This window comes from Cupriavidus sp. GW822-FHT02D05, assembly GCF_058802485.1.
This window is the reverse complement of sequence record NZ_JBXAOE010000002.1, coordinates 57,672-113,214: the sequence shown is the minus strand read 5'-3', so window position 1 is coordinate 113,214 and position 55,543 is coordinate 57,672. Positions and strand designations below refer to the sequence as shown.

At 64.8% G+C, this 55,543-nt stretch carries 51 protein-coding genes and 1 tRNA gene (2 of these 52 only partly in view); 21 read left to right on the top strand and 31 right to left on the bottom strand.

The genetic code is table 11. The annotated features are described in order from the left end of the window. The 3 genes from AC1RQK_RS02930 to ompR all read right to left on the bottom strand — a co-directional run. Nucleotides 1-434: the start of an MFS transporter gene (locus tag AC1RQK_RS02930; protein ID WP_174424477.1), read on the bottom strand. The gene continues 868 nt to the left of window position 1, outside the view; the window shows 434 of its 1,302 coding nt (coding positions 1-434); its start codon is at nt 432-434; the stop codon falls past the left edge of the window. 424 nt (nt 435-858) lie between these two features. Further along, nucleotides 859-2,208: a sensor histidine kinase gene (locus AC1RQK_RS02925; RefSeq protein WP_150990620.1), complete on the bottom strand. Its 1,350-nt coding sequence runs from the start codon at nt 2,206-2,208 to the stop codon at nt 859-861. A gap of 13 nt (nt 2,209-2,221) precedes the next feature. Continuing rightward, a complete protein-coding gene (gene ompR, locus AC1RQK_RS02920) occupies nt 2,222-2,944 on the bottom strand; it encodes an osmolarity response regulator transcription factor OmpR (protein WP_006576352.1) in 723 nt (240 codons plus the stop codon). Between the two features lie 255 nt (nt 2,945-3,199). On the opposite strand from ompR, the gene AC1RQK_RS02915 reads away from it, so the two are divergent. Then, nucleotides 3,200-3,541 (top strand): KH domain-containing protein, encoded by a 342-nt coding sequence (locus AC1RQK_RS02915; protein ID WP_492807594.1) that lies wholly within the window; start codon nt 3,200-3,202, stop codon nt 3,539-3,541. Between the two features lie 101 nt (nt 3,542-3,642). Here AC1RQK_RS02915 and AC1RQK_RS02910 read toward each other — a convergent pair whose 3' ends face one another. The 3 genes from AC1RQK_RS02910 to hpnD form a co-directional block, all read right to left on the bottom strand. Next, nucleotides 3,643-4,539, bottom strand: coding sequence for an SMP-30/gluconolactonase/LRE family protein (locus tag AC1RQK_RS02910; RefSeq protein ID WP_492807593.1), 897 nt, complete (start codon nt 4,537-4,539; stop codon nt 3,643-3,645). A gap of 93 nt (nt 4,540-4,632) precedes the next feature. Continuing rightward, on the bottom strand, nt 4,633-5,907 hold the full coding sequence (locus tag AC1RQK_RS02905; protein WP_492370798.1) for a Zn-dependent hydrolase: 1,275 nt from the start codon (nt 5,905-5,907) through the stop codon (nt 4,633-4,635). Between the two features lie 70 nt (nt 5,908-5,977). Beyond that, nucleotides 5,978-6,814 (bottom strand): presqualene diphosphate synthase HpnD, encoded by an 837-nt coding sequence (hpnD, locus tag AC1RQK_RS02900; RefSeq protein WP_492370797.1) that lies wholly within the window; start codon nt 6,812-6,814, stop codon nt 5,978-5,980. A gap of 505 nt (nt 6,815-7,319) precedes the next feature. Here hpnD and AC1RQK_RS02895 point away from each other — a divergent pair. Both AC1RQK_RS02895 and AC1RQK_RS02890 read left to right on the top strand, forming a co-directional pair. Further along, nucleotides 7,320-8,516: an efflux RND transporter periplasmic adaptor subunit gene (locus AC1RQK_RS02895; RefSeq protein WP_492370796.1), complete on the top strand. Its 1,197-nt coding sequence runs from the start codon at nt 7,320-7,322 to the stop codon at nt 8,514-8,516. Nucleotides 8,517-8,525: 9 nt separating this feature from the next. Next, the gene (locus AC1RQK_RS02890; protein WP_492807591.1) at nt 8,526-11,639 is read left to right on the top strand and encodes an efflux RND transporter permease subunit; all 3,114 of its coding nucleotides are present in this window, start codon (nt 8,526-8,528) and stop codon (nt 11,637-11,639) included. A gap of 52 nt (nt 11,640-11,691) precedes the next feature. Here AC1RQK_RS02890 and AC1RQK_RS02885 read toward each other — a convergent pair whose 3' ends face one another. The 7 genes from AC1RQK_RS02885 to AC1RQK_RS02855 form a co-directional block, all read right to left on the bottom strand. After that, entirely contained in the window at nt 11,692-12,102 is a 411-nt protein-coding gene (locus AC1RQK_RS02885; protein WP_416048258.1) for a DUF3830 family protein, read from the bottom strand. Nucleotides 12,103-12,134: 32 nt separating this feature from the next. Next, nucleotides 12,135-13,325, bottom strand: a complete 1,191-nt coding sequence (locus tag AC1RQK_RS02880) for an amidase (RefSeq protein ID WP_492807589.1) — start codon at nt 13,323-13,325, stop codon at nt 12,135-12,137. Nucleotides 13,326-13,451: 126 nt separating this feature from the next. Continuing rightward, a complete protein-coding gene (locus AC1RQK_RS02875; RefSeq protein ID WP_492807587.1) occupies nt 13,452-14,480 on the bottom strand; it encodes an ABC transporter ATP-binding protein in 1,029 nt (342 codons plus the stop codon). A gap of 70 nt (nt 14,481-14,550) precedes the next feature. After that, nucleotides 14,551-15,633 (bottom strand): ABC transporter ATP-binding protein, encoded by a 1,083-nt coding sequence (locus AC1RQK_RS02870; protein WP_492807859.1) that lies wholly within the window; start codon nt 15,631-15,633, stop codon nt 14,551-14,553. Between the two features lie 7 nt (nt 15,634-15,640). Continuing rightward, the gene (locus AC1RQK_RS02865; RefSeq protein WP_492807586.1) at nt 15,641-16,528 is read right to left on the bottom strand and encodes an ABC transporter permease; all 888 of its coding nucleotides are present in this window, start codon (nt 16,526-16,528) and stop codon (nt 15,641-15,643) included. A 27-nt stretch (nt 16,529-16,555) separates the two neighbouring features. Then, on the bottom strand, nt 16,556-17,506 hold the full coding sequence (locus AC1RQK_RS02860; RefSeq protein WP_492370791.1) for an ABC transporter permease: 951 nt from the start codon (nt 17,504-17,506) through the stop codon (nt 16,556-16,558). A gap of 171 nt (nt 17,507-17,677) precedes the next feature. Then, complete coding sequence (locus AC1RQK_RS02855) at nt 17,678-19,312, bottom strand: ABC transporter substrate-binding protein (protein ID WP_492807857.1); 1,635 nt, start codon at nt 19,310-19,312, stop codon at nt 17,678-17,680. A gap of 232 nt (nt 19,313-19,544) precedes the next feature. On the opposite strand from AC1RQK_RS02855, the gene AC1RQK_RS02850 reads away from it, so the two are divergent. Beyond that, the gene (locus tag AC1RQK_RS02850) at nt 19,545-20,792 is read left to right on the top strand and encodes a Zn-dependent hydrolase (protein ID WP_492807584.1); all 1,248 of its coding nucleotides are present in this window, start codon (nt 19,545-19,547) and stop codon (nt 20,790-20,792) included. 22 nt (nt 20,793-20,814) lie between these two features. Here AC1RQK_RS02850 and AC1RQK_RS02845 read toward each other — a convergent pair whose 3' ends face one another. Continuing rightward, complete coding sequence (locus AC1RQK_RS02845; protein WP_492807583.1) at nt 20,815-21,654, bottom strand: IclR family transcriptional regulator; 840 nt, start codon at nt 21,652-21,654, stop codon at nt 20,815-20,817. 398 nt (nt 21,655-22,052) lie between these two features. Here AC1RQK_RS02845 and AC1RQK_RS02840 point away from each other — a divergent pair, with 398 nt between their 5' ends. From AC1RQK_RS02840 to AC1RQK_RS02820, 5 genes are all read left to right on the top strand, one after another. After that, on the top strand, nt 22,053-22,751 hold the full coding sequence (locus AC1RQK_RS02840; protein ID WP_150990592.1) for a GntR family transcriptional regulator: 699 nt from the start codon (nt 22,053-22,055) through the stop codon (nt 22,749-22,751). 38 nt (nt 22,752-22,789) lie between these two features. Further along, a complete protein-coding gene (locus AC1RQK_RS02835; protein ID WP_492807581.1) occupies nt 22,790-23,467 on the top strand; it encodes a DUF2848 domain-containing protein in 678 nt (225 codons plus the stop codon). Next, nucleotides 23,464-24,798 carry an amidase gene (locus AC1RQK_RS02830; RefSeq protein WP_492807579.1) on the top strand — a complete coding sequence of 445 codons (1,335 nt, stop codon included), beginning with the start codon at nt 23,464-23,466 and terminating at the stop codon, nt 24,796-24,798. The genes AC1RQK_RS02835 and AC1RQK_RS02830 overlap by 4 nt, the downstream gene beginning before the upstream one ends. An 81-nt stretch (nt 24,799-24,879) precedes the next feature. Continuing rightward, nucleotides 24,880-26,211, top strand: coding sequence for an MFS transporter (locus tag AC1RQK_RS02825; RefSeq protein ID WP_492370786.1), 1,332 nt, complete (start codon nt 24,880-24,882; stop codon nt 26,209-26,211). A gap of 240 nt (nt 26,212-26,451) precedes the next feature. Further along, a tRNA-Leu gene (locus AC1RQK_RS02820) sits at nt 26,452-26,538 on the top strand. A 914-nt stretch (nt 26,539-27,452) separates the two neighbouring features. On the opposite strand, the gene AC1RQK_RS02815 is transcribed toward AC1RQK_RS02820, so the two are convergent. Beyond that, the gene (locus AC1RQK_RS02815; RefSeq protein WP_492807577.1) at nt 27,453-27,863 is read right to left on the bottom strand and encodes a hypothetical protein; all 411 of its coding nucleotides are present in this window, start codon (nt 27,861-27,863) and stop codon (nt 27,453-27,455) included. A gap of 477 nt (nt 27,864-28,340) precedes the next feature. On the opposite strand from AC1RQK_RS02815, the gene AC1RQK_RS02810 reads away from it, so the two are divergent. After that, nucleotides 28,341-28,817 (top strand): hypothetical protein, encoded by a 477-nt coding sequence (locus AC1RQK_RS02810; RefSeq protein WP_492370677.1) that lies wholly within the window; start codon nt 28,341-28,343, stop codon nt 28,815-28,817. 104 nt (nt 28,818-28,921) lie between these two features. On the opposite strand, the gene AC1RQK_RS02805 is transcribed toward AC1RQK_RS02810, so the two are convergent. Beyond that, a complete protein-coding gene (locus tag AC1RQK_RS02805) occupies nt 28,922-29,125 on the bottom strand; it encodes a hypothetical protein (RefSeq protein WP_416048276.1) in 204 nt (67 codons plus the stop codon). A 218-nt stretch (nt 29,126-29,343) separates the two neighbouring features. Here AC1RQK_RS02805 and AC1RQK_RS02800 point away from each other — a divergent pair, with 218 nt between their 5' ends. Then, nucleotides 29,344-29,601 carry a hypothetical protein gene (locus tag AC1RQK_RS02800; RefSeq protein WP_492807575.1) on the top strand — a complete coding sequence of 86 codons (258 nt, stop codon included), beginning with the start codon at nt 29,344-29,346 and terminating at the stop codon, nt 29,599-29,601. Nucleotides 29,602-29,649: 48 nt separating this feature from the next. On the opposite strand, the gene AC1RQK_RS02795 is transcribed toward AC1RQK_RS02800, so the two are convergent. Next, nucleotides 29,650-30,006, bottom strand: a complete 357-nt coding sequence (locus AC1RQK_RS02795; protein ID WP_492807573.1) for a hypothetical protein — start codon at nt 30,004-30,006, stop codon at nt 29,650-29,652. Nucleotides 30,007-31,366: 1,360 nt separating this feature from the next. Between AC1RQK_RS02795 and AC1RQK_RS02790 the strand changes: the two genes are divergently transcribed. The 5 genes from AC1RQK_RS02790 to AC1RQK_RS02770 all read left to right on the top strand — a co-directional run bounded on the left by AC1RQK_RS02790 (nt 31,367) and on the right by AC1RQK_RS02770 (nt 36,066). After that, on the top strand, nt 31,367-31,834 hold the full coding sequence (locus AC1RQK_RS02790) for an RcnB family protein (RefSeq protein WP_492370674.1): 468 nt from the start codon (nt 31,367-31,369) through the stop codon (nt 31,832-31,834). A 1,100-nt stretch (nt 31,835-32,934) separates the two neighbouring features. After that, entirely contained in the window at nt 32,935-33,174 is a 240-nt protein-coding gene (locus AC1RQK_RS02785) for a hypothetical protein (protein ID WP_416048280.1), read from the top strand. 445 nt (nt 33,175-33,619) lie between these two features. Then, entirely contained in the window at nt 33,620-34,039 is a 420-nt protein-coding gene (locus AC1RQK_RS02780) for a hypothetical protein (RefSeq protein ID WP_492370673.1), read from the top strand. Between the two features lie 771 nt (nt 34,040-34,810). Next, nucleotides 34,811-35,584: an alpha/beta fold hydrolase gene (locus tag AC1RQK_RS02775; RefSeq protein WP_492370672.1), complete on the top strand. Its 774-nt coding sequence runs from the start codon at nt 34,811-34,813 to the stop codon at nt 35,582-35,584. A gap of 14 nt (nt 35,585-35,598) precedes the next feature. Further along, nucleotides 35,599-36,066, top strand: a complete 468-nt coding sequence (locus tag AC1RQK_RS02770) for a MarR family winged helix-turn-helix transcriptional regulator (RefSeq protein WP_492370671.1) — start codon at nt 35,599-35,601, stop codon at nt 36,064-36,066. Nucleotides 36,067-36,216: 150 nt separating this feature from the next. Here the strand turns inward: AC1RQK_RS02770 and AC1RQK_RS02765 are convergent, their stop codons facing one another. Both AC1RQK_RS02765 and AC1RQK_RS02760 read right to left on the bottom strand, forming a co-directional pair. Then, nucleotides 36,217-36,969: a carbonic anhydrase family protein gene (locus AC1RQK_RS02765; protein ID WP_492807855.1), complete on the bottom strand. Its 753-nt coding sequence runs from the start codon at nt 36,967-36,969 to the stop codon at nt 36,217-36,219. 404 nt (nt 36,970-37,373) lie between these two features. After that, nucleotides 37,374-37,709 carry a hypothetical protein gene (locus AC1RQK_RS02760; RefSeq protein ID WP_492370670.1) on the bottom strand — a complete coding sequence of 112 codons (336 nt, stop codon included), beginning with the start codon at nt 37,707-37,709 and terminating at the stop codon, nt 37,374-37,376. Between the two features lie 331 nt (nt 37,710-38,040). On the opposite strand from AC1RQK_RS02760, the gene AC1RQK_RS02755 reads away from it, so the two are divergent. Then, nucleotides 38,041-38,472: a GNAT family N-acetyltransferase gene (locus AC1RQK_RS02755; protein ID WP_492807569.1), complete on the top strand. Its 432-nt coding sequence runs from the start codon at nt 38,041-38,043 to the stop codon at nt 38,470-38,472. A 70-nt stretch (nt 38,473-38,542) separates the two neighbouring features. On the opposite strand, the gene AC1RQK_RS02750 is transcribed toward AC1RQK_RS02755, so the two are convergent. The 10 genes from AC1RQK_RS02750 to AC1RQK_RS02705 all read right to left on the bottom strand — a co-directional run bounded on the left by AC1RQK_RS02750 (nt 38,543) and on the right by AC1RQK_RS02705 (nt 48,898). Continuing rightward, nucleotides 38,543-38,776 carry a DUF2188 domain-containing protein gene (locus AC1RQK_RS02750; protein ID WP_174424498.1) on the bottom strand — a complete coding sequence of 78 codons (234 nt, stop codon included), beginning with the start codon at nt 38,774-38,776 and terminating at the stop codon, nt 38,543-38,545. A 101-nt stretch (nt 38,777-38,877) separates the two neighbouring features. After that, nucleotides 38,878-39,258: a helix-turn-helix domain-containing protein gene (locus tag AC1RQK_RS02745; protein ID WP_492807567.1), complete on the bottom strand. Its 381-nt coding sequence runs from the start codon at nt 39,256-39,258 to the stop codon at nt 38,878-38,880. Nucleotides 39,259-39,469: 211 nt separating this feature from the next. Continuing rightward, nucleotides 39,470-40,033 carry a hypothetical protein gene (locus tag AC1RQK_RS02740; protein ID WP_492370666.1) on the bottom strand — a complete coding sequence of 188 codons (564 nt, stop codon included), beginning with the start codon at nt 40,031-40,033 and terminating at the stop codon, nt 39,470-39,472. A 112-nt stretch (nt 40,034-40,145) separates the two neighbouring features. Continuing rightward, nucleotides 40,146-40,667: a hypothetical protein gene (locus AC1RQK_RS02735; RefSeq protein ID WP_492807564.1), complete on the bottom strand. Its 522-nt coding sequence runs from the start codon at nt 40,665-40,667 to the stop codon at nt 40,146-40,148. A 212-nt stretch (nt 40,668-40,879) separates the two neighbouring features. Next, nucleotides 40,880-42,571, bottom strand: a complete 1,692-nt coding sequence (locus AC1RQK_RS02730; protein ID WP_492807562.1) for a sensor domain-containing diguanylate cyclase — start codon at nt 42,569-42,571, stop codon at nt 40,880-40,882. Nucleotides 42,572-42,686: 115 nt separating this feature from the next. Next, nucleotides 42,687-43,850, bottom strand: a complete 1,164-nt coding sequence (gene dinB, locus AC1RQK_RS02725) for a DNA polymerase IV (protein ID WP_492807560.1) — start codon at nt 43,848-43,850, stop codon at nt 42,687-42,689. A gap of 73 nt (nt 43,851-43,923) precedes the next feature. After that, nucleotides 43,924-46,389: a TonB-dependent receptor gene (locus AC1RQK_RS02720; RefSeq protein WP_492807853.1), complete on the bottom strand. Its 2,466-nt coding sequence runs from the start codon at nt 46,387-46,389 to the stop codon at nt 43,924-43,926. A gap of 171 nt (nt 46,390-46,560) precedes the next feature. Next, the gene (locus AC1RQK_RS02715) at nt 46,561-47,571 is read right to left on the bottom strand and encodes a FecR family protein (protein WP_492807558.1); all 1,011 of its coding nucleotides are present in this window, start codon (nt 47,569-47,571) and stop codon (nt 46,561-46,563) included. A gap of 78 nt (nt 47,572-47,649) precedes the next feature. Then, a complete protein-coding gene (locus AC1RQK_RS02710) occupies nt 47,650-48,153 on the bottom strand; it encodes a sigma-70 family RNA polymerase sigma factor (RefSeq protein ID WP_492807556.1) in 504 nt (167 codons plus the stop codon). Between the two features lie 253 nt (nt 48,154-48,406). Then, nucleotides 48,407-48,898, bottom strand: a complete 492-nt coding sequence (locus AC1RQK_RS02705; protein WP_492807554.1) for a hypothetical protein — start codon at nt 48,896-48,898, stop codon at nt 48,407-48,409. A 333-nt stretch (nt 48,899-49,231) separates the two neighbouring features. Here AC1RQK_RS02705 and AC1RQK_RS02700 point away from each other — a divergent pair, with 333 nt between their 5' ends. After that, complete coding sequence (locus AC1RQK_RS02700) at nt 49,232-49,483, top strand: DUF1488 family protein (RefSeq protein ID WP_043345911.1); 252 nt, start codon at nt 49,232-49,234, stop codon at nt 49,481-49,483. Between the two features lie 47 nt (nt 49,484-49,530). On the opposite strand, the gene AC1RQK_RS02695 is transcribed toward AC1RQK_RS02700, so the two are convergent. Beyond that, complete coding sequence (locus AC1RQK_RS02695) at nt 49,531-50,187, bottom strand: SOS response-associated peptidase (RefSeq protein ID WP_492370659.1); 657 nt, start codon at nt 50,185-50,187, stop codon at nt 49,531-49,533. A gap of 157 nt (nt 50,188-50,344) precedes the next feature. Next, nucleotides 50,345-51,202 carry a 23S rRNA (adenine(2030)-N(6))-methyltransferase RlmJ gene (locus AC1RQK_RS02690; RefSeq protein ID WP_043345913.1) on the bottom strand — a complete coding sequence of 286 codons (858 nt, stop codon included), beginning with the start codon at nt 51,200-51,202 and terminating at the stop codon, nt 50,345-50,347. 266 nt (nt 51,203-51,468) lie between these two features. Between AC1RQK_RS02690 and mnmC the strand changes: the two genes are divergently transcribed. From mnmC to clpP, 3 genes are all read left to right on the top strand, one after another. After that, the gene (gene mnmC / locus AC1RQK_RS02685; RefSeq protein WP_492807551.1) at nt 51,469-53,493 is read left to right on the top strand and encodes a bifunctional tRNA (5-methylaminomethyl-2-thiouridine)(34)-methyltransferase MnmC2/FAD-dependent 5-carboxymethylaminomethyl-2-thiouridine(34) oxidoreductase MnmC1; all 2,025 of its coding nucleotides are present in this window, start codon (nt 51,469-51,471) and stop codon (nt 53,491-53,493) included. Nucleotides 53,494-53,716: 223 nt separating this feature from the next. After that, nucleotides 53,717-55,078, top strand: a complete 1,362-nt coding sequence (gene tig / locus AC1RQK_RS02680; protein WP_441630808.1) for a trigger factor — start codon at nt 53,717-53,719, stop codon at nt 55,076-55,078. 73 nt (nt 55,079-55,151) lie between these two features. Continuing rightward, a protein-coding gene (gene clpP / locus AC1RQK_RS02675) for an ATP-dependent Clp endopeptidase proteolytic subunit ClpP (RefSeq protein ID WP_043345919.1) crosses the window boundary here: on the top strand, nt 55,152-55,543 show its 5' portion. It continues 259 nt past the right edge of the window; the window shows 392 of its 651 coding nt (coding positions 1-392); it begins with the start codon at nt 55,152-55,154; the stop codon falls past the right edge of the window.

Below are 55,543 nucleotides of genomic sequence, written 5' to 3'. Positions count from 1 at the left end.
GGCTTGGCGATTTCCGCCAGGTACACCGACACGCCGCCCAGCTCAACGCCGGCGGAGAAGCCCTGCAGCAGCCGGCCCGCCAGCACCAGCAACGGTGCGGCCACGCCGATCGACGCATAGCCCGGCACGCAGGCGATCAGAAGGGTGCCGAGCGCCATCAGGACCAGCGTCATGATCAGGCCCTTGCGGCGGCCGTGGTGATCGATGTACGCGCCCAGGATGATGGCGCCAAGCGGACGCATCAGGAAGCCCGCGCCGAAGGTCGCGAGCGAGAGCATCAGCGAGGCGAACTCGTTGCCGCTGGGGAAGAACGTCTTGGCGATGGCGGCGGCGTAGAAGCCGTACACCATGAAGTCGTACATTTCCAGGAAGTTGCCGCTGACAACGCGGAACACGGTGCGGAACCCGTGTTGCTGGGAGGGGGAGCTTGACATGTTGCTGGTGTCTCTCGCAGTTGCCGCCGGTTGGTTCCGGTGGCTTGATTTTGATCGGGCGCCAGATGGGGGCGGCTTCCCCTTTTTCTGGGAAATAGCCTTGGCTGGGCTTGGTCTTTGGGGGTGCTGCTAACGGCGGCAAGTTTGCGCCGGGGGGGCTGTCATTACGCTGTCAAATGGCTTTCAGTTTGATATCAAACGCTGTCGAAAGCCTGTCAGTGGGATGAAGGGGGATGGGGGGATTAGGGTTAGTACGGAGGGGTGTGATTTTGCGGTAACTTGGGGGTGCTGTGAGTGCAACTGTATGTGCAACTGCTTAACGTCAACTTCAACTGCAGTTTCACCTCCCCGCAGGGGAGGTGAAACTGCCTTTGACTTTCAGCTTCTGATTTTGAAGTTAAGCCGTTGCAGCCAGCATCTCAACCTACGCCCGCCTGAAAAACGCACTAACCACCAACCCCGTCGCCGGCGGCGGCCGATTCGCCAACATCAACCTACCGCCATTTCGCTGCAAGATCCGATTAACGATCGACATCCCCAGCCCGGCGCCCTTGGCTTCGCTGCGTGCGCCATCGAGCCGGTAGAAGGGCCGGGTCAGCAAGGGCAATTGCGCTTCCGGCACGCCGCTGCCATGGTCGGCCACGGTCAGCACGGCTTCCTTGTCTTCGATGCGGGTGCTGATCTCGACCACGGCTACGCCGTTGTCTTCGTCCTTGGCGTAGCGGCGGGCGTTTTCGACCAGGTTGTCCAGGATCCGCTGGACTTCCATGCGGTTGGCGACGGCCATTACGGGGTCGCCGGCGCGTACATGGACGCGTACGTCGTCGTGCGCGCCATAGACGCCGACGGCGTCTTGCACAAGTGCGGACAGGTCGACGGGTTCGACCGTTTCCAGCGCGGGGCGGGCGTAGTTGAGGAACTGGCCGATGATGGCGTCCATCTGTTCGATATCGGCGATCATGGCTTCGCGCGTGGTGTTATCCACGGGGGACATCTCGGTTTCCAGCCGCAGGCGCGTCAGCGGCGTGCGCAGGTCGTGCGAGATGCCGGCCAGCATGACGACGCGGTCGTCGTCGAGCTGGCGCAGGTCGCGCACCATCTGGTTGAAGCTGTGGTTGGCCTGCGCCACTTCGCTGGCGCCGTGCTCAGGCAGGGTGGGCGGGTCGCCGCCGCCGCCGATGGCGCGTGCCGCGTTGGCCAGCCGCTTGAGCGGGTGGTTGACCAGCGACGTGATAAAGGCTGCGCCGATGATCGACAGCAATAGCGCGGCGATGCTCCACCAGAGCCACTGGATGCCGGGCACGCGCTCGAACCGTTCGGGGCTGATCGCTACCCAGTAATCGTCGCCCTCGATCTCGAAACTCACCCATACGCCGGGAATGTCGTTCACGGTGGTGGCGATCACGGTCCCTTCGCCGAGCCGGCTGCGAATCTCCTGCTGCACCAGCTGGGTCAGGAAGGGGTTCGTGGTGGGCACGGAGAAATCGTCGTCTTTCTCGCGCGGGTAGACCTTGATGCCCTCGTTTTGCACCAGGTCGAGCAGCAGGAAACGCCGCCGCGCGGGATCGGAATAGAGCAGGGCGGCGCGCGTGAGCTTGACCACGCTGACCACTTGCATGGCGATCTGCTGGGCGCGCGGTGCGCGTTCGAAGAGCCGATAGCTCTGGAACCAGATACCCAGCGAGATCGCCAGCAATAGGGCGATCAGCATGAAGGTTCGCCAGAACAGCGAACCGAACAGGCGCGTAGCCGTGCGGCTGATGACAGTCGCCACGATGCGCGGCGCCTTACTTCACGCCATCGGGGATGAAGACGTAGCCTAGACCCCAGACCGTCTGGATGAAACGTGGGTTGCCCGGATCAGGCTCGATCAGCTTGCGCAGGCGTGAGATCTGCACGTCCAGGCTGCGGTCGAATACCTCGTACTCGCGGCCGCGCGCCATTTCCATGAGCTTCTCGCGCGACAGCGGCTGGCGCGGATGCCGGGCGAAGACCTTGAGCACCGAGAATTCGCCGGTGGTCAGGGTGATCTCCTCATCATTTTTGGTCAGCGTGCGGGTAGCGAGATTCAGCACGAAATCGCCGAAGGCGAAGGTTTCCGGGGTTTCGGAGGGCGCGCCGGGGACTTCGGCGGGGCCCTTGCGGCGCAGCACGGCGTGGATCCGCGCGATCAGTTCGCGCGGGTTGAAGGGCTTCGGCAGGTAGTCGTCGGCGCCCATTTCGAGGCCGACGATGCGGTCGACGTCCTCGCCCTTGGCGGTGAGCATGATGATGGGCGTCTGGTCGTTGGCGCCGCGCAGGCGCCGGCAGATCGACAGGCCGTCTTCACCGGGCATCATCAGGTCGAGCACTAGCAGGTCGAAACGCTCGCGCAACCAGAGCTTGTTCATCGCGGTGGCGTTCTCAGCTACCAGTACGGTGAAGCCCTGTTCGCCAAGGTAGCGGCGCAGCAGGTCGCGCAGACGGGGGTCGTCGTCTACGACGAGAATCTTGTGACTGGTATTTTCCATGGCGGTATCTTAGCGACAAACGCTTTCGGTCAAAATGGCTTAACAAAAGGTTACATACTTTACCCCGAGGTATGAAGGCGCGCATCCACCCTGCGTTTAAACTGCCGCATACCGTTTCCGTAGCCAGTCCCGCGGGGATTTCGTGGGCGTCCGCCGTGTAGTTCACTGCCATGACGTGGCGAGGCGGGGCTACTGGATGTCCGGCTTCCGGCGGTCCTGTAACCACCGTTTCCGAAGCCCAAACCGCCATTATCAATGAAAGTCACCTGCAAGCGCGCCGGGCATACCCTTTCCCGCGCCGGCGCGACTGTTGCGCTGTTGCTTGCCGCTAGTGCGGGATACCCGCAATCGCCCGGCATGGCGCATTTGTTTCCGGGCGCTGGCAAGCCAGCAGCTCGCGAGGCCGCCCCGCGCAACGAGCGCGAGCACTACAGCAAGGACGAGGCGCGAGCGCGCGCCGGAAAGTACCGCGCCGAGCGCGACATGAACGAGCGCCTGCCCCACGCATTCCCGAACGACAAGCTCTCGCCAGACGAGCGGCGCAAGCTGCGCCAGAACCTGTACGAACTCGGGCGGGAGATGTACCAGGGCGGCTAGGGGCCAGGCACGCACACATGCGTGCAGCTTGACACGATGCGCGGCAAGCGCGTATCGGCGTCCGTCCTACTTCAGCCCCATAGCCTCACAGCCGCATAGCCTCATGGCAGGCCGGCGTGCGGCACTTCGACTTCCGTCATCAGGATATGGCCCAGGCGCGAAGCGCGCCGCTGCGCCTCGTCGAAGTTCGGCGCGGCGGCCAGGAACAACGTGGTGCCGCGCGGGCCACCCAGCGCGGCGGCGAAGATGCCCGTCCCGCAGGCAATCTCCTCATCGATGCGCCCGCCCGGCATTACCCGCAATACGCGATTGCCGATGGCGTCAGCCACCCAGAGCGCACCTTGCGCATCTTGGGCGCACCCGTCCGGCGCCACCTTCGCGCCGCCCAGCACCTGGCCGAGATCCGATCCAGTGGGCTGGCTGCCGAAGAGGGCCCAGTCACGGCGCGGGCCCAGCGAGCCATCCACGTGCAGATCGAAGGCCGAGATGCGATTGCCCAGGGTCTCGCCCACCACCAGGGACTTGCCGTCCGGCGTGATGACCGAGCCGTTGGGGAAGAACAGGCCATCGGCCACCACGGTCACCGAGCCATCCGGGTCGACCCGCGCCAGGTTCGCGGTGCGCAGCGGGGCGCCAGCCATCAGGTCGAAACCGAAATTGCCCACATAGGCGCGGCCGTGCTGGTCCACCACCATGTCGTTGACGTGCCCGCTAGCCACGCCGGACAGGTCGGCATGTACCACGAGGCTGCCGTCCGGCTCGCGGCGCAGCAGCTTGCGGTCGCGCATGGAGACGATCAGCAGGCGCCCGTCCGGCAGCCATCCCATGCCGGATGGCTGCTGCGGCACTTCGGCGATCTGTTCGACGGCGCCATCCAGGCTCACCGCCATCACGCGATGGGTATAGAAATCCGACAGCCAGAGCCGGCCGTCGTGCCAGCGCAGTCCTTCCAGAAAGGTGTGCCCCTCGGTCAGGACCGATAGTTCGCGGTGCGCCATGCAGTGTCTCCGTTGTGATCTTTCGATCTTGTGATTGGTGTGCCTACATCCAATACGATTTGTGCCGGGACCGCAAGCGCGCCGCGGTGGGGGTCAGGCGCGGGGCTGGAAATGCCGCAGGAAGTCGACGAAGACCTCGGCCGCGAGCTGGGCGTCGTCGGCCGTGATGGTTTCCAGCGGGTTGTGGCTGATGCCGCCGTTGCCGCAGCGCACGAACAGCATCGCCACGTCGGTCATGCGCTGCATCATCATGGCGTCGTGGCCGGCGCCCGAGGGCAGCTCGAACGCGTCCAGCCCGCGCTTCTTGAGCACCGCGCCGAACTGGTCCATCAGCCAGCGCGCGCAGGGCGCGTTGTTGACCGGCGTCACCCGTTCCACGCCGGCGCTGAGGCCGCGACGCTCGGCGATGGCCTGGATGCCGGTCACGATGTCGGCAATGGCGGCTTCGCGGATGCTGTCTTCGCCGGCACGGATGTCCATCGAGAACACGCATTCGGCGGGGATGACGTTGCTCGACCCGTTGGGTACCTGCAACTGGCCCACCGTGCCAACCAGCGTAGGCACCTGCCCGCAGCGCCGCTCCACCAGCAACACCATCTCGGCCGCCGCCGCGGCGGCGTCCTTGCGCAGGGTCATGGGCGTGGTGCCAGCGTGGCTGGCCAGGCCCTCGACGCGCACCTGGAAGCGGCTGCTGCCGGCAATCTGCGTGACCACGCCGAGCGGCAGGCCGTGGTGCAGCAGGACCGGGCCTTGCTCGATATGGACTTCGACAAAGCCATGCAGGGTGGCGGGGTCCACCGCAGCGGCGCGCAGTGCATCGACGCCGCCCGCGCCCGGCAGGCCAGAGGCGGCCAGGGCTTCGCGCAGCGTCACGCCGTCGGTGTCCGCACGATCCAGCAGGGCCGGGTCGAAGCGGCCGGCCAGCACGCTGCTGGCCAGGAAGCTGGTCTTGAAGCGCAGGCCTTCTTCCTCGGCAAAGCCCACGACCTCGAAGTGATAGGGCAGGCGGATGCCGGCCGCGTTGAGCGCCCCAACCACCGCCACGGGCAGCAGGATGCCAAGCCGGCCGTCATAGCGCCCGCCGTTGCGCACGGTGTCGAAGTGCGAGCCGGTCATCAGCACGCGCGCGCCGTCGCCCGCGGCAGGATCGGCGGCGTAGCGGCCGATCACGTTGCCGATGGCGTCGATGCGGACCTGCATGCCCGCCGCCTCCATCCACGCCGCCAACTGGGCTTGCGCGGCGCGGTGGGCCGGGGTCAGGTAGGCGCAGGTCAGGCCGCCTTCCATATCCGAAAAGCGGGCCAGCGCCGCGGCCTGGTCGAGAATGGTCTGGCCTAACGGGAGGAGGGGGGAGGCGATTTGGGTCATGGCAGCTCGGGTGGCTCAGGCAGTGAAGGCCGTGAAGGCAGGTAGCGGTGCAAAAGGCAGGACGTGGCGTTCAGCGGTTGCGCATCCACGTTTTCCACGCGATCCACAGCTTGCGCATGGGCGTGAGCGAGATGCGCTGGTTCAGTACCTGGAACTCACTCGCCTCCAGCTCGTCTAGCAGCGTCTGGTAGATCGCGCCCATGACCAGTCCGGCGCGCTGGGCGCGCCGATCGGCAGCGGGCAGCAGCGCCAGCGCCTCGCGGTACAGCGTGCGGGCCTGCTCGGCCTGGTAGCGCATCAGCGTGACGAAGCGATCGGAGTGCGTGGCCTGATTGATCTCGGAGACCGGCACCTGGAAGCGCTGCAGCGTGTTGACCGGCAGGTAGATCCTGCCGCGCCGGGCATCCTCGCCCACATCGCGCAGGATATTGACCATTTGCAGCGACAAGCCCATCTTTTCGGCGTACTCGAGCGTGCGCGGATCCGTGTGGCCGAGGATGCGGGCGCTCATGGTGCCGACCACGCCGGCCACGCAATGGCAATAGCGCGTGAGCGCGATGTCATCCAGGTAGCGCGACTGGTTGAGGTCCATTTCCATGCCTTCGAGCACTTCGTTGAACATCGGCTGGGTCAGCCCATAGGCTTGCATGTGCGGCTGCAGCGCCTTGGTCACGGGATGGGTCGGCGCGCCGTTGAACATCTGGGCGAGCTCGTTGCGCCACCAGGCCAGCTTTTGATAGGCCACGCTGGCGTCTTGCGTGTCGTCCACGACATCGTCGACCTCCCGGCACCAGGCATAGAGGGCGGTAATGGCCTGCCGCCGCTCGGGCGCCAGGAACAGGAAGCTGTAATAGAAGCTGGAGCCGCTCTGCGCGGCTTTCTCTTGGCAATACTGATCGGGCGTCACGCCAGGCTCGGGTCGGTGAAATGGGGGGGGGGCTATGGGGGGCTTTATGCCTGCGCTGTCGCCGCGGCAACCTGGCCGGCGCGCGGTGGCCGGTGTGGCGAGATGGCGCGATGCGCTGGCCAGGGGGGCCTGCGCCAAGAGCCGCGATTTCCAGTCGTCAAGCCATTCCACGGCGGGTGGCAAGGCAGCGCGGGCGACGCGCGGGATTGTAACATCGCGCTCCCGGCCGCAACGGCCGCGGGCGAGAGCGCCGCCGTGCACTTCGGCCTGCGCGGATATCCAGCGCTGCGGCATTTGGCCGCGCCCGGCGCGATTCCTGCGTCCGACTTGGGACCCAGGGTGGGCGGCTTGTTTGAAAAGTGCGTTTCCGGTATCCCCCTCCGCGCGCCATTTGACGCTTTCGGCTTCACGCCGTTACATTACTGACCGGCGAGTTATTAATCGCCGCCACGCCGCGCCGTGCCTGCCGCAGTGCAAACCGTGCCACCGATCTAACGCTTAACTCATGCCAGTGCCTCATCCCGGGCCGGAAGTTGTGGCCATCGAAGTGCCTTTTTCAACGCTTTTCAGCGCGAACGCGTTCGCGGCCGGCTTGCGCATGCGCGGTCGCGGCGCGTTGGTGACCCTGCTGCTGCTCGCCGGGGTGGCGCTGGCGGGTTGCAGCCGTCAGGCAGAAAAGGCGCCAGAGATCCGCCCGGTGCGCCTGATGCAGTTACAACCGGGCGCAGGCAAGACGGAGTTCGAGTTCTCGGGCGATGTGCGGCCCCGGATCGAGTCGCGGCTAGGCTTTCGCGTGGGCGGCAAGATCGCCGCGCGCCTGGTCGACGTGGGCGCCACCGTGCGCAAGGGCCAGCCGCTTGCCCGCCTCGACCCCACCGACCTCGGCCTGGCGGAAGCCGGTTCGCGGGCCCAGTACGACGCGGCCAAGACCGACCGAGACCTCGCCGAGGCCGATCTGAAGCGCTACAACGAGCTGTTCGCCAAGAAGTTCATCAGCGCGGCCGAGCAGCAACGCCGCCAGGCCACCTTTGACTCCGCCGCCTCCCGCCTGCGCCAGGCCGAGGCGGGGCTGCGCAACCAATCCAACCAGACCGGCTACGGCGTGCTGACCGCCGACGCCGATGGCGTGGTGACCCTGATCGAAGCCGAAGTCGGCCAGGTCGTGGCGGCCGGCCAGTCGGTCGTGCGGGTGGCGCAAACCGCGGAGAAGGAGGTCGCGGTTGGCCTGCCGGAGGATCAGGTCGAGCGCCTGCGCGGCATCTCCGACGTCACCGTGCGCACCTGGGCCGAGCCCGGCCGGCCGCTGCCGGGCCGCGTGCGCGAGATTTCGCCAATGGCCGACCCGGTAACGCGCACTTACGCGGCGCGCATCAGCGTGCCCAATCCACCGGCCGACTTCAAGTTTGGCATGACCGCCGTGGTCACCTTCACCCGTACCGGCGACGATGCCACGCTGCGTGTGCCGCTCTCCGCGCTGCTGCAAAAGCAGGGCAGCAACCAGGTCTGGGTGTATGACGCGGCAGCCGGCACCGTGCAGCCGGTCAACGTCACGCTGGGCGAGCTCCAGGGTAACGAGATCCAGGTCAGGCAAGGGTTGTCGCCCGGCCAGACCATCGTCACCGCGGGCGTGCACCTGCTCAAGCCCGGCCAGAAGGTCAAGCCGCTGCAGGCGGTGGCGCCCACGCCGGCCGTGCGCAACTAAGGCGCCGGCATGGATCATTCCCGTTTCAACCTGTCCCGCTGGGCCCTGGAGCACCAGCCGCTGACCCGTTACCTGCTGGTGGTGCTGTTGCTGGGCGGGCTTTTTGCCTTCTTCCAGCTCGGTCAGGACGAAGACCCGCCCTTTACCTTCCGTGTGATGGTGGTGCAGGCATTCTGGCCCGGCGCCACCGCCGAGCAGATCGCGGTGCAGGTCACCGACAAGATCGAGCGCCAGCTGCAGGAAGTGCCCTACGCCGACAAGATCCGCAGCTTCTCCAAGCCCGGCGAGACCACGGTGATCTTCCAGCTCAAGGACACCGCGCCGGCCAAGGACACCGCGCAGATCTGGTACACCGTGCGCAAGAAGGTCGGCGACATCGCGCAGACGCTGCCGCCGGGCGTGCGCGGGCCGTTCTTCAATGACGAATTCGGCGACGTGTATGGCTCCATCTACGCGCTCTCGGCCGACGGCTTCAACTACAAAGAGTTGCGCGAGTACGCCGACCTGGTGCGCCAGCAGCTGCTGCGCGTGCCGTCCGTCGCCAAGGTGGCGCTGATCGGGTTGCAGGACGAGAAGGTCTACATCGAATTCAACCAGGCGCGCTTTGCCCAGCTCGGGCTGGACATCAACGCGATCGCCGACCAGATATCGCAGCAAAACAGCATGACCGCCAGCGGCGTGCTGGTGACGCCGGGCGACAACCTGCAGGTGCGCTTGTCGGGCCAGTTCGCCAACGTGGCCGACCTGGAGAACCTGGTGCTGCGCGGCCCGAACGGCATCGCCAATATCCGCCTGGGCGATATCGCCCATGTGTACCGCGGCTATGTCGATCCGCCGGCCAGCAAGATGCGTTTCCAGGGCAAGGAGGTGATCGGGCTGGGCATCTCGATGGAGCGCGGCGGCGACATCATCGCCATGGGCAAGAACCTGCGTGCTGCGATGGACGGCTTGCGCGGGCAACTGCCCGTCGGCATCGAGCTGGATCAGGTGCAAAACCAGCCGGAGGCCGTGGAGCGGTCGGTGGGCGAGTTCGTGCACGTGCTGATCGAGGCCGTGGTGATCGTGCTAGGCGTGAGCTTTGTCTCGCTCGGGCTGCATACCAAGCCGCTGCGCATCGACGTGCGCCCGGGCCTGGTGGTGGCGCTGACCATTCCGCTGGTGCTCGCCGTCACGTTCCTGTTCATGAATATCTTCGGCATCGGCCTGCACAAGATATCGCTCGGGGCGCTGATCGTGGCGCTGGGGCTGCTGGTCGACGACGCCATCATCGCCGTGGAGATGATGGTGCGCAAGCTGGAGGAGGGCTTCTCCAAGATGGAAGCCGCCACCTTCGCCTACACCTCCACCGCCATGCCGATGCTGACCGGCACGCTGATCACCGCCGCCGGCTTCCTGCCGGTGGGGCTGGCGCGCTCCACCGTGGGCGAGTACACCTTCGCCATTTTCGCCGTGACCGCGATGGCGCTGGTGCTGTCGTGGCTGGCCGCGGTCTACTTCACGCCCTACCTGGGCTACCTGCTGCTCAAGGCACGGCCCGCCGGCGAGGGCGAGCAGCACGAGGTGTTCGACACGCCGTTCTACAACCGCTTCCGCCGCCTGGTGCACTGGTGCGTGACGTGGCGCAAGACGGTGATCGTCATCACGCTGGTGGCCTTTGGCCTCGGCCTCTACGCCTTCAAGTTTGTGGAGAAGCAGTTCTTCCCGGACTCGAGCCGGCCGGAGCTGATGGTGGAGCTGTGGCTGCCGGAGGGCACCAGCTTTGCGCAGACCGAGGCCGAGGCCAGGCGCTTTGAGGCCGCGCTGCGCGGGGACCGCGAGATTGCCAGCCTGACCACCTTCGTCGGCAGCGGCGCGCCGCGCTTCTACCTGCCGCTGGACCAGATCTTCCCGCAGACCAATGTGGCGCAGGTGATCGTGATGCCGGCCGAAGTCGCGCTGCGCGACCGGGTGCGCCAACGCGTGGTGGACCTGCTGGCGCGCGATTTCCCGCAATTGCGCGGCCGCGTCAAGCTGCTGCCGAATGGGCCGCCCGTGCCCTATCCGGTGCAGTTCCGCGTGATCGGGCCGCAGGCCGCCGGCGTGCGCAAGCTGGCTGATGAGGTCCGGGCGGTGATGAGCGCCAACCCCAACACCGTGGGGGTCAACGACAACTGGAACGAGAGCGTCAAGGTGCTGCGCCTGGACATCGACCAGGACCGCGCGCGCGCGCTCGGCGTCAGCACTACCGCCATCGCGCGGGTGACTCAGACGGTGCTGACCGGCGTGGCGGTGGGGCAATACCGCGACGGCGACAAGCTGATCGATATCCTGATGCGCGCGCCGCGCAACGAGCGCGACGCCATGTCCGACCTGCAGAACGTGCAAGTGCCCACCGTCAGCGGCCGCGTGGTGCCGCTGACGCAGGTCGCGCGCATCGCTTTTCGCTCCGAGCCGGGCGTGATCTGGCGCGAGAACCGCGACTTTGGCGTGACCGTGCAGGCCGACGTGGTCGAAGGCATCCAGGGCCCCACCGTGACGGCGCAGATCAATCCCAAGCTGGACAAGCTGCGCGCGCAGCTGCCGGCGGGCTACCGCATTACGGTGGCCGGGGCGGAAGAAGAAAGCGGCAAGGCCGGCGCGTCGATCGCCGCGCAGCTGCCGCTGTGCATCTTCCTGATCTTCACGCTGCTGATGCTGCAGCTGCACAGCTTCTCGCGCTCGCTGATGGTGTTCCTGACCGGGCCGCTTGGCCTGATCGGCGCCGCCGCCACGCTGCTGCTGCTCAACGCACCGATGGGCTTTGTCGCGCAGCTTGGCATCACCGCGCTGCTCGGCATGATCATCCGCAACTCGGTGATCCTGGTCGACCAGATCGAGCAGGACATCCGTGCCGGCGAGCCGGTGTGGGATGCCATCGTCGAATCCGCCGTGCGGCGCTGCCGCCCTATCATCCTGACCGCGGCAGCGGCCGTGCTGGCCATGATCCCGCTGTCGCGCTCCGTGTTCTGGGGGCCGATGGCGGTCGCCATCATGGGCGGGCTGGTGATTGCGACGGCGTTGACGCTGCTGTTCCTGCCGGCGCTGTATGCGGCCTGGTTCCGGGTCAAGGCGCCGGAGCCGGGCGGGGCGGTGCTGGCACGCTGAGCGCGCGCCCGGGCGTGCTCTGGCGGCAGAACTGCCAAGCGCGCTCCCTATCTCACATCAACTCGAAGCTGACGTCCTGGGCGCCTTCCCACAGCACCTTGGTGCCCAGCGCGCGCAGGTTCTCCTTGCCTTGCACGATCGTCAGGAAATGGTTGCCCGCCAGCTGGCCCATCTTGCTGGCAAAGCAGCAGCTGCCATACGCCAGGATGATCTCGGTCTCGCTGTAGCCGCCGGGGTAGAACAGGATGTCGCCGACCGAGGGGTGGCTGGTGTGGTTCTCGAAATCCACGCCCAGCTTGAACTCGCCCAGCGGGATCCAGCAGCCTTCGCCGCTCCAGCGCACATGGATCAGCTTTTGGCGGTAGGGCAGCAGCTTGGTGAAGGCCGCCACGGTCAGGGGGGCGTCGGGATGGGTTTCGGCGACGAACTGGTAGCCGCCGGCGGTAATGCGGATCTGGGCCATTCAGGCTCTCCTGGGGAAATCGGGGTGATCGTTCAGCTTAGCGCGGCGACCAGCTTTTCGGCAAATGCAATCAGGCTGCGGTCGCTGCCGGCCGGGCCCATCAGCGAGATGCCTAGCGGTGCGCCAGCGCGGCCGGCCAGTGGCAGGCTCAACTGCGGGAAGCCGGACAGCGGCGCCAGGCACAGCGTTTGCGCCGACAGGTTGCGGTAGGTCTCAAGTTCCTCGCCGGCGGCGTCGGACAGCGGGGCGATGTCGGGCATGGTCGGCAGGATCAGGACGGCGTCGTTGCCAAGCAGCGCCGCCAGATGCGCGGTAAAGGCGCGGCGAATCGCGCTGGAGGCTTCGAGGCGGGCTTCGGTGACGCCCTTGGAGAATGCAAAGCGCGCGGCCACGTCGGGGCCGAGTTGCAGGCCGTATTGCTCGATCATGGCGCCGTCGGTCTGCCAGGCTTCCCAGCCCTGCACATAGCGGAAGGCCCACCAGATGTCTTCCAGCGGGCGGTCCGCCACCGTGACGGGCGAGGCCTTGCCGAAGGCGGCCTCGATGCCGCCGACCACCGGCAGCAGCGCGTCCAGCGCGGGGGCGGTGGGCATGCGGAACAGGTCTTCGGCCAGCAGCAGGCGCGCTCTGGCGGGCAGGGGCCGGGGGTCGCTGCCGAGCAGCACGTCGGCCACGCGGGCGAAGGTGCCGATGTCGCGCGCGAAGAAGCCGCAGGTATCAAAGCTGTCGCACAGCGCCAGGGTTTGCGCCAGCGAGATCCGGCCAAAGGTGGGGCGGATGCCGAACAGCCCGCAGTGGCTGGCCGGCGCGCGCACCGAGCCGCCGGTGTCGGTGCCGAGCGCAAAGTCGCAGAGCTTGTTGGACACCGCCGAGGCCGAGCCGGAGGACGAGCCGCCCGTGATGCGCCCCGGCGCCGCGCCGTTCACCGGCGCGCCATAGTGGGCATTCTTGCCGTTCATCGAGAACGCCAGCTCATCCGTATGGGTCTTGCCGACGAAGGCCGCGCCGGCATCCAGCAGCCGCTGCACGGTGGGCGCGGTGGTGGACTTGATGCCCGACATGGCCAGCACATGGGGATTGCCGCCGCCAGTTGGGTAGCCGGCTACGTCGAACAGGTCCTTGGCGGCGAAGGTCAGGCCGGCGAGGGGGCCGCTGGCCGCATTGGCGACGGGTGCGTCAGGGTAGGGGAGGAAGGCGTGGGAGGGATGGCTGGCCAGGGTCATGGATGCGGTTAGCGGTTAGCGATGAAAGTGAGGGCTAGGGTAGCGATCAGTAAAGGCGATATTGGCATGGATTGCACGGCATGTGCCGCCATGCCATGCCGTGCCGTCACGGCGGGTTGACAGCGCTTACGCCAGGGCCTCGGCACGGGCGACAGGCTCACTGGCCAGCACGCAGCTCACGCTATGCCCGCCACCCAGCGCGGTCGCCCGCGGCACCGCCTCCAGGCATTGCGCGCGCGCGTGCGGGCAGCGTGGGGCAAAGCTGCAGCCCGGCGGCAGGGCCGACAGATCGGGCGGCGAGCCGGCGATGGTCTGCAGCCGCTGGCCGCGGTCCATGCCGTGCTGGCGGCTTTGCAGCAGCGCCTGCGTATAAGGATGGCGCGCGGCGCGCAGGATGGTGCGGATCGGGCCTTCCTCGACGATGCGCCCGCCGTACATCACGGCGACGCGGTCGGCGATTTCCACGGCCGCGCCGATGTCATGGGTGACGAACACGATCGACAGGCCAAGCTCGCGTTGCAGCTCGCGCAGCAGGATCAGCACCTGGATCTGCACGGTGGCGTCCAGCGCGGTGGTTGGCTCGTCGGCCAGCAGGACCTTGGGGTTGGCCGACAGCGCCAGCGCGATCATGGCGCGCTGGCGCATGCCGCCGGACATCTCGTGCGGATAAGCCGCCAGGCGCCGCTCCGGGCTGGGAATGCGCACGGACTCCAGCGCGCGCAGCGCACGCTGGCGCGCCTCGGCCGCGGACACGCGGGCGTGGGTGCGGATGCATTCGATGATCTGCTGGCCGATCGTGTAGACCGGGTCCAGCGCCAGCAATGGTTCCTGGAACACCATCGCTACCTTGCCGCCGCGCAGCCGGGCGAGGCCACGGCCATCGAGGGCGGTGACGTCGGTGCCGTCGATGCGGATCTCGCCTTCCATGCGGGTGCGGCGCGGCGGGTGCAGGCGCATCAGCGCGCGCAGCGTCACGCTTTTGCCGGAGCCGGATTCGCCGATCAGGGCGAGCGTCTCGCCAGGCGCCACCGCAAGCGACACGCCGCTGACGGCGCGAATGGTCTTGCCGCCGCCGGAGAAGGTCACGCGCAGGTCGCGCACCGACACCATGGGGGCGGCTGCATGGGGTTCGGGGCTGTGGTTGGGTGCGGTCATGGGTACGTTCGAGGGTACGGTCACGGGTGCATTCACGGGTGCAATCACGGGTGCATTCACGATTTGGCCCTCAGGGTGCTGCAACGAGCGGGCTGGCGGCCGCGGGCATCTGCCGGCTGTGGCCGCCGTCCGCGTTCGCCATCAGGCAGGCCACCGGATGTCCCGCGAGCGCGTCGGACAACTGCGGCGCGCGGCGCGAGCAAACGTCCTGTGCCATGGCGCAGCGCGGATGGAAGCTGCAGCCGGATGGCGGGTTGATCGGGTTGGGCGGGTCTCCCGCCAGCGGCGCAACCTGGGTGCGGTGATCCGGGTCCATCGCCGGCATCGAGGCCAGCAGCGCACGCGTGTAGGGGTGCGCGGGGTTGGCGTAGAGCGTTTCGGTGTCGCCCACCTCCACGACCTTGCCCAGGTACATCACCATCACGCGGTCGCATAGGTAGCGGATCACGTTCAGGTCGTGGCTGATGAAGACGTAGGTAAGGTCGAACTCGGCCTTGAGGTCGAGCAGCAGGTTCAGCACCTGCGCCTCCACCGATTTGTCCAGCGCCGACACGGCTTCATCGAGGATCACCAGGCGCGGGCGCAGCACCAGCGCCCGCGCGATATTCACCCGCTGGCGCTGTCCGCCGGAGAGCTCGTGTGGATAGCGCCCGGCAAAGCGCGCCGGCTCCAGGCCCACGCGATCCAGCAGGGCGCGCGCGCGCGCGCTGGCTTCGGCCGCGTCGATGCCGTGCACGCGCGCCGTAAAGGCGATGGATTCCTCAATGGTCAGGCGCGGATTGAGCGAGGAGTAGCTGTCCTGGAACACCATCTGCACCTGGCTGCGGTAGCGCTTCATCGGCAACTGCGCCGATCCCACGCCCAGCGCATCGAAAATGAGCTCGCCGCTGTTTTGCTCGATCAGCTGCATCAGCAGCCGCGCGGTGGTGGACTTGCCGCAGCCGGATTCGCCGACCACGCCCAGCGTTTCGCCCTTTCTCACTTCGAAGCTGACGCCGTCGACGGCGCGGACTTCGCCACCGCTGCGCCAGGGTAGTTTCGACTTGAGCGGGAAGTGCTTGATCAGGTCGCGCGCGATCACCAGCGGTTGCGCGGGGCCGCCGACGTCGGTGTTGGCCAATGCATCGGGTACCGTGTCTTGCAAGGTTTCCATCATGGCATCAGTCCTTGATTTCCATCGCCGAGCGAATGCCATCGGCGAGCAGGTTGAAGGAGATCGAGGTCAGGAAGATCATGGCGCCGGGCAGGGCGGCAACCAGCGGCTGCGTATAAATCGCTGTGCGCAGCGTGTTGAGCATCAGGCCCCATTCCGGCTCGGGCGGCTTGACGCCGAGGCCGAGGAAAGACAGGCCCGAGGCCAGGATCATCGACACCGAGATCAGGCTGGTGGCGTAGACAAAGATTGGCCCCAGCACATTGTTGAGCACGTGGGCACGCACGATGGTCAGCGACGACGCGCCCGAGGCGCGCGCCGCATCGACGAACTCGCGATTGCGCACTTGCGTGGTCACGCTCTCCGCCACGCGCACGATCTGCGGCACGAACACGATGGTGAGCGACAACAGCGCATTGCCCACGCCCGCGCCCAGCGTGCCCGACAGCGCGATGGCCAGCAGCACCGAGGGGAAGGCGTACAGGATGTCGACCAGCCGCATGATCACGGTATTGGTCCAGCCGCCGGCGTAGCCCGCGACGATGCCCAGCGCGCTGCCGATCACAAAGGCGATCAGCACCGGCGTGATGCCCATGAACAGCGACAGCCGCGCGCCCAGCATCAGGCGGGACAGCAAGTCGCGCCCCAGCTCGTCGGTGCCAAGCAGGTAGTGCTCGGTGCCGATCGGCTTGAGGCGCTTCATGATCGAGGCGGTGTACGGATCGGCCGGCATCAGCACGGGCGCGAAGATCGCCATCAGCACCAGCGCCAGCAGGATCAGCGCGGCCAGCATGGCCAGCTTGTTGCGCAGCAGGCGTTTGCCCACCGTGGCCCAGTAGCCGGGCGAGCGCTGCACGACGGGCACAAGGGCGGGCTTTTTCAGAGTCATTTCCATGGGGGCTCCCGGGTTTCCTTGATGGCGTCAGTTGCGCTGGATGCGCGGGTCGAACAAGGTCTGCAGCGCATCGACCAGCAGGTTCAGCAACACGAAGAACACGGCGAGCACAAGGATGGTCCCTTGCAGCAGTGGAAAATCGCGCTGGAAGATCGCCGAGTTGAGCAAGAAGCCCGTGCCAGGCCAGGAGAACACCGTCTCGATCAGGATCGAGCCGCCCAGCAGGTAGCCGAGCTGCAGGCCCATCACCGACAGCGCGGTGGGCGCCACGTTCTTCAGCACATGGCGGAACACCGCCACCTCCGACAAGCCGCGTGCCTTGAGGCCGACGATGAATTCGTTCGAGAGGATTTCAGCCACGAGCGCGCGGATGGTGCGCGCCACGATGCCCATCGGGATCACCGACATCGTCACCGCCGGCAGCACCATGTACTGGATATGCTCCCAGTTCCATGCCCAGTCGCTGGAGCCACCAGGGCCGGCGCCGGTGGCGGGCAGCCAGCCGAGGAACACGGAGAACACGATCACCAGCACCATGCCCAGCCAGTAGTGCGGCATGCTCACGCCGAAGACCGACAGGAAGGAGGCCGTGCGGTCCGCCGCGGAATCGCGGAAGTAGCCCGCCACGAAGCCGAACAGGCAGCCGAAGGTAAAGCCGATCAGCGTGGCCACCGCGGCCAGCCGGACCGAGTTGATCACCGCCGTCAGCACCTCGCTCATCACCGGGCGGTTGGTGGCGATGGAGGTGCCCAGGTCGCCGTGCAGCGCGCGGGTGAGCCAGTGCAGGAATTGCTCGAGGAAGGGCTTATCGAAGCCGTAGAGCGCGGTAAGCTGGCGGCGCAGGTCCTCGGAGGCGTCGGGCGGCAGCACCGACACCAGCGGGTCGCCTGGCGCGATATGGACCAGCGAGAAGCAGAGCAGGGCGACCCCGAGCAGGATGGGGATCGCGTAGACGATGCGGCGGAGCAGGTAGAGCATGTTCGTGGCCGGGAAGGAAGGCGAGCGTTGCCTGCCGTGGTTTCTCGGGGGAGCCCGGCCGATGCATGCCGGCCGGGCATCTTCTGGATTGCGCTGCGCGTGGCCGGCCCGGGACCGGCCACGCGCGCAGTTCGCTTAGTGCACGGCTTGGTGCTCGGCGTGCAGCACGGCTCAGTCCATCGACATGGTGGCGATGTCGATAAACCAGCTCTGCGGCTGCACCACGCCCTTGACCTTCCTGGAGATCGCGCGCGGGCCTACGTCATGGGCGATCAGCACGAAAGGCGCTTCTTCCACGATGCGGGCATGCAGCTTGGCCAGCGCCGTGTCGCGCGCCTTCTCGTCGAACGACGTGCGCGCCGTCTCGATCAGCTTGTCGAACTCCGCGTTGCCGAAGTAGCCCCAGTTGTTCGAGACCGGCGGCTGCGTCTTGGTGCTGACAAAACGGACCATGGCGAAGAACGGGTCCATCGCCGCGAAGCTCACGTTGATGGCGTTGGCGCCATGCGCGCTCGGGTCCTTGGCGCCGATGCGCCAGTTGGTAAACAGCGTGTTCCACTCGACCACGTCAAAGTCGACGTCGATGAAGCACGCCTTCAGGTTCTGCTGCACGTACTCGTTCATCGGCAGCGGCTGCATCTGGCCGGAGCCCGAGGCCGACACCTGCACCTTTACCTTCATCGGCTTGGCGGCCGAGTAGCCGGCCTCCTGCATCAGCTTGCGCGCGGCGTTGGCGTCGTACTTGATATCGAACGTGGGGTTGCCCCACCACGGGTTGCCCTTTTCGACGATGCCCTTGGATTCGGCCATGTAGCCGCCCAGCAAGGTCTTCAGGCCCTCGCGGTTCACGCACAGGTTGGCCGCCTGGCGCACGCGCTTGTCGAGCCAGGGAGATCCGGGCGCGAACGACAGCTGCCACGGCCACATATGCGGCTGGGCATTGGCGTAGACCTCAAAGCCACGGCTCTTGATCTGCGCCACGGCATCCGGTGCCGGCGCCTCGATCCAGTCGACCTGGCCCGACAGCAGCGCGGCGGTGCGGGCGTTGGCCTCGGGCATCGGCTGCATCACCACCTTGTCGATCTTGGGCAGGCGCTTCGCGTCCCAGTACTGCGCGTTCTTCACCATCTCCAGGCGCTCGCGCGGCACGAAGCGGCTCATCTTGAAGGGGCCGGTGCCGGAAGCATCGGCGGCAAAGGCCACCCAGGCTTGCTTGGAGCGCTCGGCCGGATCGGTCACCAAGGCCGGCACGGCAGCCAGCTTCTTGTCCCACTGCGTGGGCGAGGCCATGAACAGGTTGCTCAGGTTATAGGGCAGGAAGGAGTCTGGCTCCGACGTAGCCAGCTCCACCGTGAGGTCGTCGATCTTCCTGGCCGAGCGCAGCGTCGGCATGCGCGAGGCGGTCACGCCAACCTGGCTGGGATCGAACTGCTTGGCGGTCTTGTCGAGCACCTTGCCCACGTTCCACACCACGGCGTCGGCGTTGAACGGCGAGCCGTCGTGGAATTTCACGCCGGGGCGCAGCTTGAAAATCCACTTGGTCTTGTCCTTGGCATCGACCTTCCATTCCGTGGCCAGGTCGGCAATCAGCAGGCTGGGGCCGTTGGCCTTGGACAGGTCCCACTGGGTCAGCCCGTCGTACATCGGGATGCCGGTGAAGCGGTTGCCTTCGAAACCCTGGTCGGGCTGGCCCAGCGTGCGCGGGATGTCGGCGGCGGTCATGCCGATGCGCAGTACCTTCTCGGCTATCGCGGTGCCCGGCAAGGCGAGGATCGAGACGGCGGTGATCGCGGCAGCGGCGGCGATGGACTTCAGGCCGGGTTTTACGCTTCTTGCGGAGTCGGAAGAGAAAACGGTCACGGGCAAAGCTCCTGGGTGGGGGAAGGGGAGACGGAACCAGTTAAGCAAGTCATATGCCAGTGCCTATGCCTATGCCTATGCCACTGCCTGTGCCCGAGCCTTATTCCGCTGGCGTTCATGCCATGGCCTGTTTATTGCTGACTTCTCCGTCTGACTCCCAACCAACCGGCTTTCCGACATGGATCAGCAACACCTTCCCCGCATCAACGCAGCACGCCTGTGGCAATCGCTGATGGACCTCGCGCAGATCGGCGCCACGCCCAAGGGCGGCGTGTGCCGCATCGCGCTGACCGAGCTGGACCGCCAGGGCCGCGACCTGGTGGTCGGCTGGTGCCGCGCGGCCGGGCTCGATGTGCGCACCGACGAGGTAGGCAACGTGTTCGCGCGCCGTGCCGGGAGCGATCCTCATGCGGCCGCGGTGGCCACCGGCAGCCACATCGACACCCAGCCCTCGGGCGGCAAGTTCGACGGCAATTTCGGCGTGCTGGCTGGCCTGGAGGTGATGCGCACGCTCAACGACCTGGGCATCGTCACCCGCGCGCCGCTGGAGCTAGCGTTCTGGACCAACGAGGAGGGCACCCGCTTTACGCCCGTGATGATGGGCTCGGGTGCCTTCGCCGGCGTGTTCGAGGCGGCGTTCATCCGCGCCCAGCGCGACCTTGACGGCATTAGCGTGGGCGAGGCGCTGGAGCAGATCGGCTACCGCGGCGAGCAGCCCGTGGGCGAAGTGCCGGGCGGCATGTTCGCGGCCTATTTCGAGGCGCATATCGAGCAGGGGCCGGTGCTGGAAGCCACCGGGCTGCCGATCGGCGTGGTTTCCGGCGCGCTCGGCCAGCAATGGTACGACGTGACCGTGACCGGCATGGACGCCCACGCCGGCCCCACGCCGCTGGCGCTGCGCCACGACGCCATGCTGGCGGCCGCCCGCATGATCGATGAAGTCAATCGCATCGCCGTGGATGAGGCCCCGCACGGGCGCGGCACGGTAGGCTACGTGCAGGTCACGCCCAACTCACGCAACGTGATTCCGGGCCGCGTGGACTTTTCCGTGGACCTGCGCAATCTCTCGCAGGCCGGGCTGGACCGCATGGACGCCGCCATGCGCGCGTCGTTCGCGCAGATTGCGCAGCGTGGCGCGGTGGAAGTGTCGATCAGCCAGGTGGTGAAGTTCGAGCCCTGCGTGTTCGCGCCGGCATGCGTGGACAGCGTGCGCCGCGCCGCGGCCGCGCTGGGGCTGCCGCACATGGACGTGGTCAGCGGCGCCGGGCACGACGCCGTGTACGTGGCGCAGCGCGCGCCCACTGGCATGATCTTCGTGCCGTGCAAGGACGGCATCAGCCACAACGAGCTGGAAGACGCGCTGCCCGAGCATATCGAGGCCGGCGCCAATGTGCTGCTGCAAGCGATGCTGGAGCACGCGCGCTAAGTCGTTCTGGCGCCGTGGTGACTCAGTGAGCGATCGAACGCGAGATCGCCCAGGCGCATTCGATCACCATCGGCGCCAGCTTTTTCTGCGCCTCGGCCATGCTCCAGCGGCTGGCCGGTGGCGACACATGCACCGCGCCCACCGCCTGCCCCTGGCTGTTGACGATGGCCGCGCCCACGCCCATATCGCCCAGGAACAACTCCTCGTTGTTGCAGGCGTAGCCCACCTTCCGGCAAGCCACCACCGTCTCGAAGATCGCCGCCACATCGGTCAGCGTGGCCGGCGTGCGCGCCACCCGGGCCGAGTCCTCGAGCATGGCCATCACCTGATCGTCGGGCAATGTGCTCAGGTACGCGCGGCCGCTGCTGGTGCAGTACATCGGGATGCGCATGCCAACGGGCGTCAGCACCGGGATGTACTTCGACGTCATCAACTGCGCCACGTAGACCATTTCCAGCCCCACCGGCTCGGTCAGGTTGGCGGTCTCGCCGCTGGCATTGGCGAGCTGCGACAGGTAAGGGCTGGCGGCCTGGATCAGCGCGTCGGCGGACAGGTAGTTGTAGCCGATCTCCATCACCTTGGGCGTCAGCCGGAAGCGCCGCGTCTGCGGGTGCTTGGCCACATAGCCCAGCGTTTCCAGCGTATGCACGGTGCGTTGCGCGGAGCTTTTGGTCATGCTGGTCAGGCTGGCCAGTTCGGCCAGCGTGAGGGTGCGATGGACTGCGCTGAAAGCCCGCAGCACTTCCAGCCCCTTCTCCAACGATTGATTGAAAAGCGGGTCTGGACGAGCCTTTTTTTCGCCGCTTTCCGTGCCGCTGGCCGGCGCTTCGCCGCCGTTTTCCTGATGGTCTTGCCGGTTCATGTTCGCGTTCCGCCGAGTCCTCGTATCGGTGACGGGCACCATCGCTGGGAAGACCTGCACCACGATGAATGCATATTGCACCAATATACGACCGAATCGATTATCGATTTATATGGTTTCCGTCCATGATATTCGGGTCGTCTTTCTTTGGGAATAGCGGCGATGCGCCGGCCCTCCGATTTGGGAGCGCGAGTTTTCTCACTTCGGTCGAGTGCCTTGTTTTATAAGGCTTCCAGGGAGCTTGCCTGTTTGTGGGTGGGTGAGACATGCGGCGCATGCGCGACAGTGAAATGCAGCCGAGTCGTTCTCTTTCAGTGTTTACCCGCATTCCTGATTTGTTGACGATCAGTGAAATATCAGACTAGTATCACAACAACTTCAACATTGCGGGAATCACCATGTCGAACCCGATCCGGCTGGTCGGCGGCGCCGATCACACCCCTGAGCCAGCCTCGCGCGCCGCCACCGGCGCCGCGCTGCGCGAGCAGGCCTATGCCGAGATCAAGCGGCGCATCATTTCCTGCGAATTCCGTCCTGGCGAGCCGCTCAACGAAGCCCAGGTCGCGGCCTTGCTCGGCATTGGCCGCACCCCCGTGCACCAGGCGCTGCACCGGCTGGAAGTGGAAGGGCTGGTGTCGATCCTGCCGCGCAAGGGCGTGCTGGTCTCGCCGCTGTCGCTCAACGAAGTGCTCGACATGATCGAAGTGCGCGCCACCAACGAAGTGCTGTGCGCCACGCTGGCCTGCGAGCGCGCCCACGAGAGCGATCTCAAGGCCATGCGCGAGATCGTCGACCGCTCGCCCGACCTGATCGCGCGGCGCGACATCACCGGCCTGGCCGCGCTCGACCTCAAATTCCATACCGCCATGTCGGCCGCCTCGCGCAATCGCGTGCTGGCCGACCTGCTGCGCGGCCTGCACGAGAAGCAGGCGCGCTTCTGGTTCCTCTCGCTGTCCGACCCGCAGCACCTGGAGAACGTCTACCAGGAGCACAGGGTGATCATCGATGCCCTGGAGCGGCGCGACGTGCCGGCGGTGCGCGAGGCCATCCGTGAACACATTGACGAATTCCGGAAGAACATCATCCGGACCATCTGACCGTTTTTCTCCGCAACATCCGCAACAGGTAGTGAGCAATGCCGACACTTCAATTCCACGTAGCCGGCGAGGGTGAACTCGTCCTCGATATCCAGCGCCTCATCATCGCCGGCTGGACCGGCCGCGACGCCGACGCCGTCAACCACCACATCCGCGAGCTCGAAGAGATCGGCGTCAAGCCGCCGACCACCGTGCCGTGCTTCTACCCGCTGGCCGCTTCGCTGCTGACCACCGACGCGCTGCTCGAGGTGCCGCGCGAAGACTCCTCCGGCGAAATCGAGTTCGTGCTGCTGGCGGCCAAGGACGCGATGTACATCGGCGTGGGCTCCGACCACACCGACCGCAAGGTCGAAGCCTATGACGTCACCGTCTCCAAGCAGATGTGCGCCAAGCCCCTGGGCAGCGAAGTCTGGCGCTTTGACGACGTGGCCGCGCACTGGGACCAGTTGCAGATGCGCTGCTGGCGCACCCGCAACGGCCTGCGCGAGCTCTATCAGGAAGGGCTGGTCACGCGCCTGCTGGACCCGCGCGACCTGATCCAGCGCCTCACCGGCGAAGACAAGCTGCCGGTGGGCACCGCCATGTTCTGCGGCACGCAAGCCGTGATTGGCGAACTGGGCAGCGGCGAAGCCTTTGAAGTCGAGCTCCACGATCCGGTGCGCAAGCGCACGCTGCGCCATGCTTATCGCGTGGCATGCCTGGCGGTCGCACCATGAGCACCGCGCTGCCAACCATCGCCGCGCTCGCCGCCGACCTGGCCGCCGGGCGCACCACCAGCGTTGCGCTGACCGAGCAGGCACTGGCTCGCATCGACGGCCACCGTAACGCTGGCGGCACCGCCTTCCTGGAGGTCGACGGCGCCGGCGCGCTGGCCGCAGCCCGCGCCGCCGACCAGGCACGGGCCGCAGGGCTGGTGGCATCGCCGCTGGCCGGGCTGCCGGTCTCCATCAAGGACCTGTTCGACGTAAAAGGGCAGGTGACCCGGGCCGGGTCGAAGGCGCTCACAGGCGAGCCCGCCAGCGCCGACGCGCCCGTGGTGGCGCGCCTGCGCGCCGCCGGCGCCGTGCTGATCGGGCGCACCAACATGAGCGAGTTCGCGTTCTCCGGCCTCGGCCTGAACCCGCACTATGGCACGCCCCGCACGCCCTTCGACGAAGCACGCATCGCGGGTGGCTCCACGTCCGGTGGCGCGCTCAGCGTGGCGCTCGATATGGCCGTTGCGGCGCTCGGCACCGACACCGGCGGCTCCATCCGCATCCCCAGCGCGTTCTGCGGCCTGACCGGCTTCAAGCCCACCGCAAGCCGCGTGCCGCTGGCCGGCGCCGTGCCACTGTCGACCTCGCTCGACTCCGCCGGCCCGCTGGCGCGCTCGGTTGCCTGCTGCGCCGCGTTCGACGCCATCGTCAGCGGCGAAACGCTGGACAGCCGCCCCGCGCCGCTGGCCGGGCTGCGTCTGCTGGTGACCCGCGATTTCGTGTGCGACGGCCTCGACGCCGAAGTCGCCCAGGCCTTCGACGCCACGCTCGCCACGCTCTCCCGGCTCGGTGCGCAGATCATCCCGTTCGAATTCCCCGAGCTCAAGCGGCTGCCGCAGATCAACGCCGCCGGCGGCCTCACGGCAGCCGAAGCCTGGCACTGGCACAAGCAGTTGCTGGCCGAACGCGGCGATGCCTACGACCAGCGCGTTGCCATGCGCATCCGCCGCGGCGAGCAACTCGGCGCCGCCGACTACATCGAACTGCTGGCCGAGCGCCGCGCCATGCAGGCTCGCGCCGCCGACCTGCTGCGCGAAGCCGACGCCTGGCTGATGCCCACGGTTGCCGTGCGCCCGCCACGGCTCGATGCCCTGCAAAGCGACGAAGCCTTCTTCGCCACCAACGGCCTCGTGCTGCGCAACCCCAGCGTGCTCAACTTCCTCGACGGCTGCGCCGTATCGCTGCCGATGCCGGCGGCGGAGCAGGGCATGGGGCTGAGCGTCGGCGGCCTGAACGGGCGCGACGCGCGCGTGCTGCAGGTGGCCGGCGCCATCGAAGCCGCGCTGCAGTAACACGTAGTAGCCAGCAGAAAAGACCGAGGGCCGCGACCAGGCAGCGCGGCCCCGTCAATCAACACCCAAGGAGTACCACCGATGTCTTCCGTGATGACCGGCGCCCCTGGCGCCCTGGAAAGCCCGGCCCACACCCCGGCAGAGCGCAACGAGGCCTACCGCAAGATCGCGGTGCGGCTGATTCCCTTCCTGGTGTTCCTGTTCGTGCTCGCCTGGATCGACCGCGTCAATGTCGGCTTTGCCAAGCTGCAGATGCTGCAAGACCTGCAATTCAGCGAAGCCGTGTACGGTTTCGGCGCCGGCATCTTCTTCATCGGCTACTTCCTGTTCGAAGTGCCCAGCAATCTCTTGCTGGAAAAAATCGGCGCGCGCCGCACGCTCGCCCGCATCACCATCCTGTGGGGCTTTGCCTCCATGGCGATGATCTTCGTCAAGACCCCCATGCAGTTCTACGCCCTGCGATTCCTGCTCGGCGTGTTCGAAGCCGGCTTCTTTCCCGGCGTCGTGCTCTACCTCACCTACTGGTTCCCCGCTCAGCGCCGCGCCCGCATCAACGGCCTGTTCATGACCTCGTTCGCCATCGCCGGCGTCATCGGCGGCCCGCTCGCCGGCTTCATCATGAGCAGCATGGAAGGCGTCGACGGCCTCGCCAACTGGCAATGGCTGTTCGTCATCGAAGGCATCCCCTCCGTGCTTGCCGGCATCGCGGTGCTGATGTTCCTGCCTGAAAAGCCCATCAGCGCCAAATGGCTCTCCCCCAGCGAGCGCGACCTCGTCACCCGCGAGATCGAAGCCGAAAACCGCGACCCCGCCAAGCACTCCTCGCTGCGCGCCGCCTTCACCAACTCGCGCGTCTGGATCTGCGCCGCCATCTACTTCTGCGTGGTCAGCGGCAACGCCACCATCGCCTTCTGGTCGCCATCCATCATCAAAGAGCTCGGCGTCAAGGGCAACCTGCAGATCGGCCTCGTCTCCGCCATCCCCTTCATCGCAGGCACCCTCGCCATGGTCTGGAACGGCATCCACTCCGACCGCACCGGCGAACGCCGCCTGCACTGCGCGCTAGCCACCCTGATGGCCGCCGCCGGCCTTGTGCTCACCGGCATGTGGCTGCACAGCGCTGTGCTCGCCATGGTGGCGCTCACCATCGCCTCCGTCGGCATCCTCGCCGCCTTCCCGGTCTTCTGGTCGCTGCCCTCCGCCTTCCTCGCCGGCACCGCTGCCGCCGGCGGCATCGCCCTCATCAACTCCATCGGCAACCTTGCCGGCTTCGTCGCGCCCTACATGATCGGTTGGTTCAAAACCAGCACCGGCCAGCTCTCGTCCGGCCTGTACTTCGTCGCCGCGCTGGAAGCCTGCGCCACCGTCCTGGTGCTGGCATTCATCAAAACCAAGGTCGCCGCCAAGGCCTAACCGGCGAGATGCCCCGGGCAGTACGAGGGACTGGATTCCAGCGGCGCTTTGCGCTAGAATCCGCTGCCTCGTTGCGCTGCATGCGCAAAGTGCGCCGGCAGCACAGGTAACACCAGCCAGGCGGGCAGTTTCAGCCGCCTGTTTGCTTTTGTGCTCTTGTGATATTTCTCACGCTGCCCGGCACGCCTGTAAGACAACGAGCACAGCGGCCTCCCGTCAGGGATGCACGCCGCAGGGACTGCGAGGGTGGCGAAATTGGTAGACGCACCAGGTTTAGGTCCTGACGCCAGCAATGGTGTAGGGGTTCGAGTCCCCTCCCTCGCACCAAAGTCTTTTTTACGTCACTTATTCGCCTCAACTCCCGCATTTCCGCATCACTTCAGCCTGCAAAGCTAGGCCCCACAAGGCTTAGCAGGTGATTTGTGGCAATCGCCTCGTTGCACTCTGCTACTCCCATTTCACTTATCATCGGCGCTCCGGCCCCATAGCAGCCCCACGTTCTGCCCCCACGAAATGGCGCACTTTGCGGAGTCCGCAACAGGCTGGCGCGCGCAGGGAAAGGTGGCCACCATGTTGCCCACCTGGGAAGCAGCCTTCTGAAGCCCATGGCGCCGCAGCAGAAGCCGAGCGTCTTGTATTTGCGGCGGATCTTGCGAACACCTCGGCTTTTGTTGACTATTCTTTGCAATCGAAATTGGTTGATGCTGGTAGCCTGTTTGCCCCCGACGCCCAAATTCGATTGCCGACCAATGATCACCGTTCTCGCCATCGCCGTTGCCTGCGGCGCATTTCTCAGGCTTTGCGTCGCGTCCCCGTATGAAGATGCATTCGGGCTGGGGAAGTGCGATGTGGGCGGCCTCAGTGAGGGTGTGGCGCAGAGTCACGATAGTGACGGTAACGGTCAGTGGCCGAGCACTCGAGGCATGGCGGCGGATCATTGAATTGCTTCGCATCCCGTGTTCGCGATGAGGTGGATTGCGACTGGTATGCTGTCTCGAAATCAATAGTTCCCCTGCGAAACGAGCCATGAAACCCATTCTTTTGCTGCTGATCACCTGTGGCGCACTGCTCAGCGGCTGTGCAGTGCTTCCTTATGACGATGGCTACGGCAGTGGCCAAGGCAACGGCTGCCCTCCCGGGCAAGCCAAGAAGGGGAATTGTCGAGTTGACCAAGGCGGGAATGAGTCCTTTTGCCCGCCTGGGCAAGCGAAGAAGGGCCGCTGCTGAATTGCGCGCGGCGATCACTTCGTCTCTCCCTTGGCGATTGCGGCGCGCATGGCGGCGTCCATCTCCACAGGGCAAGCCGCGTCAACTATCGCTATAGCCTTGGTGTTTCCGGCCCGACGCAACCACCGATACCGCTCGGCATCGCGCTTGTCCTCGCTGGGCTGCTCTGCGGCCTTTTCGGTGGCATCACCGATATGGTCGGCGGCCATTTTCGTCACGTCACGAGAATGGCCGGCCAAGAGGGGCCGCAAGGCATTGGGGCCGCCAGTTAGTCCGCGGTGCTCATATTGACCGCAGACAAACTCGATAACGCGGGTCTGTTCATCCGTCAGCACATGGCCGCATGTCTCGCAGGAGATATCGTCGTAGTTGGCTATCCTATTGGGGTGTTCGCACGGCGCCGGCGAGCGGCGCAGTCCGGGCACGGATCAGTCTGGTAGCCCGCAATCGGCGCCGACGAAGCCGCTGATCTCGCCTCGGCCATTGCACATGCTGCATACCGGCGGCGCGGGCCTCTGCGGCGACGCGAACGCGCTTGGCGTCGGCAACCATCTCGCGGCCTCACGCTCAATTGGTATGGCAGTCATTTGCATTCCAATATGCTCGCGGCACTGCATTTGGGAGGTTTACGTATCAGGATGCCGGCGAGACGCGCACCATCAAAGGGGCGTGGGTAGCAGCAACGATTGGATCGGTGCTTTCGGAGTCTCCCCGGGCCCGTGTGCCTGCTGCTGGAAACCATTGTCGCCAGTCCTATGGCGCATTTCCTCTTGTGGGATTTCCGTATTTGTCGTTTCGCCACACCACCCCGATCCAGCGATCTACATTCCCCCATAAAGGGCTATTGCAGACACCGCCAGCGCGTCGGAGACTGAGCATCACTTCACTCTCATGAAGCTGACATGGAAGCCACAAAAGTGCAGGGCGACGCCGCCAAGAAAAACGCCATGCGCGCCGAGATGCTTCGCGCGCAGGCGAGGCGGTTCATGAAGTTCGTGGGCGAATGTCTTGCTCAGGAGGGATTCATGGCCCGCGCCGCGGTGGAAGGCCCAGCTTTGCCGGGTGACGAGAGAGAGAGTTTCGAGCTCAATACTAGCTTCGGCCGCGTTTATGCCCAGTTCGGCTTTGCGAAGTGGGATGGACGCCTCGTGGGGCGGTACCAATTCTCGCGCTTCATTCTAGGCGCGGATGAGATGATCCGGCTGGTCCCATTCCACGTGATTCTGATCGAGGATCAGGGGAACGCAACCTTTGCCGAGGATGGCTTCTTCGAATGGAAGATCCCAGATAGTCCGGATAGCAACTACGGTCCGGCGCTCGTCGGCTGTTTGCTCCACGGATTCCAGGAGTCGCTTCCACAGATAAAGCGACCACAGTAGAACCAGAACCGATTTGCCGGAATGCAGCCACCTTCGGGTGGCTTTCTCTTTTCCGCAGCCCTGACCGGCTGCTGCTCTTGGCCACCTCCGGGTGGCTTTTTCGTCTAGGGCGCCAGCGTGCGCACCAGTCTCGACTTCAGCGGCCAAGGCCTAAATGCGAGAATCCAGACGCAGGCCAGAGGCCCAAATACAGGTATCAGGGCTAGATACTCGTAGCCCGACTCGAAGCGAGCCGTCCGGAAAACCTTCCGGAATGGGAAGAACCAGAGCGCCTCGAAGACGAGGAAGCCCAGCAGGAAGATGCTCATAGCGGCCTCATGGTGCGGTGCACACGTTGGAAGCAGTGTACGGCCGGTCTGCGTTCTTTGATTCCCCAATATTGGGGGATCGTTTGGGTTCCTCGAATGACTCCCCACCCCTCAGCATTTTCTCCACACAAAGCCAGTTTCCGCGCTGCCCGGATAGGCAGCAATGACGCAAAGCCATGGCTCGCCCCGAGCTGGCTTCTTCTTTGCCGGGGTCACAAATGCCCGAACCAATTGGCGGCGCTGCCGTAGCCGGCGCGGCGGTCGTGCAGAAGTTCGGGCTGCAGGCCCGGATGCACGACTACATCGGCCTGGTGGCGCTGTTCGGCGTTGTGTTCGCCTGCGGCCTGCCCGACTGGGCCATCGTGCGCTGGCTGTTCAACTTCATCGAGCGCTGGCGCGACAAGGACCTGGCCGAGCTGGCGCTGCGTGCCGGCTACGAGGTCAGGCTGAAGGCGGCGGCAGGGGTGTGCAGATAGGCTGTGTAGGGTGACGCATGACGGCGCGCCCTGTCCCGCATACTTGCCTCACTTGGTGCGAGGCGTTACGTAGGGCGTAACGAGTTCAAAGCAATCAAAAAGCACTGCAGATTTTTTCGCCTTGGAATCATAGGCATGAACCTCGATGCATTTGTACGCGCTTTCGCCCCTTTGGAGGAAGAACGTTTCGGTTGCTACCCCGATTGGAGTCGAGTCGTTCGTAACCGCGGCAATGCCGTAACCACGTGCAACAAGCTCGGATAGCGACAACCCAACGCGCTGCCATTGGCTGTCAGGCGCTTCAACTGCTTGAGCGGATAGCGCGGCTGTAGCGAGGAAAAAGGAAGCGATATGGAGGGCTTTCATTGTGAAGTCGCAGTTGATTCCACCGGGGGATGCGGTCATGGCGCCTTCCTTCGTGGCGCGAGTGGCGCCGCCTCAGTTTCCATCATATGCGCAGGAAACGGCAGCCTCAAATCTGAGGGGCCCCTGGCGTGACGAGCGCGCGGCGGCATACTGAGCTCCGGTGGGGTTTCTGCATCCGTTGTAGGCGCGGCCGCCGCCGGCCGCCAGAGGGCGGGGTCCCACAGGCCTTCCAGGACAGGTTGTACCGCACAAAAATTGCCGCGACCTGGGAGGCGAGTCGCGGCACTGCGGCTGATCGGGGAAGGGGGGCGCCGAGTTGCCGGTGGGCGTGCCTGTCGTCTCGGTTTAGGATCGTTCCTGATGACTTCTTCGTGGCGTCCCATTGGCAAGCGCCAGCGGCCGCTGTTTGCGTATAGGTGCCGGACATCCTGGTTGGGCTATGAATGCGACCCTCCATACGCACCTGATTTCCGAGCCAGTGGCTCGCTTCGATGGAGATGCGCTCACCGCTTACGCTTCCGGATTCGATTGGGTAGTTGCCCGGTTTTCCACCGATGCTCGGCTGGACGGCCGGCGCAGATAACGAGACCATGGCGCCTGCGCATCCGTCCGTAGCAAGCCCTGGCGGACGCCGCTTCAGAGGCGACACCGCCGGGCCATCGGAAGCCTTATTTGACCTGCGGAGAGCTTGCCCGATTCGATCCTGTAAGACTGCATGCCTGCTCGACTGCGCGGCTCACCCGTGCCGGTATCAGTCCACTTAAACGCGAAGCGAAACCAGGCTCGATTATCTTCGAATGAGTGGTCATGGACGACGACATATATGCCGGGGCGTTCTTGTTGGACCTTAGCAATCTCTGCGTAGTCCTCCCGCGTTACCGTCCGATTGCCTTGATTGCCTTGTTCATCGTGTCGAATGTAGTGCGTTCCTACGCAGTCGGGGACGAGATCAAACCGGCCCTCATGCCAAACGCTCTCCCAGCGGTCGAACAGATCGGCCGGGTACCTTCGGCAGCACTTCTCTGGCACGCGCGGCTGTGAGGCGATGCTTCTCTTGGGTCCGCTCCCACGTTGGTGAGCGCAGGATCACTTCTCGCCTTGCGCTCTTGAGGTGGGTAAGGGAGGCTGGTTGCTCATGGCATTGCTAATCTATTTAAAATCAATGACTTGCCGGATTCTCTGGCCGCGCAAGCACCCGCAGGGGGGTGATTCTCTACCTTGTCAGGTGAGAGCTCAGTTCGCCGGCGTTCTTGCTGTCCGTGCGTTGCGCCTAAGATGCGCGGGTGAGGGCGCCAATGGTCTTGTGATGCACACGTTACGATTTCGTAACGTGTCGGCGCGGGGGGGCGGGATAGACTGAATCGCATAGGTCCTCACACGTGGGCTATAGGAGATCGAGATGCGGAAGATCAAGGTGTTCGCCAGCTTGGCGCTGGCGGCGTGTACTCTCACTTCGATTGCGGGCTATGCCCAAGATAGGGGGCCTGGCGGCGATGATCGCGGAAGGCCACCCATGGGTCATGATCAGGGACAAGATCACGATAGCCAGCACGGCTACAGCGACCGCGGCCGGCATGGTGACCACCATCAGCAAGGTGACAGAGGCTGGGAAGGTGACAGGGGCAGGGAACAGATGGACGAAAGGTATGGCCCTGATCGTCGCGCCGATCGTCCGGGCCCTGGCAGCTGGCACAAGGGTGAAAGGGTCCCCCCGGAATACCGTCAGCGTCAGTACGTGATCGATGACTGGCGCGCCTATCGGCTGTCGCCTCCGCCGCGCGGATACCAGTGGGTGGGCGTTGGCGGGGATTACTTTCTCGTCGCCGTTCCGACCGGCGTGGTCTTCCAGGTGGTCATCGGGCGCTAGGTTGCGCACAGCAAAAAGCCCGCCGGGTGGCGGGCTGCGATGATTTGACGATAAGCCCTTAGTGTCGATGGATCAGGTGGTCAAACCATGTCTGGACGGCACGCTGTTGTGCCGATAGCAGGGTCGGATCATGTTCGCGGAGCACCCAGACAACGATCGCGCATAGCGCTAATCCGACGAGCAGGACGACTAGCGAGGCAACCATGGCGCCTCCTATTGGGTGACTATACAACCAGTGTAGGCCATTCCCGCCGTGCCCGAGCGTGTCAAGTCCTGACATAGGTTGACACGGACAAGAGCCTGCGCCTTAGGCGGGGCGACGCATTAGAACGTCAGTTCTGACTCAAGTGGGGTCCACCCGCGAGCGCCGTGGGTCTTCATGTCAACCGCCTCCATTTCCTTGCCTTGCCCCTGGCAGTACTCGTTGGCACGACGCAGGCTGCTGGCCTTGATTAGATTGGCTCAAACCGGCCCGGTGGAATGCCCGCTCCTCCGTTTTGTGGAGAGTCAAGCAAGGGAACGCGCCACGCGCAGCTGCGATGTAGGCGGCCGCGTTGCGGGTGCCTTCTGCTCAATAAAAGGTCTCAGGCTGGCCGCATGCGGCCTACGCGCAAATCCCGAGGCGGCAGGCGCATCCCCGACTTGCTGTCATGGTATCTCGCAACGACGAACCGCCTGTAGGACGAAATCCGGCATGAAATCAGTGCGCACCCGATAGCATTTGCGTATGGCTTGAAGGATGCTGAACTACCCAGCTCGGACAAGCCCATGCTGCTCTTTGTGATCGTTACCCTTGCGGCAATTGGGGTGATCGCCATTGTGATTTCCCTGATGAAATAGTGTCAATGCTCCGATCCAGTTCCCCGAAGACCAGACGAGGCTAACGGGGGCGCCAGGTCGGCGAGCATCGCGCCAACGGCCGGTACGCGGGTCGAGTCCTACTACAGCGGGGAGTCCCACATCTGCAGTCTTGGTTTCCAGCGACGGCGGTTAATTTGACGTGTCGCTCAATGCAGCCATTCGTTGAGAGAAGCTGCTTCAAGATGAAGTCGGAGTGGCCAGTCTCAGCGCGCGGTCGCGGATCCTTCCTAGGAGATGCTATGGCTTTCAAATACACCTTCATTGATGTAACCAACGCCACGCCCGCCGGCGCCCCCGTTCTCGTGGCTGAACTGACCGCAGACGCGCCCATCGCGCATCTCGCTATTGGTGCGGTCATTCGTCTGCCGGACGCTGGCGGCAAGCCTTGGCTGGTAAAGGAACTGAGCCTGAGCCCGACGATCCAGGCGAACGTGGTCGGCGCGGACCTGGCGGTCTTGGTCTATGTGACTGCCGAGTAGGCCTCCGGCTTTCGCAGACATCCACGAACGCGCTGTGTGGCTGTTACGCAGCAATTCCCAGCATCTTTGCCGGCAGTGGCGGGTACTGCCGAACCTGACCGCATGCCGAACAGGATGCTCCGGCGGGTACCACGGTCAGCCTGCCGCGGCTTGGAGCCGTCGAACTCGCGCGCCCGCTCCGGATCCCGGCAGGCCAGCCAGTCATCCTATTCCGCCCGCGGCACAATCACCGTCATCCGTTTTTCCTTGCCTGGGGCGTGGAGGCGGTTCATGAGCGAATGCCTGTACGCCGCTCATAGGGCAGATCATGTTGTCCGAGGGGGGGCCGCCGACAGTTGGCTGCCGCAATGCCGCTTGCATGACGAGTCAACGATTGCGAAAATCGCGAGCGGTTTTGGACGATGCTGACGAACGCGCGTCGCAACAAGGGCTCAAGAAACAACCCATGAAAAAAATGACAACGCTTTTTCTAGCGTTAACGGTCGCCGGCTGCGCAAGCTCGGCGGCGCCGAACTTCGTGAACGGAAGATATTACATGGCAGGCGATTCGACATGTGAGCGATACAGGGTTCTTTCGCCAAGTCGAATCATGTGCTTTAACTCGGACGGTCAGGCAACCGGATACAGAGACGCCATGACCGATCAGCAGTTGCAGATGTATCAGTTCAATCAGCAGATGACTGTCCAGCAAATGCAGCAGCTCAACGCGCAATTGCAGCAGCAAAACCAGCAACTGCAGCAACAGCAGAACGCATGGCGTCAAATGCCGCAATACGTGGCGCCGCAAGCTGCGCCTCTGACACCACAAGACGGCAATCAGATCCGGTGCATCAACACTGGGCCGGTTACTCGCTGCCAATATTAATGACGCATTGCGCCGCCTCCAGGGCCGCAAACGCAAGCCACCCGCGATGGTGGCTTTTTTTATGGCTGCCGGCCCGTTGTCGGCGCTCGCAGTAAGCGCTATTTCGCTGAGCCGCCCGGCTCCCAGGGCGGGTTGGGCTGCGCCTGATCATAGGCAGGGCTGGGTGGCCCAAGTGAGCGCCAAGGGCAATCAGCGGCTTGCCAGCAACGTTGTCACGCCAGTGCCGGGCACGCCGTATCGGGTGTGGGCATAAAAAAAGACCGGCCGAGACGGGAGATCCTTGCCGGTCTTGCGCAGAAGCAGGAGCGCAAAGGGGCACAGCAGATGCCGTGCGGCGCGAATTAAATCAAATTAAGATCTGGTATGCAACAAATTTAATTTGTAAGAGCGAGATGACAAGATGTCCCTAAATTCAGTCAAAGCTCGCCATGTGCCGGCTTCTCCATTTTTTGGGGCCTTGGCGGCCGAAACAGCCTTCCGGGCCGCCACTGGCCTGTCGCCGGCGCTCTCCGCGCGCTGGCGGACGCAGGCAACCGCCTGCGGGCTACGGGCATAGACGACGGGAGAGCCGTTTTCCAACGCGACCCCAATTTGACAGGATGCTGTCAATTAGGTAAAAATGACAGTATCCTGTCAAATTGATGGGTGGCTCGGCGCTTTGGTGATGCGCCCGGGCAAGCTATTGATGCTGTCTATTGCACTGCTGATCCCAGTTGCCGAGGGTTCACCAATTTCCCCGCGACAGCCGCGGAATCGATACAGGAGATCACGATGAAGCAGACAACAGTCGCTGCAACGCAGGGCAATCTTGCGCTGCTTGAAGCGGGTGACGGCACCGATCTGCCCGTGCTGTTCCTGCATGCGGACTCGGGCAGAGCAAGCCAGTGGTCGGAGATGCTCAAACGCATCGGGCGACGCAGGCGGGTGTATGCGGTTGACTCACGGGGAAGCGGAGATAGTGCCCCTGCTGCGGATGGTGATTATTCCTATGCGGGGCGAGCACAGGACATTGGCGATACAGCCGCGTCCTTGAAACTTGATCGGTTCATTGTCGTGGCACACAGCGGCAGTGGTGCGGCTGCGCTGGAATATGCTGCCAGGCACGCGGGCCGGGTGGCGGGACTGTTCCTGCTTGATCCTGCGACGGATCCACGGGCGCTTCCTGCTGATGTTCGCGCCGGGTTTCTTGAGGCCCTGAATGGGCCTGCGAGCCTTGATGTGCAGCGGGGGTTTTATGCTTCGATTGCGGGCAACAACCCACAGGTAAAGGCCAGAGTGTTGGAAGACTGTGCTGCGGTTGACCCGGCAGCCCGGCTGGGATTTGCGGCCGCGTTCGCAAGCTGGAATCCCGAAGCTGCGCTCGATGCATGGAAAGGCCCCATTTTTCTCCTGGTCAGCAGCGCAAACGACAAGCCAAGTGCGCTCCATGCGCTGCGCCCGGCGTTGCCGCATGCCGTGGTGGCCGATACCGGGCACTGGATACAGCTCGACCAGCCCGATCGCGTCGAGCGAGAAATCCTGCGTTTCATCGCTAGCGTCCAATAGGAAGGAGTTCGGGAATGACTGTCAATAAGACCAAAGCGGGCATGATTCTGACGGATATTGTGCTGATGGTGTTCCGTCTCGAGGGCGGTTTCATGGAAGCAGCCGAACAGATCGCTGCGCCAGCGGGATTGACGGCGGCCCGTTGGCGCGTTCTTGGAGCCGTGCTCCATGAACACCGCACTGTCGCGGAGATTGGGCGCTTCATGGGGCTAACCCGGCAAAGTGTGCAGCGTCTAGCCGATGTCCTGGTAGGCGAGGGTCTAGCGATGTTTATCGACAATCCATCACATAAATCCGCCAAATTGCTCGCCCCAACCGCCGCAGGCCATTCCGCTGTGGCGCTATTGGCAACGCGTCAAGCGGCCTGGGCGAATGCTGTCAGTCAGAAGTTCAGCGCTGAACAGCTCATCCAGTGCAAAACAACGATCGAAGAAATCATCTCTTGTGTCGAGGCGACGCCAATTAGCCCCGGCAAGCGATAAGCGAGGGCGCTGGTGCTACGGTAGAACGCCCATGCGCACCTTCCTCTATACGCTTGAACCTGCCAAGGAGAAGCTTGTCCCGCATTGAATCGCGCTTCTCGATTCAACGCCCCGACTGCTTGTCAGATTTCTCCGTGCCGCGTCTCATTTTCAGGCGAGGAATTCGACAACCCCACCGTTTAAGTGGTACATCGCTCCGACAATTTTTAATTTTCCATCTTTCTCCATCGGCGCCAGCACGCTACTCCCGTTTCGTATCGCGTCGATCGTGCGCCGAACATTGGTTTGTGCCACCGCATCGACAAATTCATCATTCTTGCTGCTTCTGTCACCAGAGTACTGCGTTTCATCCACAGCCGGTCTGATCTTGGCCAAGAGACCGGTCAGGTCTCCCAGTTCAACGTGATCAATCGCGCCCTTGATTGCCCCGCATCCTGTGTGCCCCAGCACCAAGATAACTTTAGCGCCGGCCGCTGCACAGGCGAACTCCAGGCTTCCAATGAGATCGTCATTGACAATATTGCCCGCGACACGCGCGTTAAAAGTATCGCCAATTCTCGTGTCAAGGATGATCTCGGCCGGAGCCCGGGAGTCAATGCAACTCAAGATCACCGCCGCTGGATACTGCCCGCCGGCAGTCACTCTTTTTTGTGCCAGATAATCGTGGGGTAGCATCTTCCCCGAACGGAAACGTCTATTTCCTTGCTTAAGGCTCTCGATAATCTGGTCCGGTGTCAATTTGTCCCGCTCGGACTTCGATAGCGCCGCCGCGTAAGCCGATTCAACGCCCCCCATGGTTCCCGCCAGCCCAATGGCTGCGACGCCAAGCGCAGTCTTCAGTACGGTACGTCTTCCAACGCTGTTGGAGGACGTCGCTGGACAACAGTCAGTCTTCTTGTGCATTTCATCCTCCGCAAACAACCGCAAGGCGATCGTTGTTGCCAGCATCGCGGTGCTGTCGTGCATGGGCGATTCTCTTGGCGCCGGCTCCCGGATAGGCAGCAGCAGATCGCCAAGCCACCTGCTTCGCAGCTAGCCCCAAACACATGGTATTTGAAGTGAGGTTCCCAGGCTATAGGACTTTGGTCCATTGGGGGGGGGCAGGTCAGCGCGGACGATATCGCTTCGTTTATACAGAAGCGGAAGCCGGACTCGCGCGGAAAGTTCGGGGATGAGGCGGCAACTCAGATCTATGTGCCTGAGCGCCAGGCAGGCATGCCGCTCGAGTTTGCCGGCGCCGCGTATCGTTTTGGGCACGCAAGAGAACGGGGACGCTCATGGCCTCGGCACGGCGGCGTCGCTCCTATTCATTTGCCCGGCTGAGCCCGGGCTGTCGACGGATTCAACGAGGTTTTGCTTCCACCGCCGCCGTAGTCCCGCGAAGCTCCCGCAGTCTGCGCAGCGGTCAACTCTTCTCGCTGATGCCCTGAAGTGGCATTGCTATAGCGCTGCGTAATGGCGCCGTTTACGCCAGAGAGCGAATTGCCCTGACCTTGTGCTGAGCCGTAGGCCGTGCTGCCGTGCTGCTGCGAGGCGGCGGCATAGCCACCGTAGCCAGCCGATCCGGAAGATTTGTAGGCCGCGAGTTGGGCGTGAACTGCGCCCGGCACCAACATTAGAGCAAGAATCGGAGTAATTCTCATGCTGCATTCCGGTTGGGTGAAAGGGGGGGCGGCAAGGTGGTTGCTACACCCTCGAGAGAGGGCAAAGGGGCAATCCGTCGCCGCTATTGATTGTGGTGCGTCGCACCAGTTTCAGTACCCCGCCGTAGAGGGGGAGGGCTGAGCGCGTTGCGGCGTGGGCTATATGGCGACGAGGGAGATAGCGCCGGCTGGGCATCCGGAAAGAATCGCCCCAAGCAGGAGAGTGCTGGGGCATTACGTGATAGCGGGTGACTTCGCCGTGCACGTTGGATGCTGGCTGCTAAAGCCTGTGCCAAAATCGGGATTTCGGCGATGAGGAAGGAATGAAACGATGACTGCAAATCGCAGCACCAGTCTGGATATCCGAAGGCTTTCCCCGGCGGAATGGCGGCAAGCTTTTCCTGTCATCACGCAATTGCGCTCGCTGGATGAAGCCGAGTTCCTGCGCCGAGCCCGCCGGCAATCGCATTCTGGCTACGAGCTTGTTGGCGCTTTTCAAGGCAGCAAGCTTATCGGCGTGATGGGGATGCGGCCCGTCCATACGTTGGCGCGCGGGGCACACCTGCACGTCGATGACCTTGTGGTCGATGCGCAAGCGCGGGGAAGTGGTGCCGGTCACGCCCTGATGGCATATGCGGAAGCCGACGCGCGTGCGCGCGATATGACTGCTGTGTTTCTCGACGCACGGCCGGAGGCCATTCCTTTCTATGAGCGCGAGCGCTATGTTCTCCATCCTGCTCCCTCGATGAAGAAAGTGCTCTGATCCCGCTAGTGGCTATTGCACGGGGTAGGCTGGCGCGCGAGGTCCTGGACGCCAGCCACCTGGGGCATGATCAGCCCCTTATGCTCCTTGGGTCTCGCCCGTAGCTGTTCCGCGTACGGATCTGGCCATCCTGGCCGTGCACCAGGAGTTCCACCTTCTCGCGCTGTGCAATCACCGTCGCGGCTTCCACCGCTTCTTCCTGAGTGAGGAAGTGTGCTCTTTCACCCTTTGCCCCCTCGTGGATGATGTCCCACCCGTCGCCATGAGGCACGACGTGTACGTTGCGTTGCGGTATCGAATCCATGGTTGTCTCTCTGAGCAGTGCGCTACTGCTGTTTTAGGGGATGTTCTGTCCGCGGGATGGCGGGAGGTATCCGATATTTCGTCTGGACATCGGATGTCGCGCTATTTTTCCGGCTGTCCGACCAATACGTCGAGCGGGACGCGCAGCGCCGCCGCCAAGCTCTGGAAAACCTCCGGGCTGCCATCGCGTTTGCGGTTTTCTATCTGGCTAAGGTAGGGCTTGCTAAGGCCTGCCGCTGTCGCCAGCGCATCCTGGGTCATGCGGCGATATTCCCGCCATGCCTTGACCGGGTTATCCCCGGCGAGTTCGGCGTCCAGGATGGCGGCGGGGATCCGAAAGGTGTTGTCTTGGGTCTTGGCGTGGTCTGGCAGCGTGACATCGCCCGGATCCTCGACCCGGTGCTTGATCCGCTCCCACACCTCAATAGGCACTACCGCGAACTCGGGGTGGCCGTCACGTTCGATGAACTGAATATTGATCATGGAAAGGCACCTCCTCGATGGGCGTTCCGCGGCATTTGCGGGCATGGCTTGGGCGGCCAGGCCGATTGCCTGGTGAACGCGATCGTGTGCATCTTCATGTTAGCCATTGCGGCTAACAATTGTGCAAATATTGTTTGCTGGTTGCCGTCGCACCCGATGCGCGGAACCTTGATCTTTGGCCGGCGTCGCAACCCGTCAACCCGTCAACCCGTCAACCCACCAAAACGTCCTCGCCCACGATCGCATCAATCTCCGCATACGACCAGTCCGACTCCTCACCCACCGCCAGCTCCAGATCAATCCATGCGCGCTTGATCAACGGCTCAGCCCCCAGCCCGCGTCGCGAAACGACCCGGATCAACCGTCCGCCGCGCGCTTGTATGAACTCAGCCTCTGCTTGCGTGGACACATCGGGGACCACAACATCGCGGCCATCGAGCCGGGCCAGCGTTTGCGCGAAGTACCTGACCAATACATCCGGATCCATCGGCGCACGGTTCCATGATTCCCGAAGCGTGCGCAGCAGTTGGGCAGGTGACTTGCCCAGCGCCGGGATGACGTCATGGAGTTTGGCCAGGCCGAAGTATGTCTCATGGATGCCCGCACAGGCCTGGATCATGTGGCGCAGCGGGGCGTCGAAGGTGATGACGTGGAAGGCGTGGTTCCCGCAAGCCAGGTAGTTCGTGATGAGGTCCTGGCCGGAGCCCGGGCGGCCGCAGAGTCCTATGAGCATGAAGTTTCCTTGGTCGTGCAGCTTCAGGGAAGTCGATGCCAAAGATTACCTATGGGTAATTAAAAAGGCAAGCTCGACGGGTAATCGAGATGCCCCAAGAGGATCGTGCGGAGCGCGGGGTGATACATCCTGCAAGCCGGAAGTCGCGCTGATCTCAGCTTGCGGACGTTTTCTTGCGTGGCTTGGCGGGTGTTTGTGTGCCGCTTTCGTGAACGGCGTTGCTGGCTTGCTTGAATGCCGTGCTTCTCCCGTCGGTCTTCAGCACGCGGGCAGTTTTGGTGCTTTTCTTGTATTTACGCACCGATTGCACGGCTTCGACCTGCGTGATCAATTCGATGGCCGCGAGCATCCTGTCGATGTCTTCGTTGCGCAAGCCATTGATCAGGCGGGCGAATCGGGCGGCTATCTCGGGCGGCAGGGATTCTTCTTTTGGGGGTGCGGCGGCGTCGTGCGCGTCGCCGTCCAGCCATAGGCGAGGCAGGCCGAGCTTGGCTTCGATGTCGCGTGCGAGATGTTCGCCGATGCGTTTTTTTCCGGCTTTGCCTGTGTCCGAGAATATGCGGGAGAAGTATGAGGGGTCGCGGTCTAGCCGGTCTGACAGGCGCGCTATGGAGCCGCCAAACTGTTCGGCCATGATCTGGGCTAGGCGCTGTTGACGCGTATCTTGAATATCCATGGCCCATTAAACCTGTGCATTACCTGAAGGTAAATTTTCTGTGGGTACTTCAAATTCAATGACTAATGGGTAATTTAATGGGTGGTTTATGCATCAGGAGGCGCTTTCCGGCCATTGATGAATGGCGTGAGAGGCTGGCCGGGGTGCTGGGGATTCTGCCGGTGTGTCATTGCCCTGAGGTATCGCTTCGCCAGCCACCGGCCTGGCGTGGATCAGTAACACTCGATACGATTGCGGCCGCGTTCCTTGGCGCGGTAGAGCGCCCCATCGCTGCGTAACAGCGATAGGTCCGCGCTGGGATCGGCGGCATGCATGAGGGCAATGCCGACGCTGACGGTCAGCGTGACGATCTGGCTGCCGCCAAGCAGTGGGGTTTCCGCGATCTGATGCTGTACACGCCTGGCGAATCGTGTCGCCGCATCAAGGCTCGCATCGGGGAGCACCACGGCAAATTCTTCGCCGCCGATGCGGCCGGCGAAATCGTGCTTTTGCAGCGCATTGCGCAGCAGCGTCGCGAAACACCGCAGGGCGTGGTCGCCCATGGCGTGGCCCCAGGTGTCGTTGATGGCTTTGAAGTGGTCGAGGTCAAACGTCAGGACGGCGGCAGGGCGGCCGTCGGTGCGCTGGATCCGGGCGAGTTCCTGTTCGATCCGCACGACGAAGTGACGGCGATTGGGTAGTTGCGTCAGGAAATCGATAGTTGCAAATTCCTGCAGTTCTCCCTCGATGCGCTTGCGCTCGGTCACGTCTGTGATAAATCCGTGCCATAGCGTGCTGCCGTCCTCGAGCCGCCGGGGGCGCGCGTCGCCTTGCCGCCAGCGCAGCCCTTGCCTGGGCAGTTCGACGCGGTACTCGAGGTGCCACGGCTTCAGGCTCGCGGCGGATGCGTGAAGCGAGGCGCCGTAGGCTTCCAGATCGTCGGGGTGGATGACGGCATGGATGGGGGCTGTGCTGGCGGCTACCTGTTGCGGCGTGAGTTCGTAGATATCGGCGATGCCGGCGCTGGCGTAGGGGAGGAAGGATTCCCCCGTTGGCAGCAGGCGATGCTGGAATACCAGTCCCGGGACTTCGTTGGTCAGGCTGGTGATCAGGTCGACGGTTTGCTGCAGTTCTTCGGAGAGTGCCTGGATGGCCGTGATATCGGTGGTGGTGCCGATCATGCGCAGCGGCTCGCCGTTGCTGCCGCGGCTGACTACCTTGCCGCGGCTGGATATCCATTTATAGCTGCCATCCTTGCAGCGGATCCGGTGATCCACTGCATAGCTTTCCGTCTCTTGGTTGAAGTGGGCTTGCATGGCGGCCTGGACGTAGGCGAGGTCGTCGGGATGGACGCGGGTATAGCTGTCTTCGATCCGGTTGGTGATCTCGGACGCTTCATAGCCGATGATGGCCTTCCAGCCAGCCGAGTAGTGGATGCTGCCCGCCTGGACATCCCGGTCCCAGACGCCCGTGCCGCTTCCTGCGATGGCCAGCTCGAGCCGCTTTTCGTTTTCCGCTAGCCTGCCGGTGTCGTCGTTCAGTTTGCCTTGGGCCAGGTCGCGCTCGATGATGGCGACCGCCATGTCGGCAAAGTCTTGCAGGAGGCCACGCTCCGCCTGGTCCAGTTCGCGTGATCCGGCGTCGAACAGCCAGAAGGCGCCAAGCTGGCCGCCGCTCGATGTGGTCAAGGCGCACGCCGCATGAAAGCCCATGCATAGGCCGTCGACGAGGATGGGAGCGTCGCCAGGATGCGCATCATGGGGCACATCATGCGGCGTAACCAGCGCAACCGGGACCTTGAAGAGATGCTGTGCGAGGCGTGTCAGCGCGTCAAACCGCTCTTGCTGCAATGCGGCTTTCAGGTTCAGCGGCTTCGAGGTGTCGATGCGGTCATGTCTGGTTTCAGCTTCGGTAGAGGCCCGCATATCCAGGTCAAATGACAATTGACGTTAGCCCGAAGGTGTTGATCGTGCAGCCAGCGCTGCAGTTATGCACGGCTGCGCCAATACTATCAGACGGATCGGCCCGCGGCGGGGTCTGCTAAGGGTTGTCGGCGAAAGGCAACTCTCCCTGTGCCGGCAGCGCAGCTGGCGCCAGTTCGCCCGCGGGTGTCAGCGCGCTGACCCTCACGCCCAGCAATCGGATCTTCCGGTCCAGCGGAACGCGTTTGACGCATTCGGTGGCGGCGCGCCGCAACTGTGCGGCGTCCGCCGTCGGGGCCAGCATGCTGAGGTCGCGGGTGACGGTGTGAAAGTCGTCGTAGCGCAGCTTGACGCCGATGGTGCGGCCCACATAGCCCTTGCGGCGAAGGTCTTCCGCCAGGCGCTGGCACAGGCCGGTGAAGACTTCGGAAAGGGTCTGGCGGTCTTGCTTGGGGTGCAGATCGCGCTCGAACGTGGTTTCCCGGCTCATGGATTTGGGCTCCGAGCTGGTGACCACCGGGCGTTCGTCATGGCCTTGCGCGATCTCGGCTAGCCAGGCGGCGTAGCTGCGGCCGAAATGGCTCTGCAGCATGCCCAGGTCCGCGCTGGCGAGGTCGCCGACCGTGGCGATGCCCAGCGTTGCGAGTTTCTCGGTGGCCTTCGGGCCGATTCCGTTGACCTTGCGCACGGGCAGCGGCCAGATGCGCAGTGGCACATCGCTGGCTGCCAGCAGGGTGAGCCCGTCGGGTTTGTCGAGTTCGGAGCCGATCTTGGCGAGGAGCTTGTTGGGGGCGATGCAGATGGAGCAGCTCAGTCCCGTGGCTTCGCGCACCGCTTGCTTGATGCGGGTGCCGATGTCGGCGGGCTCGCCGGGCACGTCGCTCAGGTCGATGTAGATCTCGTCGATGCCGCGGTCTTCGATTTCGCTGGTGAAGGTGGCGACGGCAGCCTTGAACAGGCGGGAGTAGTGCCGGTACGAGTCGAAATCCGTGGGCAGCAGGATGGCGTCGGGGGCGAGTTGCGCGGCCTTCATCATGCCCATGGCGGAGAACACGCCCAGCGCGCGGGCTTCGTAGGTGGACGTGGTGACGACGCCGCGCCCGGCGTAGTCGCGCAGGCGGGCAAAGCGCCGGCTGCCGTCGGGAAGTATCTCGGGTACCGCATTTCGTCCACCACCGATCACCACTGGCTTGCCGCGCAACTCCGGGTATCGCAATAGCTCGACGGACGCGTAGAACGCGTCCATATCCAGGTGGGCGATGCGGCGGGGTGCAGATGACATGGCGTCGGCGGGTTACTGTATGCATATACAGTATATCGAATTCTGCCGACAATACCGCTGCGCCCCGGTCGCGCTACCAGCGATGCACGTAGGTGGCCGTCATGACGATGCCCGCCGCGGGCAGGTGGGAGGTGTTGTTGCTGTTGCGCAGCAACTGGCTGTAGAGCGGGTAGTAGTAGCGGTTGAGCAGATTCTGAATGCCCACTGTGATGGTGTCCTTCTTGCTGACCTGGTAGCGGCTGATGAGGTCCAGCGTGGTGTAGCTGGCCACATCGCGCCGCCCAAAGCTGTCGGCGCCGTTGAGCCGGTAGTCGTGTCCGGCGAAGAAGGTGGCTTGCAGGCGGTGGCTCCAGGCGGGCGTGGGCCGGTACTGCACGTACCCGGTGAGCTTGAGGGGCGGGATGCGGTAGCCGCTCATCTGCTGGCTCGGGCTGCCTTGCGGGGTTTCGCGGCCGCGCATCAAGGTGAAGGTGCCGCCGGTGCCCCATTGCTCGTTGTCGGACAGGTAGTCGGCGGAGGCTTCCACGCCATAGATGCGCTCGGCGGTGCGCGTCAGGATCAGGCCGTTGTTGAAGCTCTGCACGTCGCCCAGGTTGGAGGTGGTGTAGAACACCGCCAGCGAGGTCAGGGTGTTGCCGAAGGCGCCGCGCCAGCCGAGCTCGTAGTTGTTGGTCTTGACCGGCTGCAGGTCGGAGGCGCCGAGATCGAAGCCGGCGCGCGCATTGCGTACCTGCAGGCCGATGTCGGGCAGGTTGAAGCCCTGGCTGAACGCGGCATAGAGCTCGTGCCCCTTGACCGGCTTGTACACCACGCCGACATTGCCCAGCAGCGCTGTGTAGTCGACCGAGCCGCCCTTTACCGTAGCCGGCTGTGCCAGGCGCGATTGCGACAGCGGCACGAAGTCGTTGAAGCGGGCGTTGGCGTACTGATAGCGCAGGCCGCCCTCGGCCGACCACTGCGCGTTGAACTTGTGCTGCAACTGGCCAAAGCCGCCCAGGCTGCGCGTGGTGATCTGCGGCATGTAGGTGAGCGTGCCGGTCTTGTTGAAGACGCGGCCGCCGCTGGCGTCATAGGCCTTGGGATCGAAGATGTCGATCGGCATGTCGCTGCGTTCCTGCTCGAAGTCCAGGCCCCATACCAGGCGGGTGCGCTTGGCGCTGTCCAGCGGCGTCTTGATGGTGAGGCGGCTGCCGAACACGTGGGAGTTTTGCATGGACTGGTCGACATTGCCGCCGCGCGTGACGACCGCGCGCGCGTCGAAGGGCGTGAAGCGCGTGAAGTAGTCGCGGTAGTAGAGCTGCGCGCAGACCGCGCTGCCTGCCAGGTCCTTGTGCTCATATTCGAGATTGACCAGCGTGTTGCGGATCTGGTTCTGGTCGGCGAGCTGCAGGCCGCTGATGGCGCGTGCGGGCACGCTGCCCGGCGTCAGACGGGCTACCGATGGGTCGGAGGCGTAGTCGGTGTCCTGTGTGGCGTTGAAATGGCTCACCGCAAGCTGTACGCGCTGCTCGGGCGTCAGGAGCAGGCCGAGCTTGCCGCCGATGTTGTAGTTGTCCGACTGGAACAGGTCGCCCTGGCTGGGCTCCGGAGCGACGCGCTGGCCGCGCGCATCGTAGGCGCTGCCGATGCGGCGGGCACCGACGTCGAAAGCATAGTCGACCATCCCCTCGCTGCCGGAAACATGCTGCTGCAGCTGGCCGGACAAGCCATCCGCGCGCAGCCGGGACAGCGGCGAGGTGAGTGAAAACGTGGTCTCCGACAGCGGCGGGCCGCCGGCGGGGCGCGTGTTGATGGAGACGATGCCTCCGGTGGCCCCGCCGCCGTAGATGGCGCTGCTGCCGCGCAGGACTTCGATGCGTTCGATCAATGCGGGGTCCACGTTGGCGAGGTTGCGCGCCGAGTCCCGGTTGGTGTTCAACGGAATGCCATCGACGAGGACCAGCATGCCGCGGCCCCGCAGGGTCTGGCCGAAATCGGTCACGGTATGGCTGGAGTCGGCCATGCCGGGAACGACCTTGGAGAGCAGGGTGGCGACGCTGTCGGAGCCGGTCTTCAGCGCATCGAGCTCCTCGCGGTCGATGACCGTGACTTGCCGCGTGGGGCGCATCAGGTCGCTGGAGGTTCGCGAGGCGGTGACTTCCACGGCTTCGAGCATCCTGGCGGCCTCCGGGGCGGGCGCGGTCGTCGTTGCCGGGGTGGTCAACGTTGTGGTGGCGGCGACCGGTGCGGCGGCACCGGCCTGGCCCACGGGCTGCAGCACGATGCCGCTGCCATTGCGCTGGTAGCGGATGCCGCTGCCCTTGAGCAGCATATCGAGCGCGGCTTCGGCGGGCATGCTGCCATGCACGGCCGGGGCTTGCTTGCCTGCCACCAATGCGGGCGTGAAGAACAGCTGGAGCGATGTTTGCCGGCCGAGCTGCGTGAGCGCGTCGGCCAGGGGCTGGGCACGGATGTCGATCGCCACCGGCGATGGCAAGGCTGGCTGGGCAGTTGCCGGCGTGGCAACGGCGCCGATCAGCGCGGCGGCCACGGTGGCCATCAGGAGGGGCCTGGCGCGTGCGTGGCGGGCCGGGATCTGTTGCTGCTTCTCAGGATGTTGCTGGTTCACGTCGGGTCTTCTCGGAGAGGCCGGATTGGCACAAAGGCACGCAGGCCCGCGGCGCGCGGGCACGTTCCGGGAGAAGACGAAACGCGGAGCAAAAACCTGAATCTAGCGTGAAAATATTTCCGTGCTGCCGTCGGGCAGGGTGCGCACGCCCACCGGCAGGAACTGCGGCAGGGCGGCGAGCAGGGCATCGGTATCGTCGGCGCGGAACACGCTGCTCAGCCGCAGTGCGCCGGTGCCGGCGTCGCGGATCCTGACCGGGCTGCGCCGATAGCGGGAGACCTCGGCGGCTACCAGCGACAGCGGCTGGTCCTTGAACAGCAGCTTGCCTTCGCGCCACGCCACGGCGGCGCCGAGATCGACCGTTGCCGCGGGCGCGACCCGGCCGTCGCCGGCAATGCGCGTGCCAAGGCCGGCCGACAGGCGCGCCGCAGACGCAGCTGCACTGCGCCCTTGTACGCTCACCGACCCGGATTCGACCGCGACCGTGACCTCGGCGCCGTCCCGGCGCACGTCGAAGCGGGTGCCGGTGACCGTGACGCTGCCACTGCCGGCATCGACCACGAAGGGCCGCTCGTTGGCGTGGGCGACCTCGAACATAGCCTCGCCGTCTGCCAGCGTCACAGTGCGCTGGCCTGGCTCGAATCGTACCGATAGCCGCGTGCGCGTGTTGAGCTCGACGACGGAGCCGTCGGGTAGCGTCACGCGTTGCCGCTCGCCAGGCGCGGTGCTGAAGCTGGCTGTGTAGTGGCTCGCATCGCTGGCCACATAGGTAGCCGGGCCGGGCGCGGCCTGCTGGCGCATGAGCCAGGCGGCGCCAACGGCCACCGCGCAGAGGCTGGCCAGTATGGCGGCGCGCAAGGCAGGTCCCGATCTCCGGGCGGCGGCGGCCGGTGCTGGGTCTTGCGCCAGGGCGCGCAGGCGCTCCGGGTCGAGCACGCCTGCCACTTGCCAGATGCGCTCCAGCGCGGTGTATTCGGCCCGGTGCATGGGGCTGGCGCCAAGCCAGGCCGCCATCTCAATGCGTTCTCGCTCGCTGAGTGAGCCAGCGCGGACGCGCGCAAACCAGCGTGCCGCGGCTTCACGGGGAGCGTCCGGCGGCGGCGTCGGCGTCATTGGCGTCATCGGCGTGCGGCCCCAGGGAGGGGCGCGGGCAAGGAGGAGGGGGCAGGAGCCTGGATCAAGGCGTGGTACTCAATGGGGTGCTTGCGGGCCGAGCCGGTCGCGCAGATGGCGCATCGTGCGGATCATGTGTTTTTCGACCATGTTCCTGGAGACCTGAAGGCGCTCGGCGATCTCTTGCTGGGAGAGCCCTTCAAGGCGTTGCCAGACAAAGACCTGACGGCATGCCAGCGGCAGCTCCGCCAGCGCCTGCTCGAGCGCGGCGGCGAGCTGGATAGCGTGGAGCGCGGCTTCGGGATCGCCGGAGCTTGCGTGATGCGTGTCGATACTGTCAAGCGGGAGCGTCTGCCGGCCTCCCTCGCGCCGGAAGGCGTCAATGGCAAGGTGGCGGGCGGTCTGGTGCAGGTAGGCGCGGGGATGCTCGGGCGGGCTGTCCTTGCGCTCCAGCACCTTGAGCAGCGCGTCCTGAGTCAGGTCCTCGGCATCAAAGCGATTGGCGAGCTTGCGAGTCCAGGTGCCAACCAGCTCTTCGTAGTAGGCGAACAAGCCGAACGCGCGCGAGGGATGTGACGGCATGGCGTGCGCGCGGTTGCGGGTGGTTGCAAATGCGACGTATTATCATTTGCACGGGCAATGTTCGTCAATAGCTACATTGAGTGGCGCGACAGAGCAGCAATACGGAGCAGCAACATGGCGCCCGCCCGCCGGCGCGAAAAAAAAAGCCCGCGAACTGCGCGGGCCTTTGAAAGCGCAGCCGGTGTAAGCGGATCCGGCTGGCTCGCGATTGTCGCAATGGCCGTCGGAATCTCTTTCCCCTCTGGCGATGGGATCAGCGGAGCAGGAAGGCGATATCGTCGACGCTGATCTGCCCCGGCGCGACGCCGCGGCGCTGCTGGAAAAGGATGTGCTGGAGGACCTGGCGGCGCTGCCTGGCGAAGACGGCCAGGTCGATGGTAATGCCGGCCCGGGCGTAATGCTCGACCAGCAGCTTGTAGGCACGGTGGCGCATCTGCAGGGCTTCGCCCTCGGCGCGCAGCCGGCCGGTGTCTTCGGGCGGCGTCACCTCGGCCTGGCGCAACGCCTCCATGGCGGCGGCGTGCATGTCGCGGTAGCGGTCCAGTTCGGTTTGCGTGGCGTGCAAACGCTCGCGCAGCGCGCGGACCTTGCGCTGCAGCTTTAATGTCATGCCAACGCCGTGCTCGATGAGGGCGACGGTTTCCAGCGCGTGGCTGGCTGCGGCGATCGTGTTTTTCCAGATGCCCCTGTCCGTCACCTCGACGTCCGGCGCCCACCCGTTGCTGGCTCCGCGCAAGCTTTTCATAAGACCCCTTGACCCTAGTGTTGATGTCAGGCGGACAGCTTTATGGTTGCCGTCCTGTCCTGGACCACGGAGATCGTGCCACCGTGGTTGTGATGCGAATCGTACGGTCTGGCCGTGCGCGGGCGAAGTAGAAGATGCTTAGATCTGGTTTTCCCAACACCTATGTCGCGTCATGTCTGTGCGGCTCGACACCAGGTCATCGGTAAGCGATATGGCAATGAGAAGCGGTCTTCTCCAGACTTGCTGATGGGATAGTTGCCCAATCCGGCGCAAATACGGCAGTCCCGCCTTCTATACCGTACAGAGGGCGGCGAATCGGACTAGGATACAGAGATGGCACTTAATTTTCCCAATCCCAGCCGGAGTTACGACCCATCCAGGCATTGCGTATGTTTTTGGGGCTACGACAGTTCGCGTGAGATCTCCTTCGAGGTCGACCGAGCGGTACTCTCCAACCTCAGCCCCGAACTGCGCCCGGACGAGCCTGCCGTGCTGGAGGCATTCGACCGCCACCGCGACCACATCCTGGAACTAGCACGCGGGCTTTATTCCCGCAGCCGGCAGAACAGGTACACCATCTCCTGACGGCGGCACGATCGCTGGTGATTCCGATCGTGAGGGGCGCTCGCCCGTCACGATGCCTTTGCCGTGCGAGGCGGCAGCGGTGCGGGTTCCGCCGCCATCTTGTCCGCCGCATAGGGGCGCAGGAAACTACGCGCCAGTTCCGTATCCCGGCAGTTCAGCCAATCGTCCCAATCGGTGGGCGGCACGATCACGATCATCCTTTTTTCCTTGCCCGGCGCATGGAAGCGGCGCATCAACGGGTGGCGATCCGAGTTGATGGTCAGCATGGTGAAGCTGACGGCCTGCTGGCCATCCGCGCCTGGCCACGCGCGCCAGAGCCCCGCGATCGCCATGGGCGCGGCGTCCTTGAGCCGGATGCGCCAGCGCACAGCCTTGCCGGTTTCGTAGTTGGGCTCGTAGAAGCAATCCGCTGGCACCAGGCAGAACTGGCCGCTCTTCCAGGCGGCGGAGAAGGTTCGTTTTTCGGCCACCGATTCCGAGCGCGCGTTCGTGGTGTCGAACTTCGCCACGCCCGGTGGAATGCGTTTCCTGGGGACCATGCCGAAGGTAGCGACCAGGCATTGCCGCTGGCCATCATGGTCCGAGACGAGCAGCGGCGCCGCATAGTCGGGCCATGTTTCCGGCGGCCATTCCTGCGCCGGGCGGGTGACGCCAAATACGTCGCGGAGCAGGCCAGCCTGCGCGGGTGCGTAGTTGATGCACATGGGCTGCCTCCAGCGGGCGCCGCTTGCTAATGGGATTTACCAGTATGGAGGATGGGTGGGGAAGGCCAAAGCCCGGTACGGGCGAACGCCCGCTGATTGCCGAGCCGATGCGGTTGCGCGAGGCACGCAACCGGGCGCGGCCCGGCCGGCGCGAAGGTCAGCTTTCCTGCGCTTCCAGCGTGAAGCCGGCGCCGTCGTCCTGGCGCAGCATCGTCACCAGGGCCGGCATGGCTGCCTCCAGGGTTTCTTTCAGGCGCCACGGCGGGTTGACGATGAACATGCCGCTGCCGTGCAGGCCCAGCCCGCCGGCGACCGGGTGCTTGACGCGCAGGGTGACGTGCAGCCAGCTCTTGAGCGGCAGCTTTTTCAACTGCACCGGCAATTGCACGGATTCGCGGCGCTGCACTTCGGGATACCAGATCGCGTACATGCCGGTGGCAAAGCGCTGCAGGCAATCCTGCAGGCTGCGCACCACGCGGCCGTAGTCCTGCTTGTCCTCGTATGACGGGTCGATCAGCACCAGCGCGCGGCGCGGCGGCGGGGGCAGGATGGCGTTGATGCCGGTGAAACCGTCGCCGTCGTACAGCATGACGCGGCGGCCGGCGCCACGGAAGTTGTCGCGCAGCACCTGGATTTCGGTGCTGTGCATCTCGAACAGGCGCAGGCGGTCCGCGTCGCGCAGCATCTGCCAGGCGAGCCAGGGCGAGCCGGGATAGTGCTTCAGGTTGCCGTCCGGGTTCAGCGTGCGTACCTGCTCCAGGTAATCCTCGACCAGCGTCGGCATGGGCCGCTTGGCGGCGGCGGCCTGCCACAGCCGGGCAATGCCGGTCTCGAACTCGCCCTTTTTCTGCGCGTAGGCGTGATCGAGCGCATACAGCCCGGCGCCAGCGTGCGTGTCGATGTACCAGAAGGGCTTGTCTTTCTGGCTCAACTGCTCCAGCAACTGGACCACGATGGCGTGTTTGAGAACATCGGCGTGGTTGCCGGCGTGGAAGGCGTGACGGTAGCTGAGCATGGCGAGGCGGGAAAAGGGCGTGCGGGGCGTGCAGGTGCCGGCCTGGAGGGGCCGGCGGCACAGGGCGCTATGCTACCATCGCCGGGCTTTGGGGCGGGCCGGCGGCATGCCGGAGGGCGCGCCTGGCGGGCGATTGCCGATTGCCGATTGCCGATTGCCGGCTCCTTCGCCATCCTCCGGTCCCAATGCACTTCCAATGCATTGCGCGTCTGACGGTCCTGCGCATTTCCCATTCTCCCGACCCTTGTCACCTTGTTGCCTTGTCCATGTCCCGCAGCCTAGATCTCGCCGAGCCCGCATTTTCCGCCTCAGGCTTGCCATACTCGGCGCGCTACGACGAGGCCTATCACGGTAACGTTGATAGCCTGGAGCGGGCCCGTCACGTCTTCCTTGCCGGCAACGGTTTGCCGCAGGCCTGGGGTGGGCGCGACCAGTTCGTGATTGTGGAGGCCGGCTTCGGGTTGGGGCTGAACTTCCTGGCAACCTGGCAGGCATGGCGAGACGATCCCAAGCGTTGCCGCCGGCTCCACTTTGTGTCGATCGAGAAGCATCCGTTGACGAGCGAGGGGCTTGCCGCGATGCATGCCAGCCTTGGCGCGCAGGCGGCGCTCATGCCGTTGGCCGCCGAACTGAGGGCCGCGTGGCCGCTGGCGCTGCCCGGCCTGCACCGGCTGGAATTCGAGGGCGGGGCGGTCGTGCTGACGCTGGCGTTTGGCGATGTCGACGCCGTGCTGCCGCGGCTGGCGCTGGGCGCGGATGCGTTTTACCTGGACGGTTTTTCGCCTGCGCGCAATCCTGATATGTGGCAGCCGCCATTGATGAAGCGGCTGGCCCGGCTGGCTCGCCCGGAGGCCACGCTCGCCACCCACGTGGCGGACATCGTCTTCCAGCGGGGTTTGCAAGCCGCCGGCTTCGCGGTCAGTTCTGCACCGGGATATGGCTCAGAGCCACCGATGACCGTGGCGCGCTTCCCCGTCATGCGCGGCACGCGGCGGCAGCCGCCGCCATCCGCCGCCGCGTGGCCCGAGCGGCACGCGATCGTCATCGGCGCGGGCCTGGCCGGCTGCGCGGTCACGGAGCGGCTGGCCTTGCGTGGCTGGCGCGTGACCTTGTTCGATGCCCATGACGGCCCGGCGCAGCTGACTTCGTCCCACCGTGCCGCCGCCATGCATCCGCACTTGTCCTCGGATGACAGCGTCCTGTCGCGCCTGTCGCGCGCCGGCAACCTGCAGGCCCTGCGGACCTGGGCGGGGCTGGCGGCGGCGGGACATGCGCCCGGCTGGCAGGGCTGCGGCGTGCTGCAGACCGGTGCGGGCGTGGAGGACGCAGCTATCCAGCAGGCGGCTCTGGCCGCCCTGGGTTTTCCGGAGGCCTTCGCGCGGTGGATGAGCGCCGAGGAAGCGGCCAGCCGGCATGGCGCGCCGGTGCCCCATGGCGGGCTGTGGTTCGGGCAGGGCGGCTGGGCGCCGCCGCCCGAGATCTGCCGCGCGCAGTTGACGCGGGCCGGGACGGCGGTAACGGCGCGCTATGGCAGCCGCGTTGCGCGGCTGGCGCGTGTGGCGGATGGCTGGCAGGCGCTGGATGAGGCGGGCATGGTCATGGCAGCGGCGCCGGTGGTGGTCGTGGCCAACGCGTACGAAGCGCTGCGCTTGCTCGCGCTGCGCCATATGACGATCGACCGGGTGCGCGGCCAGCTCACCACACTGGAGCCGGCAGAGCTGGCGCGCCTTGGGCAATGGCCCGATTGCGTGGTCACCGGCACCGGCTACCTGCTGCCGCGCGCCGCGGATGGCACCGCGCGCATCGGTTCCAGCTACGAGCCGGATGCACAGGAATCCGGCGCGCTGGACGAGCGCCCCGCGGTGCACGCCGAGAACCTCGCCCGGCTCGCCGCATTGCTGCCGGCGCTTGCCGGCACGGCCGCCAGCCTGGATCCGGCAACGCTCAAGGGGTATGTGGGCGTGCGCAGCGTCTCGCACAACCGCCTGCCGCTGATCGGCCGCGTGGCCGACGAGGCCCAGGCGGCGCGGGACGCCGCGGCACTCAGCGGGGCACGCCTAAGGGATATCCCTCGGCTGCCGGGGCTTTACGCGGCACTTGCATATGGCTCGCGCGGCCTCACATGGGCCGCATTGGGGGCGGAATTGCTGGCCAGCCAGATCGAAGGGGAGCCATTGCCGCTCGAGCTCGAACTGGCCGAGGCCATCGATCCGGCGCGCCTGCTGGTGCGCGCCTTGCGCCAGGGGACCGTGGCAAGCGGTGATGTGCCCGCCGAGCCGGTTCCCGGGTAAAAACTGCCGGAACCGAATGAAAACCGTGCGATAATGCCCGTTTTCCGTTTGCGTGGACCTGCGCCCGGATGCTCTGGAAACGCCAATTTTTGCGCGTGTCCTGCGTGCGACGCGGTTTGCGTGCCGGGTATCGGCATTAGCCGTCGCTTTGCCTGTGTCTTCTCGGGCACGCGAGCGGGGTGCGCTTACGAACACAACAACACTCTGGATTGGATCAACGACCATGTCGAATGTCATTGAAAACCTTGGCAAACTGGACCGCAAGGTGACCCTGGCCATTCCCAAGGCCGAAGTCGAAAAGGAAAAGCTGGAACGTCTGGTTCGCCTGTCGAAGACGGTGAAGATGTCCGGTTTCCGTCCCGGCAAGGTACCGATGAAGATGGTCGAGAAGCAATACGGCCAGCAAGTCGAGTTCGAAGTGCGCTTCGACAAGGCTGCCCGCAAGTTCTTCGACATCACCAAGGAACAAGACGTCAAGGTTGCCGGCCAGCCGAAGTTCGAAGTCAAGACCGACGGCGTGAGCGAAGACGAAGTGGCCTTCGACGCGACTTTCGAGGTCTATCCGGAAGTCAAGCTGGGTGACCTGGCTGGCGCCGAAGTGACCCGCACCAAGACCGAAATCAGCGATGCCGAAGTCGACAAGACCATCGACATCCTGCGCAAGCAGCGCGTGCACTACCACACCCGTGGCGAAGCCGGCGAGCACGGCGACGGCGGTGCGGAAGTGGCCGCCCAGAATGGCGACCGCGTGACCCTGGACTTCGTCGGCAAGATCGACGGCGTGGAATTCCCCGGTGGCAAAGCTGACGACTTCGCCTTCGTGCTGGGCGAAGGCCGCATGCTGCCCGAGTTCGAGCAAGCCGCACTGGGCCTGAAGGTTGGCGAAAGCAAGACCTTCCCGCTGGCGTTCCCCGAGGACTATCACGGCAAGGACGTGGCCGGCAAGACTGCCGAGTTCACCGTCACGCTCAAGAAGATCGAGTGGGCGCACCTGCCGGAAGTCAACGACGAGTTCGCCAAGTCGCTGGGCATCGCCGACGGCAGCGTCGAGAAGATGCGCGCCGACATCCGCGAAAACCTGGAGCGCGAAGTCAAGCGCCGCACGCACGCCATGCTGAAGGACCAGGTCATGGACGCGCTGCTGAAGGCGAGCGAGCTGGAAGTGCCGAAGGCCCTGATCGAGCAAGACCAGGAGCGCCTGGTGGAAATGGCGCGTCGCGACCTGGAGCAACGTGGCATGCCCAACGCCAAGGACATGCCCATCCCGGCCGAAATGTTCACGCAGCAAGCTGAGCGCCGCGTCAAGCTGGGCCTGATCCTGGCCGAGATCGTCAAGGCTCACGGCCTGGACGCCAAGGCAGACCAGATCAAGGCCGAGATCGAAGACTTCGCCAAGAGCTACGAAGACCCGAAGGAAGTCATGCGCTGGTACTACGGTGACCAGCAGCGCCTGGCCGAGATGGAGGCCTACGTGCTCGAAAACAACGTGGTAAATTTCGTGTGCGACAAGGCCAAGGTCACCGACAAGACGGTGTCCTTCGAGGAACTGACTGCCGAAGGCAACAACCAGCCTCAGCAGGCCTGAGCCTGGCCCGTGGCCGGCGCGCGTGGCGCGTTGGCCGCAGCCTTGTCTCTTACCGAACTCCAGGAGAACTTGCATGACCCGCAATGATTTGCTTGACCGTCTGGCCACCACGCAGGCCTCCGCCCTGGAAACGCAGGGACTGGGGCTGGTGCCGATGGTGGTTGAGCAGTCCGGTCGGGGCGAGCGCGCCTATGACATCTATTCGCGCCTGTTGAAGGAGCGTCTGATTTTCATGGTCGGCGAAGTCAACGACCAGACCGCTAACCTGGTGGTCGCCCAGTTGCTGTTCCTGGAAAGCGAAAATCCCGACAAGGATATTTCGCTCTACATCAACTCGCCGGGTGGCTCGGTGTCGGCTGGCCTCGCCATCTACGACACCATGCAGTTCGTCAAGCCGGACGTGGCCACGCTGTGCATGGGCATGGCAGCCAGCATGGGTGCCTTCCTGCTGTCGGCTGGCGCCAA

What these genes read in the sequence shown, in the direction of transcription:
- AC1RQK_RS02845 (WP_492807583.1), bottom strand. Translation starts at nt 21,654, where the DNA reads ATGAACCGGCAAGACCATCAGGAAAACGGCGGCGAAGCGCCGGCCAGC.
- AC1RQK_RS02765 (WP_492807855.1), bottom strand. Translation starts at nt 36,969, where the DNA reads ATGCACAAGAAGACTGACTGTTGTCCAGCGACGTCCTCCAACAGCGTT.
- AC1RQK_RS02865 (WP_492807586.1), bottom strand. Translation starts at nt 16,528, where the DNA reads ATGGAAATGACTCTGAAAAAGCCCGCCCTTGTGCCCGTCGTGCAGCGC.
- AC1RQK_RS02910 (WP_492807593.1), bottom strand. Translation starts at nt 4,539, where the DNA reads ATGGCGCACCGCGAACTATCGGTCCTGACCGAGGGGCACACCTTTCTG.
- AC1RQK_RS02915 (WP_492807594.1), top strand. Translation starts at nt 3,200, where the DNA reads ATGAAAGTCACCTGCAAGCGCGCCGGGCATACCCTTTCCCGCGCCGGC.
- AC1RQK_RS02745 (WP_492807567.1), bottom strand. Translation starts at nt 39,258, where the DNA reads ATGATCAATATTCAGTTCATCGAACGTGACGGCCACCCCGAGTTCGCG.
- AC1RQK_RS02800 (WP_492807575.1), top strand. Translation starts at nt 29,344, where the DNA reads ATGCCCGAACCAATTGGCGGCGCTGCCGTAGCCGGCGCGGCGGTCGTG.
- AC1RQK_RS02760 (WP_492370670.1), bottom strand. Translation starts at nt 37,709, where the DNA reads ATGAGAATTACTCCGATTCTTGCTCTAATGTTGGTGCCGGGCGCAGTT.
- AC1RQK_RS02755 (WP_492807569.1), top strand. Translation starts at nt 38,041, where the DNA reads ATGACTGCAAATCGCAGCACCAGTCTGGATATCCGAAGGCTTTCCCCG.
- AC1RQK_RS02700 (WP_043345911.1), top strand. Translation starts at nt 49,232, where the DNA reads ATGGCACTTAATTTTCCCAATCCCAGCCGGAGTTACGACCCATCCAGG.
- AC1RQK_RS02710 (WP_492807556.1), bottom strand. Translation starts at nt 48,153, where the DNA reads ATGCCGTCACATCCCTCGCGCGCGTTCGGCTTGTTCGCCTACTACGAA.
- AC1RQK_RS02790 (WP_492370674.1), top strand. Translation starts at nt 31,367, where the DNA reads ATGCGGAAGATCAAGGTGTTCGCCAGCTTGGCGCTGGCGGCGTGTACT.
- AC1RQK_RS02830 (WP_492807579.1), top strand. Translation starts at nt 23,464, where the DNA reads ATGAGCACCGCGCTGCCAACCATCGCCGCGCTCGCCGCCGACCTGGCC.
- AC1RQK_RS02720 (WP_492807853.1), bottom strand. Translation starts at nt 46,389, where the DNA reads ATGGCCACCGTGGCCGCCGCGCTGATCGGCGCCGTTGCCACGCCGGCA.
- AC1RQK_RS02860 (WP_492370791.1), bottom strand. Translation starts at nt 17,506, where the DNA reads ATGCTCTACCTGCTCCGCCGCATCGTCTACGCGATCCCCATCCTGCTC.
- AC1RQK_RS02785 (WP_416048280.1), top strand. Translation starts at nt 32,935, where the DNA reads ATGGCTTTCAAATACACCTTCATTGATGTAACCAACGCCACGCCCGCC.
- AC1RQK_RS02870 (WP_492807859.1), bottom strand. Translation starts at nt 15,633, where the DNA reads ATGGAAACCTTGCAAGACACGGTACCCGATGCATTGGCCAACACCGAC.
- ompR (WP_006576352.1), bottom strand. Translation starts at nt 2,944, where the DNA reads ATGGAAAATACCAGTCACAAGATTCTCGTCGTAGACGACGACCCCCGT.
- mnmC (WP_492807551.1), top strand. Translation starts at nt 51,469, where the DNA reads ATGTCCCGCAGCCTAGATCTCGCCGAGCCCGCATTTTCCGCCTCAGGC.
- AC1RQK_RS02840 (WP_150990592.1), top strand. Translation starts at nt 22,053, where the DNA reads ATGTCGAACCCGATCCGGCTGGTCGGCGGCGCCGATCACACCCCTGAG.
- AC1RQK_RS02890 (WP_492807591.1), top strand. Translation starts at nt 8,526, where the DNA reads ATGGATCATTCCCGTTTCAACCTGTCCCGCTGGGCCCTGGAGCACCAG.
- AC1RQK_RS02780 (WP_492370673.1), top strand. Translation starts at nt 33,620, where the DNA reads ATGAAAAAAATGACAACGCTTTTTCTAGCGTTAACGGTCGCCGGCTGC.
- AC1RQK_RS02905 (WP_492370798.1), bottom strand. Translation starts at nt 5,907, where the DNA reads ATGACCCAAATCGCCTCCCCCCTCCTCCCGTTAGGCCAGACCATTCTC.
- AC1RQK_RS02810 (WP_492370677.1), top strand. Translation starts at nt 28,341, where the DNA reads ATGGAAGCCACAAAAGTGCAGGGCGACGCCGCCAAGAAAAACGCCATG.
- AC1RQK_RS02850 (WP_492807584.1), top strand. Translation starts at nt 19,545, where the DNA reads ATGGATCAGCAACACCTTCCCCGCATCAACGCAGCACGCCTGTGGCAA.
- AC1RQK_RS02695 (WP_492370659.1), bottom strand. Translation starts at nt 50,187, where the DNA reads ATGTGCATCAACTACGCACCCGCGCAGGCTGGCCTGCTCCGCGACGTA.
- AC1RQK_RS02895 (WP_492370796.1), top strand. Translation starts at nt 7,320, where the DNA reads ATGCCAGTGCCTCATCCCGGGCCGGAAGTTGTGGCCATCGAAGTGCCT.
- AC1RQK_RS02885 (WP_416048258.1), bottom strand. Translation starts at nt 12,102, where the DNA reads ATGGCCCAGATCCGCATTACCGCCGGCGGCTACCAGTTCGTCGCCGAA.
- tig (WP_441630808.1), top strand. Translation starts at nt 53,717, where the DNA reads ATGTCGAATGTCATTGAAAACCTTGGCAAACTGGACCGCAAGGTGACC.
- AC1RQK_RS02875 (WP_492807587.1), bottom strand. Translation starts at nt 14,480, where the DNA reads ATGACCGCACCCAACCACAGCCCCGAACCCCATGCAGCCGCCCCCATG.
- AC1RQK_RS02770 (WP_492370671.1), top strand. Translation starts at nt 35,599, where the DNA reads ATGACTGTCAATAAGACCAAAGCGGGCATGATTCTGACGGATATTGTG.
- dinB (WP_492807560.1), bottom strand. Translation starts at nt 43,850, where the DNA reads ATGTCATCTGCACCCCGCCGCATCGCCCACCTGGATATGGACGCGTTC.
- AC1RQK_RS02775 (WP_492370672.1), top strand. Translation starts at nt 34,811, where the DNA reads ATGAAGCAGACAACAGTCGCTGCAACGCAGGGCAATCTTGCGCTGCTT.
- AC1RQK_RS02735 (WP_492807564.1), bottom strand. Translation starts at nt 40,667, where the DNA reads ATGGATATTCAAGATACGCGTCAACAGCGCCTAGCCCAGATCATGGCC.
- AC1RQK_RS02715 (WP_492807558.1), bottom strand. Translation starts at nt 47,571, where the DNA reads ATGACGCCGACGCCGCCGCCGGACGCTCCCCGTGAAGCCGCGGCACGC.
- AC1RQK_RS02750 (WP_174424498.1), bottom strand. Translation starts at nt 38,776, where the DNA reads ATGGATTCGATACCGCAACGCAACGTACACGTCGTGCCTCATGGCGAC.
- AC1RQK_RS02730 (WP_492807562.1), bottom strand. Translation starts at nt 42,571, where the DNA reads ATGCGGGCCTCTACCGAAGCTGAAACCAGACATGACCGCATCGACACC.
- AC1RQK_RS02690 (WP_043345913.1), bottom strand. Translation starts at nt 51,202, where the DNA reads ATGCTCAGCTACCGTCACGCCTTCCACGCCGGCAACCACGCCGATGTT.
- AC1RQK_RS02705 (WP_492807554.1), bottom strand. Translation starts at nt 48,898, where the DNA reads ATGAAAAGCTTGCGCGGAGCCAGCAACGGGTGGGCGCCGGACGTCGAG.
- AC1RQK_RS02835 (WP_492807581.1), top strand. Translation starts at nt 22,790, where the DNA reads ATGCCGACACTTCAATTCCACGTAGCCGGCGAGGGTGAACTCGTCCTC.
- AC1RQK_RS02795 (WP_492807573.1), bottom strand. Translation starts at nt 30,006, where the DNA reads ATGACCGCATCCCCCGGTGGAATCAACTGCGACTTCACAATGAAAGCC.
- AC1RQK_RS02880 (WP_492807589.1), bottom strand. Translation starts at nt 13,325, where the DNA reads ATGACCCTGGCCAGCCATCCCTCCCACGCCTTCCTCCCCTACCCTGAC.
- AC1RQK_RS02825 (WP_492370786.1), top strand. Translation starts at nt 24,880, where the DNA reads ATGTCTTCCGTGATGACCGGCGCCCCTGGCGCCCTGGAAAGCCCGGCC.
- AC1RQK_RS02805 (WP_416048276.1), bottom strand. Translation starts at nt 29,125, where the DNA reads ATGAGCATCTTCCTGCTGGGCTTCCTCGTCTTCGAGGCGCTCTGGTTC.